The sequence below is a fragment of the Alloyangia pacifica genome, assembly GCF_900116195.1.
In the GTDB taxonomy this organism is placed as follows: domain Bacteria; phylum Pseudomonadota; class Alphaproteobacteria; order Rhodobacterales; family Rhodobacteraceae; genus Salipiger; species Salipiger pacificus.
This window is the reverse complement of the sequence record NZ_FOZW01000004.1, coordinates 110203-166757: the sequence shown is the minus strand read 5'-3', so window position 1 is coordinate 166757 and position 56555 is coordinate 110203. Positions and strand designations below refer to the sequence as shown.

The window sequence follows — 56555 nt, the reverse complement described above, 5'->3', positions numbered from 1 at the left end:
CGCGACCCAGCTCGACCCATGCCGTCAGCAGGCCGTCGATCAGCGGGCCGGCGGCGCGGTCGTCGTCGACCCGCTTTTGCAGCTCGGAATAGTCCTCATCGTGCGCCAGCACGGCAATCTCGGCGAGCTGCGCGATCCGGCTGTTCTGGCCCAGCGCGGCAAGCCGCGCGGCCAGGGCTTCGGCCCGGACGAAATCCCCAAGCCCGATGTTCGCGAGCGACGCCCGCTCCAGCAGTTCAGCATTCTCGGGGTCATGCTTGACCGCTTCGCCGTAGTAGCGTGCCGCCGCCTTGAAGTCGCCGGTGAAACTGGCCTGCCGCGCGGCCAGATAGTCGCCCGAGAGGCTTTCGGCCGAGGCCGCGCCTGCCGCCATGAGCGCAAGCGCGAGAACCGTGCTGCGAAGTGTCCCCAGTGCCTTGCCCGACATGCCGCCTCCTGTTGATTGGTTGCCGACGAGACTAGACCGCGCCGCCCCCCGGCGCAATCCGCGCCCCGTTCACGCGAAGGCGAGCGCGGAGCCTCGCCGGCTGGGCTGCGCGCGCGACGTATTGCACCTGACTTGACGGCACGAATTAATTTGCAATGCCAATCATTTTTACCTACACGCATCTCATGACCCATTCCTCCTCCCCCCGCGACCGTTTCGGCTTTGCCTTCGTCACCCTTGCCCGGCACTGGCACCGCGTCGTCGACAAGCGCCTGGCCGAGGCCGGGCTGACCGACGCAACCTGGCGCCCGCTGGTGCATCTTGCAGAGGGCGGCGACGGCATCAGCCAGCGCGACCTCGCGGCACGCATTTCGCTCGACACATCGACACTGGTTCGGCTGCTCGACCTGCTCGAGACCCGCGGCCTCGTCGAGCGCCGGATCGACCCATCGGACCGCCGGGCGCGGCTCATCCAGCTGACCGACGAAGGCCGCGCCGAACTTGCCCGCATCCGCGCCATGCTGCTGCAGGCCGAGAGCGAGCTGCTCGCCGATCTTGGCGACAGCGAAGTCACTGCGATGCTCGACGGCTTCACCCGCATCGAAGCGCGGGCCGAAGCGATGCTTGCCGAGGAGGTGGAGGCATGACCGGGGCTTTCCAGAAACTCGGCTTCAACCGGGATCGCCTGATCTTTGCGCTGCGTACGGCCTTTGCTGCCTGTCTCGCACTTGTGATCGCCTGGCTGCTGGGACTGGAACACCCGCAATGGGCGGGGATGACCGTCTGGGCCGCCTCGCAGCCCGTCAGGGGACAGCTTCTGGAAAAGGGCCTCTTCCGCTTTGCCGGAACGGTGATCGGCACGATCGCAGGGATCGGCCTGATCCTTGCCATGCTGGTGCACCCGGCGCTTCTGGTGATCGGGCTGGCGCTCTGGGTCGGGCTCTGCACCGGGTTGGCCAACCTTGCCCGCGGCTTCATCGCCTATGGCACGGTGCTGGCCGGCTATACCGCTGCCATGGTCGCCCTGCTCGACGTGGGCCACCCCGAGAACGTGCTGGCCCTCGGCGCCGACCGGATGGCGACGGTGCTGGTGGGCGTGCTCGCGGCACTGGTGGTCGGCTGGCTCTTTGCCCCCGCCGCCGACGGAAGCGCGCTGCGCGCCCGGATTCGCGGCATTCTTGCCGATCTTTGCGATCAGCTTGCCGCGCCCAGCTCCGATCCCGAGGCCGCCCGCCAGCTGATCTCGGCCCTGGCCAGCGCCGAGGAGGCGCTCGACCCCCACGCCGCAGGCTCGCTGCGCTCGCACCGCGAGACCCGCGCCAGCCGGGCCCTGCTGTCGACCGCCCTGTCGGTGCTGCTCTGGCGGCGCGGACGTGACGCTGCGCCCGTGCCCGACACCGCCGGACTGGCCCTGAAAGAGGCCGCACAGTCCCTGCGCGCCGGGGACAGTGCCGCCGCACTGACCGCGCTCCAACGCGCCGCCGCACTTCCCGACCTGCGCGAGCCGCTGTCGCCGCTGGTTGCCGCGCTGGCCCGCTGGCGTGCGCCCGAAAACCGCTCGGTCCCGACCGCCGAAGAAATGTTGCCCGTGGTGCTGCACCGCGACTGGATCGGTGCGCGCGAGGCGGCGATCCGCGCCACCGGAGCGCTGCTGCTCTTCGGCGCGCTCTGGCAGATCACCGGCTTTGCCGCCGGGGCTTTCCTGCTGCTCGGCATGTCGATCATGATCTCGATCTTCACCACCTTCGAGAACCCGATTGCCATGCTGCCATTCGTCTTCCTCGGCCAGTTCCTCGGCGCGAGCATGGCGCTGGCGATCCGCTGGCTGATCTGGCCTCATGCCGGGGCCGAATGGCAGCTGGTGGCAATGGTGTTGCCCTTCATCTTGCTCGGCGGCCTGCTGAGCGGGCATGACAGAGGCATGAAGGTCGCCTTCGACTACAACATGGTGATGCTGCTCCTGCTGCACCCGGCGCTGCCGCTGACCGGAACGTTCGGCACCTCGGTGATGATGGGGCTCGCGGTGGTCGCCGCACCATTGGCTGCGCTGGCCGCCTACCGCACGATCTACCCGCCGACCCTGCGCCGCAAACAGGTGACCCTGGCGAAGATGATGCTGCACGACGTGGCGGCGCTGGCGGGCGATGCGCAGGCCTTGCGGCACCGCGCGGTCTGGCGCGCCCGGCTCTATCACCGGATGCTGCGCCTGTTCCGGCTGACCGAACGCTCGGCGCGCGCGCAGCGCGATGCGCTCGACAGCGGGCTGGCGCTGCTCGACCTCGGGCACGCGACGATGCGGGCCCACGAGATCCTCGCGGCGCCGGAAACGCCCGCTGCCGAGCGTCGGGCACTGAAGGCGGCGCTGGCCCGGCTCGAGCGCATTGGCGAAACCCCGGGGCGTGCCGAGGGTGCGCTCAGCCGGCTCGCCCGACGCGCCGTCGGCCCCGATGCAGACATCTTCCGCCACGCAGCACGCAGCGCGGCCTCGCTGGCAGGCTGACCCGCCTCAGAGACGCCGCAGCCAGCGGTGCGCGAGCGCCATCTTCTCGCGCACCGGCTGGGTCAGCACGAAGGGATAGAGGTCGGGCAGGTCCAATGCCCGGTTCACGTGGTTCACCGCGATCGACAGGTGGACCGCCCGGGTGATCAGCGCCTCGGTGTCCGCTTCGAGATAGGGATCGTAACCCTCGCCCGGAATCTCCTGCAGCCGCAGCCCGCTCGCCACGCCGCTGTCGAGCAGCGACACGAGGTGCTGCAGGTGGGCCAGCGTCTCGGCCCAATCCTCGTGCGGGTGGGCGGTGGCATAGGTGGTGATATAGGTCTCGCCCGGCTCCATCGGGGTGTTGTAGTGGCGCTGCAATGCCTCGCCGTAATCGGCGCGCTCGTCGCCGAAGAGGGACCGGAAATCATCGAGGAAGCCCGGCACTTCCGCCAGCCGCAGGAAAAGGAAGTGCGCCATCTCGTGCCGCATGTGCCCGAGCATGGTACGGTAGAGCTCTCCGAACTGCTCCTGCCGCTCGGCCAGCACAGCGTCGCTCGCCTCGGTGACATTGATCGTGATCACCCCATCGGCATGCCCCATGATCACGTCGGCCTCGCCGTGAAGTGTCTCCTCCGAGAGCATGCGGAACACCGGCCGCGCCCCTGTGTCGATCGAGGTGAACCAGCCCCAGCGCCCCAGCTCGGCCAGCATGCGGCGCTTGGCCGACTCGCTCTCTTCCCACAGCGGCAGGTTCTGATCCGCACGCAGGTCGGGCACCGTTTCGGTCATCGCACAGGAGCGGCAGAGCCCGCCCTGTTCGGCCACCCAGTTACAGCCGATGTCGTCGCGGTTGGCACAATAGGCAGCACCGGCAACCATGGTTTGCGCATCGGGATCGAAGCTGACCTCCTGCCCGCAGGTGCAGGCAAGGTTGTGGAAATAGACCGGGCTGGAGCAGGCAGGACAGCGAAAGATTTGCATCGGGGATTCCTCGGGTGCGGGACTCGGGTCGGTAACGGCGCGGGGCGCGGTTGGTTCCCCGCGACATTGAAGCGCCACCCGACGGCGCATGGGAAGCTGATTGCGCGACGGGCTGATGACAGGCAGCCCGTCGCCGATCGGCGCTTCTGATGGCGAGACCGTTTGGGCACGGCCGGAAACGCCCTCGCCCGGCGGCCCGGTGAATCACCCTTGCGAAATCCCCCGCGGACACGTATATGCCCCTTCAACAGCGGCGCGTCGGTCCTGCACCGAAGCTCCACCGGGAAACATCGACGGGCCGCGAGCCCGTATTTTTGTTTCCGAAGGAGTCGGAAGAATGACCGACCTCATCGCCAAATCATCGCTGGACAAGCGCCTCGCCGAGATCGTCGGCCCGGTCATCGAGGACATGGGATTCGAGCTCGTGCGCATCCGCCTCATGGGCGGCAAGACGGCGACCCTGCAGATCATGGCCGAGCGCCCCGAAGGCGGCATCGAAGTCGATGAATGTGCCGATATATCGACCGCGGTTTCCGCCGTGCTCGACGTCGAGGATCCCATCATCGACGCCTACACGCTCGAGGTATCCTCGCCCGGCATCGACCGCCCGCTTACTCGCCTCAAGGACTTCGAGACCTTCGAGGGCTACGAGGTGAAGATCGAGACCGCCGAGATGATCGACGGCCGCAAGCGCTGGCGCGGCGTGGTCGCCGGGGTCGAGGGCGACGAAGTGCTGCTCAACATCGAGAACGGCGACGAAGAGCAGACCATCGGATTGCAGTTCGACTGGCTGTCGGACGCCAAGCTGGTGCTCACCGACGATCTGATCCGCGACATGCTCCGCGCCCGCAAGGCGCAGGAAGTGGACGAAACCAAATTCGACGACATCGAGGCCGACGACGCGGCCGCTCAGGAGGACTAAGACCATGGCAATCACCTCTGCCAACCAGCTCGAGCTTCTGCAGACCGCCGAAGCCGTCGCCCGCGAGAAAATGATCGACCCCTCGCTGGTGATCGAAGCGATGGAAGAGAGCCTCGCCCGCGCCGCCAAGAGCCGCTACGGCTCGGAGATGGACATCCGCGTGAAGATCGACCGCAAGACCGGTCGCGCCAGCTTCACCCGCGTGCGCACCGTGGTCGAGGATGATCTCCTCGAGAACTACCAGGCCGAGATGACCGTCCAGCAGGCCAAGCAATACATGGCCGACCCCAAGGTGGGCGACACCTATGTCGAGGAAGTCCCGCCGGTGGACCTCGGCCGTATTGCCGCGCAGAGCGCCAAGCAGGTGATCCTGCAAAAGGTGCGCGAAGCCGAGCGCGACCGCCAGTACGAAGAGTTCAAGGACCGTCAGGGCACGATCATCAACGGTCAGGTCAAGCGCGAGGAATACGGCAACGTCATCGTCGACGTCGGCCGTGGCGAAGCCATCCTGCGCCGCAACGAGAAGATCGGCCGCGAAAGCTATCGTCCCGGCGACCGCATCCGCTGCTACGTCAAGGACGTGCGCCGCGAGGCCCGCGGCCCGCAGATCTTCCTGTCGCGGACCGCGCCGGAATTCATGGCCGAGCTCTTCAAGATGGAAGTGCCGGAAATCTACGATGGCATCATCGAGATCAAGGCCGTGGCCCGTGACCCCGGCTCGCGCGCCAAGATCGGCGTCATCTCCTATGACGGCTCGATCGACCCCGTGGGCGCCTGCGTCGGTATGCGCGGTAGCCGCGTGCAGGCCGTCGTGAACGAACTGCAGGGCGAGAAGATCGACATCATCCCGTGGAACGAGGACATGCCGACCTTCCTCGTCAACGCGCTGCAGCCGGCCGAAGTGTCGAAGGTGGTCCTCGACGAGGATGCCGAGCGCATCGAGGTCGTCGTCCCCGACGAGCAGCTGTCGCTGGCCATCGGCCGCCGCGGCCAGAACGTGCGTCTCGCCTCGCAGCTGACCGGTCTCGACATCGACATCATGACCGAGGAAGAAGAGAGCAAGCGCCGCCAGGCCGAGTTCGAAGTTCGTACCAAGCTGTTCATGGACACGCTGGACGTTGACGAGTTCTTTGCCCAGCTGCTGGTTGCCGAAGGCTTCAGCAACCTCGAGGAAGTCGCCTACGTCGAGCTCGACGAGCTGCTGGTCATCGATGGCGTCGACGAAGGCACCGCCGAGGAACTGCAGACCCGCGCCCGCGAATTCCTCGAAGAGCAGGCCCGCAAGGCGCTCGAGAAGGCCCGCGAGCTGGGTGTCGAGGACAGCCTTGTTGAATTCGAGGGCCTCACTCCCCAGATGGTAGAGGCACTGGCCGAAGACGGCATCAAGTCGCTCGAAGACTTCGCGACCTGCGCCGACTGGGAACTGGCCGGTGGCTGGACCACGGTCGACGGACAGCGCCAGAAGGACGATGGTCTGCTCGAGAAATTCGGCGTCGACCTCGACGAGGCGCAGAACCTGATCATGACCGCCCGCGTTATGCTGGGCTGGGTCGACCCCGAGGAACTGGTTGCCAGCGCGGCAGAGGGCGACGAGCTCGATGCCGAGGATGGCGAGTCGGACGAGGCGGAGGCCTGAACCCCAGATGAGTCGCGGAGGTCAGGAAAAGGACAGGGCTGACGGCCCCGAGCGGCGCTGCATCGCCACCGGCGATGTGGAGCCCAAGGGCGGTCTGATCCGTTTCGTGGTCGGGCCTGAGGGCCAGGTCGTTCCCGACCTCGCGGGCAAGCTGCCCGGTCGGGGCATCTGGGTGTCGGCCGACCGTAAGGCCCTGGAAAAGGCGGCGGGCAAGGGTCTCTTTGCCCGCGCGGCCAAGGCCCCGGTGACGGTGCCCGAGGGGCTGCCCGATCTCTTGGAGGGCATGCTCGCCCGCCGGGTTGTCGAGCTGATCAGCCTCGCCCGCAAGGGCGGCGGCGCCGTCTCGGGCTACGAGAAGGTGAAGGACTGGCTCTCGAAAGAGGAAGCCCGCGTCCTGATCCAGGCCGAGGACGGATCGGCCCGCGGGAAGACGAAATTGAGTACTCCCTACGGGGGGAACTACATCGGCTGGCTCACCGCAGACGAACTGGGGCTGGCCTTCGGACGTGAAAAGGTGATACATGCCGCGCTTGGCGCTGGTGGACTCACCAAACGTGTTGTAGAGGAGGCCCAACGTTTGAAGGGCCTGCGCGTCGCATCGGCAGACGCGAAAGCGGCAGCAGGGGCTGCCGCGGGCGGCAAGGGCCGCCGGAAAGGATAAGAGAATCTTAATGAGCGATAACGACGGCAAGAAGACTTTGGGTTTGCGCGGCGGGTCCCACTCGGGGAACGTGAAGCAGAGCTTCAGCCACGGCCGCACAAAAAACGTCGTGGTGGAAACCAAGCGCAAACGCGTCGTGGTCCCGAAAACGGGCGCCGCTGGCGGTGCAAAGGGTTCGGGCGGCGGATCGCATGGCGGATCGGGCAAGCGCCCGGCGGGCATCTCCGACTCGGAGATGGAACGCCGGCTGCGCGCGCTGCAGGCCGCCAAGGCGCGCGAAGCCGAAGAGACTGCTCAGCGCGAGGCCGAGGAAAAGGCCCGCGCCGAGGAGCGTGAGCGCCTGCGCGCCGAAAAGGAACAGAAAGAGCGCGAGCAGCGCGAGGCCGAAGAGCGTGCCAAGGCGAAAGCCGAGGAAGAGGCACGCAAGGCCCGCGAAGCTGCCGAGGCGGCGGAAGCTGCCAAGAAGGCGGAAGCCGCGCCCAAGAAGGCTGCAGCAGCAGCCGGCAACGATGCGGCAGCAGGTCCGGCACGCGCCGGTGGCGCCCCCGCTTCGGCCAAGCCCGCGGCTCAGCCGCAGCGCAAGGCAGAGCGCGAGCGCGAAGAGCGCGGTCGTTCGGCCCGTGGCCGCGACGACGGTGCACGCCGCTCCGGCAAGCTGACGCTGAACCAGGCTCTGGGCGGCGAAGGCGGTCGGCAGAAGTCCATGGCCGCGATGAAGCGCAAGCAGGAGCGTGCGCGTCAGAAGGCGATGGGCGGCAGCCAGCAGCGTGAGAAGGTCGTGCGCGACGTTCAGCTTCCCGAGGCGATCACCGTCGCTGAGCTGGCGAACCGCATGGCGGAACGCGTGGCCGATGTCGTGAAGTCGCTGATGCAGAGCGGCATCATGGCGACGCAGAACCAGACCATCGACGCCGACACCGCGGAACTCATCATCGAGGAATTCGGCCACCGCGTGACCCGCGTGTCCGATGCCGACGTCGAGGATGTGATCAAGGTCGCCGAAGACGCTCCCGAGGATCTGCAGGGCCGCCCGCCGGTCATCACGATCATGGGCCACGTCGACCACGGCAAGACCTCGCTGCTCGACGCGATCCGCAATGCCAACGTGACCTCCGGCGAAGCCGGCGGCATCACGCAGCACATCGGCGCCTATCAGGTGACCACCGACAGCGGCGCGGTCCTGTCGTTCCTCGACACCCCCGGCCACGCGGCCTTCACCTCGATGCGCTCGCGTGGTGCACAGGTGACGGACATCGTGGTTCTGGTGGTTGCCGCGGACGATGCGGTCATGCCGCAGACCGTCGAGGCCATCAGCCACGCGAAGGCCGCCGGCGTGCCGATGATCGTCGCGATCAACAAGTGCGACAAGCCGGACGCGAACCCGACCAAGGTCCGCACCGACCTGCTGCAGCACGAGATCGTCGTCGAAGAGATGTCGGGTGACGTGCAGGACGTCGAGGTGTCGGCCAAGACCGGCAAGGGCCTCGACGAGCTGCTCGAAGCCATCGCTCTTCAGGCCGAGATTCTCGAGCTCAAGGCCAACCCGAACCGCGCCGCACTTGGTGCCGTGATCGAAGCGCAGCTCGACGTGGGCCGCGGCCCGGTCGCGACCGTGCTCGTTCAGAACGGCACGCTGAGGCAGGGCGATATCTTCGTCGTGGGCGAGCAGTACGGCAAGGTCCGTGCGCTGATCAACGACAAGGGTGAGCGCGTGCAGGAAGCCGGCCCGTCGGTGCCCGTCGAGGTGCTGGGTCTCAATGGCACGCCCGAGGCAGGCGACGTTCTCAACGTCACCGAGACCGAGGCGCAGGCCCGCGAGATCGCCGAGTACCGTGCACAGGTCTCGAAGGACAAGCGCGCCGCAGCCGGTGCCGCGACGACCCTCGAGCAGCTGATGCAGAAGGCCAAGGACGACGAGAGCGTCTCGGAACTGCCCGTTATCGTGAAAGCGGACGTGCAGGGCTCGACCGAAGCGATCGTTCAGGCTCTCGAGAAGGTCGGCAACGACGAGGTGCGCGTGCGCGTCATCCACTCCGGTGTGGGCGCGATCACCGAGACCGACATCGGCCTTGCCGAAGCCTCGGGCTGCCCGGTCATCGGCTTCAACGTTCGTGCCAACGCTCCGGCCCGCAATGCGGCCAACCAGAAGGGCGTGGAGATCCGGTACTACTCGGTGATCTACGACCTCGTGGACGATGTGAAAGCGGCGGCTTCCGGCCTGCTGTCGAACGAAATCCGCGAGAACTTCATCGGCTACGCGAACATCAAGGAAGTCTTCAAGGTTTCCAACGTCGGCAAGGTCGCCGGCTGTCTGGTCACCGAGGGCGTCGCTCGCCGCTCCGCAGGCGTCCGCCTGCTGCGCGACAACGTGGTGATCCACGAAGGCACGCTGAAGACCCTCAAGCGTTTCAAGGACGAGGTTGCCGAAGTGCAGTCCGGTCAGGAATGCGGCATGGCCTTCGAGAACTACGACGACATTCGGCCCAACGATGTCATCGAGATCTTCGAGCGCGAGGAAGTCGAGCGCTCGCTCTGATCTCCCCTGCCCTTTCCGGGCATCCGACATGCAAAGAGCCGGCGACATATGTCGCCGGCTCTTTCTTTTGAACAGAGACGCTTTCGGTCGCGAGGTTCGGGGAATTCCATTGGCCGCGCACAAATTTTCCGGCGCGCCATCCCACTCCAAGCTCAGGACAAAAAAATACGGGCCGCCTTTTCAGGCGACCCGTATGTCGTTGACTTCTGTGGGCGTCAATTCAGACCGGGCGCCCGGTGAAGATCTGCTGCCCGACGCGCACCATGATGCGTCCATCGGGAAGAGTCTTCTCAAGAAAGCCCTGGACCGAAATGCAGCTACCCATGATGATGGTTCGCAACATGTTGTGTCCTCAACTAAAACTCTATGCGCAAAGTATTACCGCAAGGTCAGCAACAAAACTACATAAATCTTGCACATTTCTGTTTCAATTATAGGCAATCTTGCATGTTTTTTCGCTGATTTTGTGATCAGACTATCCGAAAGGATAAAAAACCCTTGATCACAGCAAATCCCTGAGAATCGGAATCAGAGGAACGTCTGCAGGGGGCATCGGGTAGTTTGTCAGGTCACGCGCACGGGCCCATTTCAGTACCTGGCCTTCGCGCGCCTGCGGCACGCCCTGCCATTTACGGCAGGCAAAGAGCGGCATCAGCAGATGGAAATCGTCATAGGCGTGCGAGGCGAAGGTCAGCGGCGCAAGGCAGCTGTCCCAGGTCTCGATCCCCAGCTCCTCGTGCAGTTCGCGGATGAGCGCCGCCTCGGGGGTTTCGCCCGCCTCGACCTTGCCGCCCGGGAATTCCCAGAGACCGGCCATGGATTTGCCCTCGGGGCGCTGAGCCAGCAGCACGCGGCCCTCCACGTCGATCAGGGCAACGGCGGAGACGAGGACGATCTTCTTCATGGGGCGCTTCCGTCAGATGTGAAAACGCGAGGGGAAAACCCCTCGCGCTCTACGGGATATGTGCCTCTCGACCGAGAGGCAACCGCTCAGGAGCGGTAATCGGCGTTGATAGAGATGTAGCCGTGGGTCAGGTCGCAGGTCCAGACGGTGGATGTGCCCTGCCCGAGACCGAGATCGACCGAGATGGTGATCTCGGGCTCTTTCATCAGCCGCGCCCCATCTTCCTCGCGGTAGTCCGGCGAGCGCCAGCCCTTCTCGGCGACGAGGACATCGCCGAAGCGAATGGTCAACAGGTCGCGATCCGCCGCGGCACCGGACTTGCCGATCGCCATGACGATGCGGCCCCAGTTCGGGTCCTCGCCGGCGATGGCGGTCTTGACCAGCGGCGAGTTGGCGATCGCCATGGCGTGGGTACGGGCATCCGCGTCCGAGGCCGCGCCGGTCACCGTGACGGTGACGAACTTGGTCGCCCCCTCACCGTCCCTCACCACCTGATGCGCGAGATCGAGGAACACGCCCTCGAGCGCCTCGGCAAAGGCGCTGTCGGCCTCGGTCACCGCGACGCCCGAGGCGCCGGTGGCGCCCATGAGCAGCGTGTCCGAGGTCGAGGTGTCGCTGTCGACGGTGATGCAGTTGAAGCTGCGGTCGTTGATCTGGCTGACCAGCGTCTGCAGCAGCGGCTGCGGCACCTTCGCGTCGGTGAAGATGTAGACCAGCATCGTCGCCATGTCGGGCGCGATCATGCCCGAGCCCTTGGCGATCCCGGCGATCTTCACCGGCCCGCCCGGCAGGTCGACCGTGACGGTCGAGCCCTTGGGGAAGGTGTCGGTGGTCATGATCGCCTTGGCCGCGCCGGCAATGCCGGTCGCATCGAGAGAAGCCACCAGCTCATCCACCTTGGCGGTGATGCGCTCGTGCGGCAGCGGCTCGCCGATCACCCCCGTCGAGGACGAAAAGACGCGCGCCTCGGGCAGGCCGGTCGCCGCCGCCACCGCCGAAGTCACCGCGCGGGTGGACTCGATGCCGTTGCGGCCGGTGAAGGCGTTGGAGTTGCCCGAGTTCACGATGATCGCGACGCCCTCGTCCGAGGCGCCGCCGATCTTGGCCTGGCAGTCGAGCACCGGGGCCGACCGCGTGGCAGAGCGGGTGAAGACCCCCGCCATGGTGCTGCCCGCGTCGAGCAGGGCGAGCATGACGTCGGTGCGTCCCGCGTAGCGCACCCCCGCCGCGACGGAGGCGAAACGCACCCCGTCGATCACCGGCAGGTCGGGAAAGGCCGCAGGGGCCAGCGGGGAAACGGCGAGGGTCTTGGCCACTCAGTCCTCCAGCAGCTGGAAGTTGGAGAGAACGGAGGGATCGACATCCCCCGATGCTTTGCGGGTGATCTCGGCGCCGGATTCAGCCTCGTCCATGTAGGCGGCCACGGCCTCCTGCTGCACCTGCTGCGCCAGCTGATCGCGCACTTCGTCGAGCTTCGGCGCTTCCTTGGCGCGGGTCTCGTTGAGCTTGATCACATGCCAGCCGAACTGGGTCTGCACCGGCGTCTCGGAGATCGCGCCTGCCTCCATGGTCTCGACCGCCGCCTGGAACGGCTCGACCATCATGCCGGCACTGAACCAGCCCAGCTCGCCGCCGTTGGGGCCGGACGGGCCGGTCGACTTCTCTTTCGCAACTTCCGCGAAGTCAGCGCCGCCGTTCAGCTCTTCGATGATTGCCTTGGCCTCGTCCTCGCTCTCCACGAGGATGTGCGAGGCATTGTACTCCTGGCCTTGCTCGGCATCGGCGAACTGCGCGTCATAGGCGGCCTGCAGCGCCTCGTCGGTCACAGCGGCATCGGCCACGGCCGACACGGTCTCGGCGGCCAGCAGCGTGCGGCGTTCGGTCTTCAGCGACAGGTCCACGCGCTTGGTCTCGACGGCCTTCTCGTCCTGCGCCAGCACTTCTTGCTGCACCAGCTGGTCGAGGATGCCGTCCCAGAGGACGTCGTCGCCAAGCTGCTGGTACTGTTCGGGCAGGCTGGCGCGCACGACAAGCATCTCGCCGAGGGTGATGTCCGTGCCGTTCACCGTGGCCACGACGGTATCGGCGCTCAGCTCCTCGGTCTGCTCCGCAGCCTGATCCTGGGCGTGAAGGGGCAGCGCAAGGGTCAGGGCGAGCGCGGCCGCCCCCAGTGTGGTGAGGGTTTTGGGCATCTAGGCGTCCTTCCAGTTGGCCGCCCGCCACCGGGCGGCGTTGACACTTACCGGCCTGCCGCTTACATCGCCAAAAGGCTCTGCAAGGCCGGTCGTTCCCCTGTGTCATATGGGTTGAGTGCGAGGCGGGCAAGCGGATGCCTCACGCAGAACACGACTTTGTCAGACAGCACAGGCAGGCCAAATGCTCGGAATGGGAAAACTCGCGCGGAAGGTGTTCGGCACCCCGAACGACCGCAAGATCAAGGCCACCCGACCGCTGATCGCTCAGATTAACGCGCTGGAACCCGAGTACGAGGCTCTGGACGACGCCGCCCTGATCGCCAAGACCGAGGAGTTCCGCAAGCGCTTTGCCGACGGCGAAAGCCTCGATGCGCTCCTCCCGGAAGCGTTCGCCAACTGCCGCGAGGCCGCCAAGCGCGCCCTCGGCCTGCGCGCCTTTGACGTGCAGCTGATGGGCGGTGTCTTCCTGCACCAGGGTAACATCTCCGAGATGAAGACCGGCGAAGGCAAGACGCTGGTCGCCACCTTCCCGTCCTACCTCAACGCCCTTTCGGGCAAGAGCGTGCACGTGGTCACGGTGAACGACTACCTCGCCCGCCGCGACGCCGAGTGGATGTCGAAAGTTTTTGCCGCGCTCGGCATGACCACCGGCGTGGTCTACCCGCAGCAGCCCGAGGCCGAGAAAAAGCAGGCCTACGCCTGCGACATCACCTACGCCACCAACAACGAGCTGGGCTTCGACTACCTGCGCGACAACATGAAGTCCGAGCTGGACCAGATGATGCAGCGCGGCCACGGCTTCGCGGTGGTCGACGAGGTGGACTCGATCCTCATCGACGAGGCGCGCACGCCGCTGATCATCTCCGGCCCGTCGCAGGACCGCTCGGACCTCTATGTCGCGATCGACCGGCTGATCCCCGAGCTGCCGGAAGATGCCTACACGCTCGACGAAAAGAGCCGTAACGTCACCTTCACCGACGAGGGCAACGAGGCGCTCGAAGAGATGCTGAACCGCCGCGGCATCCTCCCCGAAGGCCAGACGCTCTACGACCCGGAAAGCACGACCATCGTGCACCACGTGAACCAGGGCCTACGCGCGCACAAGCTCTACACCAAGGACAAGGACTATATCGTCCGCGACGGCAACGTCGTGCTGATCGACGAGTTCACTGGCCGCATGATGGCCGGCCGCCGCCTGTCGGATGGCCTGCACCAGGCGATCGAGGCCAAGGAGGGCTGCCAGATCCAGCCCGAGAACGTCACCCTCGCCAGCGTGACCTTCCAGAACTACTTCCGCCTCTATGACAAGCTGGGCGGGATGACCGGCACGGCGCTGACCGAAGCCGAGGAATTTGCCGAGATCTACAAGCTGGGCGTGGTCGAAGTGCCGACCAACCGCCCGATCGCGCGGATCGACGACGACGACAAGGTCTACCGCACGACCGGGGAAAAGTACGCGGCGATCACCGAGGAAATCCGGAAAGCCCACGAAAAGGGGCAGCCGGTGCTTGTCGGCACCACCTCGATCGAGAAATCTGAACTGCTGTCGCAGCTGCTCACCCAGGCCGGCCTCAAGCACAATGTGCTCAACGCCCGCCAGCACGAGCAGGAAGCGCAGATCGTCGCCGACGCCGGCAAGCTTGGCGCGATCACCATCGCAACCAACATGGCCGGCCGCGGCACCGACATCAAACTCGGCGGCAACTTCGAATTCCTCGTGATGGAGGCCATCGCCGCCGACCCCGAGGCCGATCCCGAAGACATCCGCGCCCGCATCGAGACCGAGCACGCCAAGGCCGAGGCCGAGGTGAAGGAGGCCGGCGGTCTCTTCGTTCTGGCCACCGAACGCCACGAGAGCCGCCGCATCGACAACCAGCTGCGCGGTCGTTCCGGCCGTCAGGGTGACCCGGGGCGCAGTTCGTTCTACCTGTCGCTCGAAGATGACCTGATGCGCATCTTCGGCTCGGAACGGCTCGACAAGGTGTTGACCAAGCTCGGCATGAAAGAAGGCGAGGCGATCATCCACCCCTGGGTGAACAAGTCGCTGGAGCGCGCGCAGGCGAAGGTCGAGGGCCGCAACTTCGACATCCGCAAGCAGCTGCTGAAGTTCGATGACGTGATGAACGACCAGCGCAAGGTGATCTTTGCCCAGCGTCTGGAAATCATGGAAGCCAAGGACCTGTCCGAGATCGTCGAGGACATGCGTCACGAGGTGATCGACGAGCTGGTCGAGACCCATGCTCCTGCCAAGGCCTACGCCGACCAGTGGGACATGCATGGCCTCTACGCCGCCTGCATCGAGAAGCTGGGCATCGACCTGCCGGTGATCGCCTGGGGCGAGGAGGAGGGTGTCGACGCCGAGACCATCCGCGAGCGCATCGAGGAGGCCACCGACAAGCAGATGGCCGAGAAGGCCGAAGCCTTCGGCCCCGACAGCATGCGCCAGATCGAGAAGCAGGTGCTGCTGCAGACCATCGACACCAAGTGGCGCGAGCACCTGCTGACGCTCGAACACCTGCGCTCGGTGGTCGGCTTCCGCGGCTATGCGCAACGCGACCCGCTCAACGAGTACAAGACCGAGGCCTTCCAGCTCTTCGAGTCGATGCTGGAGTCGCTGCGCGAGCGCGTCACCGAGCAGCTCGGGCGGGTCCGCCCGATGACCGAGGAAGAGCAGCAGCAGATGCTGCAGCAGATGGCGGCGCAGCAGGCCCAGCAGCAGAAGCTCGCCGAGCAGGCCAAGGCCGTCGGCCCGAGCGAGAACGTCGCCGTGCCGGAATCGCACGAGCCGCTGGTCGATGGCTTCGACGAAAACGACCCCGCGACCTGGGGCAACCCCAGCCGCAACGACCCCTGCCCCTGCGGCTCGGGCAAGAAGTTCAAGCACTGCCACGGCAGCCTCGCCTGAGCCGGCGGCTGACTTTTCGAACTGACTTTCCGGGGCGGGTCCGGGGCACAAATGCCCCGGGCCCGCCCTTTTGACTCCACCCGGTCGCCGCAACCATGCCTCTTTTCCGGGGCAGATTGTTTCCCGTACGAGTTCTAGTGTCGGGGACTACCATGGGACGGATGAAGACCTACAGGCTGGCCGTTGTGACCCTCTGTGCCGCCGTCAGCATCGGCTTTGCCATGCAGCAGCACGACGCCCGCGGCAAGCGCGCCAGTGTCATGCAGCTGGCGCAGATCGAGGACACCTCCTCGGCCGCGTTGCCCAGTCTCCCCTCCGATCGCGCGGCAGAGGCGCGCCTGCCCGCGCCGCAGCATCAGCTCGCCGCCGCGGTGGCGGAGCCACAGATCGCTCCCGCCGTGCTGCCCGAGGAAAGCGAGGCCCGCCCCACCGATTGTGCCGTCACCATGGAAGCCCGAACCGGTGCCGGGGCAATGGTCACGCTGTCGCTTGAAGCCCCCTGCTTCGCCTCCGAGCGCGTGACACTCCACCACAACGGCCTGATGTTCACCGAGGTCACCCAGCCCGACGGTACGCTCCGCGTCGAGGTGCCCGCGCTGGCCGAGCAGGCGCTGTTCATCGCCTCCTTCGCCAACGGCGCGGGTGCGACCGCCATGGCCGAGGTTCCCGCGCTGCCCTTCTACGACCGCGTGGCACTACAATGGCGCGGCAAGAGCGGGCTCGCCCTGCACGCGAACGAATTCGGCGCGGCGGGCGACGAGGCGGGCCATGTCTGGGCCGCCTCCGCTGGCGATCTGGCCCGCACGGCCCGCGGAGAGGGCGGATTCCTGACCCGTCTCGGCGATGCCGAGAGCCCGGAGGCCCGCATGGCCGAGGTCTACACCTTCCCCGCCGCAGCGGCGAAGAAGGCTGGCGCCGTCTCGCTGACCATCGAGGCCGAGATCACGGAGGCGAACTGCGGCCAGGAGATCGAGGCACAGACGCTGGAGCACCGGCTGGGCAGCAATCTGCGCGCCCGCGATCTCACGCTCACCATGCCCGATTGCGCCGCCTCCGGTGACTTTCTGGTGTTGAAAAACCTGCTCGAAGACCTGAAGATCGCCGCCAACTAGAACGAGCGGTCAAGAGGCCCCGATGCGACAGGTCCGTGCGGCGATCATCGCCGCACTTTTCATTCCGGGCACCCTTTCGGGCCTGCTCTTTCCCACATCCGCACAGGCTCAGGACGTCACCCTGCGCTCCCGCGACGGCGGAATCGAGCTGAGCGGCACCATGCTTGGCTTCGACGGCGAGTTCTACCGCATCGACAGTCGCTACGGCGAGCTGACCGTGGATGCCTCCGGCGTGCTCTGCGAAGGCGTCGGCTGCCCCTCGCTCACCGATTTCGTTGCGGAACTGCGCATCTCGGGCGCCGCGACCATGGGCGAGCTGCTGATGCCTGCGCTGGTCGAGAGCTTCGCGCAGCGCAACGGCTACGGTGCCGAGCGCAGTACGCTGGCCGAGGGCGGGACGCGCTTTTCCCTCAGCGATGGCGACCGACTGATCGGGCGGTTCGACATCGCGCCTTCGAGCACCGACGAGGGTTTTGCCGACCTGTTGGCAGACGAGGCCGACATCGTGGTGGCCCTGCGCGAAATCCGACCGGCCGAACAGGAGCTCGCGCGGCAGGCGGGACTCGGTGATCTGACCCGCCCCAACCGCAGCCGTGTGCTCGCGCTCGACGCTCTGCTTCCGGTGGTCGCACCGGACAACCCGGTGACCGAGGTTTCGATGCCGCAACTGGCCGGGATCCTGTCGGGCGAGGTCGACAACTGGCAGGCGCTTGGCGGCCCCGATGCCCCCATCGTGCTGCATCTCCCACGCGAAGGCTCCGGGCTGGTGCAGGCGCTCGAGGACCAGCTGCTGCAGCCCCCTGCCCTGAGCCTGCGCAGCGCCGAGACGCTGCGCCACCAGAGCGCCGCCGCGCTCTCCGCCGCGGTGGCCGGAGATCAGCTCGGCCTTGGCTTCGTCAGCGCTGCCGAGATCGGCAATAGCCGCCCCGTGGTCCTGACCGGCACCTGCGGCTTCCACCTGCGCGGCACTCGGCAGGCGATCAAGACCGAGGACTACCCGCTGACCATGCCGGTCTTCGTCTATCTCCCGGCCCGCCGCCTGCCCAAGCTGGCCCGCGAGTTCCTCGAATTCACCCGCTCGGCCCCCGCTCAGATCGTCATCCGTCGCGCGAATTTCGTCGACCAGACCCCCGAGGAGCTGCCGCTGGACGCGCAGGGCGACCGGCTCTCCAACGCCATCGCCGTGGCCGAGGGCGAGGACGGTCTGGCCGAGCTGAAGCGGCTGGTCGCCACGCTGGAACCGATGCGGCGCCTGACCACCTCCTTCCGCTTCGAGGCGGGCTCATCGGGGCTCGACGCGCAGTCGCGCTCGAACGTGCAGCAGCTCGCCCGAGCGCTGGAGCTGGGCGAATACGACGGGCGCACACTGGTCTTCATCGGCTTCTCCGACGGACAGGGCCCGAGCACCGACAACCTCAAGATCGCCGCCGAGCGCGCGGCGTCGGTCCGCGACGCGGTGGTCGCCGCCGCCGAGGCCAGTGACCTTGCCGGCATCACGCTGGAGACCGATGCCTTCGGCGAGGCCATGCCCATGGCCTGCGACGACACGGTCTGGGGCCGACAAGTCAATCGCCGCGTCGAGGTCTGGCTGCGCTAGGCCCTAGAGCAGCCCCTCGGCCCGGAAGCTCAGCTCGCGCGAGCGGCCGATCACCAGATGGTCGTGCAGGGTGATGCCCAGCACCTCGGCCGCCGCCTGGATCTGCGCGGTCATCTCGATGTCGGCACCGCTGGGGGTGGGATCGCCCGACGGGTGGTTGTGCACGAGAATGAGCGCGCTGGCGTTCAGCTCCAGCGCCCGCTTCACCACCTCGCGCGGATAGACCGGCACGTGATCCACCGTGCCCCGCGCCTGGGGCTCGTCGGCGATCAGGACGTTCTTGCGGTCAAGAAACAGGATGCGGAACTGCTCGGTCTCGCGGTGCGCCATGGCGGTCTGGCAATAGTCCAGCAGAGCCTCCCACGAGCTGACCACCTGCCGCTGCAACACCCGGCTGCGGGCGAGCCGGTGCGCCGCCGCCTCGACGATCTTCAGCTCGGTCATCACCGCATCCCCGACCCCATCGACATCGCGCAGGCGGGCTGGGGACGCGGAGACCACGGCGTTGAAATCCCCGAAATGCTCGAGCAGGCGGCGGGCGAGCGGCTTCATGTCCTGCCTCGGGATGGCGCGGAACAGAAGCAGCTCCAGCAGCTCGTAGTCTGGAAGGGCATCGGCACCACCGCTGAGGAACCTGTCCCGCAGCCGCCTCCTGTGGTCGCGGATGTAGGAGGGCAGCGTCCGCCCGCCCTGCGCGGGCCGCACTGGTGTCTCGTCGCCGGCAAAGAGCGAGGGCTGGCTGTCCGAGAAATGGCGGGGCGGGCTCATGCCTTCAGCGTGGCGGCACCGTGGTTAGAAAAGCGTTAAGAGCAGAAAGGCCGCGCCCGGAGCGCGGCCTTTCGGTCGAGGGTATAGCATCTCTGCCTGAGACGCCGCCCGCGCCAATCGCGCGGGGACATGGCCTCAGCCTTTCATCGAATCCCAGAACCCCTTCACCGAAGAGAAGAACGTCTTCGATTCCGGGTTGTTGTCCTCGGACTGATCTTCGAACTCGCGTAGCAGTTCTTTCTGGCGCGAGGTGAGGTTCACCGGGGTCTCCACCGCAAGCTCGATGAACATGTCACCGGCTCCGCCGCCGCGCAGCGCGGGCATGCCCTTGCCACGCAGGCGCATTTGGCGACCCGACTGGCTGCCCGCGGGGATTTTCACCCGGCTGCGGCCGCCGTCGATCGTCGGCACCTCGATGTCGCCACCGAGCGCAGCCGTGGTCATCGACACCGGGACGCGGCAATGCAGCTCGGTGCCTTCGCGCTCGAAGATGCCGTGCTTGCGCACCTCGATGAAGATGTAGAGGTCGCCCGGTGGACCGCCGCGCATCCCCGCCTCGCCTTCACCGGCCAGACGGATACGCGTGCCGGTCTCGACCCCTGCCGGGATGTTCACCGACAGCGAGCGTTCCTTCTGCACCCGGCCCTGGCCGCCACAGCCGCTGCAGGGGTTCTTGATGATCTGTCCGAGACCCGAGCAGGTCGGACAGGTGCGCTCGACGGTGAAGAAGCCCTGTGTCGCACGGACCTTGCCCATGCCCGAGCAGGTCGGACAGGTGACCGGCTCCGCGCCGCCCTCCGCGCCCGAGCCGTGGCACTCGCCGCATTGCACCGAGGTCGGCACGTTGATGGTCTTCTGCAGGCCGCCGTAGGCCTCTTCGAGCGTCACGCGCAGGTTGTAGCGCAGGTCCGCCCCGCGCGCCGCACGCTGACGCCCGCCGCCGCCGCGGCCGCCGCCCATGAAATCGCCGAAGAGATCGTCGAACACGTCGGAGAAGGCAGAGGCGAAATCGCCCTGCTGGCCGAAGCCGCCGCCGGGACGTCCACCGCCGCCCATGCCACCCTCGAAGGCGGCGTGCCCGAAGCGGTCGTAGGCCGCTTTCTTGTCAGCGTCCTTCAGGACCTCGTAGGCCTCGTTGATTTCCTTGAACTGAGCTTCCGCGTCAGGGTTGTCCGCATTCCGGTCGGGGTGAAGTTCCTTCGCTTTCTTGCGATAGCCCTTCTTGATCTCGTCCGCGGAGGCCCCTTTGGCGACGCCGAGCAGCTCGTAATAGTCACGCTTGGACATACATGCCCTCCTTGGCCGGAACAGAAAAGGGCCGGTCCGGCATCCGGACCGGCCCCCGTCTGGTTCCGCTATGGCTTAGCTGCGCTTGCGGTCATCGAGGTCTTCGAAATCCGCATCCACGATGTTGTCGTCATCCGACGGGCCCGACTTGTCGCCGGCGTCGTCGGCATCGGCCTCGGGGGCGCTATCGCCCGCTTCGGCCTGCGCCTTGTAGATCGCCTCGCCCAGTCGCATGGCCACTTCGGTCACGTTCTGGATGCCGGACTTCAGCTTCTCGCCGGTCACGTCGTCCTTCTCGAGGTCATCCTTGAGCGCGGCAACCGCGAGCTCGATGGCTTCGATGGTCGACGGGTCGACCTTGTCGCCATGCTCCTCGATCGACTTCTCGGTCGAGTGGATGAGGCTTTCCGCCTGGTTGCGGGCCTCGACCAGCTCCTTGCGCTTGCCGTCCGCCTCGGCGTTCTCCTCGGCGTCCTTGACCATGCGCTCGATGTCCTCGTCGGTGAGACCGCCGGACGCCTGGATGGTGATCTTCTGCTCCTTGCCGGTGCCCTTGTCCTTGGCCGACACGGAGACGATGCCGTTGGCGTCGATGTCGAAGGTCACCTCGATCTGCGGCATACCGCGCGGTGCCGGCGGGATGTTCTCGAGGTTGAACTGGCCGAGCAGCTTGTTGTCGGCCGCCATCTCGCGCTCACCCTGGAAGACACGGATCGTCACGGCGCCCTGGTTGTCCTCGGCGGTCGAGAAGATCTGCGACTTCTTGGTCGGGATCGTGGTGTTGCGATCGATCAGGCGGGTGAACACGCCGCCCAGCGTCTCGATGCCCAGCGACAGCGGGGTCACGTCGAGCAGGACCACGTCCTTCACGTCACCCTGCAGAACACCAGCCTGAATGGCGGCGCCCATGGCGACCACTTCGTCCGGGTTCACACCCTTGTGCGGCTCCTTGCCGAAGAACTTGGTCACCTCTTCGATGACCTTCGGCATACGGGTCTGACCGCCGACCAGAACGACCTCATCGATCTCGTCCTTGGTGATGCCGGCGTCCTTCAGGGCTGCCTGGCAGGGCTTGATCGAGTTCTTGATCAGATCGCCGACGAGGCTTTCCAGCTTGGCACGGGTCAGCTTCATGACCATGTGCAGCGGCTGACCGTTCGAGCCCATCGAGATGAACGGCTGGTTGATCTCGGTCTGGCTCGAGCTCGACAGCTCGATCTTGGCCTTCTCGGCAGCTTCCTTGAGACGCTGCAGGGCCATCTTGTCCTTGGTCAGATCGACCTGGTGCTCTTTCTTGAACTCGTCCGCCAGGTAGTTGACGATCCGCATGTCGAAGTCTTCACCGCCGAGGAAGGTGTCACCGTTGGTGGACTTCACTTCGAAGAGGCCATCGTCGATCTCGAGGATGGTCACGTCGAAGGTGCCGCCGCCGAGGTCATAGACGGCGATGGTCTTGGATTCTTTCTTATCGAGGCCATAGGCCAGCGCAGCCGCGGTCGGCTCGTTGATGATGCGCAGCACCTCGAGACCGGCGATCTTGCCAGCGTCCTTGGTGGCCTGACGCTGGGCGTCGTTGAAGTACGCCGGAACCGTGATGACGGCCTGGGTCACTTCTTCGCCGAGGTAGCTCTCGGCGGTTTCCTTCATCTTACCGAGGATGAAGGCGGAGATTTGCGACGGCGAGTACTTCTCACCGCGTGCCTGCACCCAGGCATCGCCATTGCCGCCGTCCACGATGCTGTACGGGACGATGTTCTGGTCCTTGGTCACTTCCGCATCGGTGGTGCGGCGACCGATCAGACGCTTGACGGCGAAGATGGTGGCTTCCGGGTTGGTCACGGCCTGCCGCTTGGCGGGCTGGCCGACGAGGCGTTCGTCGTCGGTGAAGGCGACGATCGACGGGGTGGTACGTGCGCCTTCGGCGTTTTCGATCACACGTGCCTGGCTGCCGTCCATGATGGCGACGCAGGAGTTCGTGGTGCCGAGGTCGATACCGATCACTTTGCCCATGATTCGATCCCTTTCCAATTCAAGGCGATGACGCGAGGCATACGGACCCGTTACGGCATCCAGCCCCGCTTGTTGAAGAAGCCGTCCGGCGGGGGCCTCGCGGCGTTCGGAGGGTATATAAGGAGGGGGTTTGAGCCCTGCAAGCGGCCATGGCGGGGCTTTGCCTGCATTTGGGGTGAATTTCTTTGCACGTCGCCACGGAATGCCCGAGAAGAAGGCCATGACGGCCCCTCTCGACATCCGCGGCTTCCGGCTCTTTCCGGGCTTCCTCGATCGCCCGGCGCAGGAGGCGCTGGTGGTGGTGCTGCGCGAGTTGCTGCATGTCGCGCCGCTCTACCAGCCGGTCACCCCGCGCGGGCAGAAGATGTCGGTGCGGATGAGCGCCGCGGGCCGCTTCGGCTGGGTCACCGACCGCCGCGGCTACCGCTACGAGCCGCGTCATCCGCAGGGCATGGACTGGCCGCCGATTCCCGAGGAAGTGCTGGCGATCTGGCGCACGGTCGCGGGCGTGGCGCGCGACCCAGAATGCTGCCTGATCAACTGGTACGGCGAGGGCGCGCGCATGGGGCTGCACCAGGACAAGGACGAGGCGGATTTCTCCTGTCCCGTAGTCTCGGTCTCGCTCGGCGACGAGGGGCTCTTTCGCATGGGAAACGAAGAGCGCGGCGGCAAGACCGAGTCAGCCTGGCTGAAATCCGGCGATGTGGTGGTGATGGGCGGCGCGGCCCGGCTGAAGCATCACGGCGTCGACCGCATCCGATTCGGCTCGTCGACACTGCTGCCGCAGGGCGGGCGCATAAACCTCACCCTGCGCGTGGTCACCTGAGCTTCAACGCATGAGCTCGCAGCAGCCGGACAGCGTTCCGCTGATCCGACCGGTCAGCACCAACGTCGCCGAAAGCCCGTAGAGCCGGTCCGACATGCCGTCGCTGCACTGCGCCTCGGGGCTTGCCACCAGCACCGCTTGCAGATGGTCGGCGCCCGCCACCGCGCTGTACGGCCAGAGCCGGCCGCCAGCGGTCTCGAAGGGCCCGGCCTGCAACGTTTCCTCGGGGCTGTCCGGTGTGTTCCAGGTGGCGAGCTCGCCCTGCCGCACCTCGTAGGACCAGAAGGGCTCGGTGCCGAAACAGCGCAGCCCCTCGACCTGCGGCAGACTGCCCTTTGCTTCGGGAACGAGGAAAGCCATGGAAACCCAGCCGACGCCCTCGCCGGTCACAATCCGCCCCCATGTCCCTGCCGCGTTCAGCGCGCTTACCTCGACACCGGACGCATCGGGCGCAAGCGTCCCGAGCAGATCGGCTCCGGCCTCTGGCGCGGCGCGGATGTTCAGCACGTCATCCGCAGCGACGCCGGACACCGCGTGGAAGGCGGGCAGATGCTGCGCCGTGGCGGCGCTGGCAGACAGCAGAGCGGTGATCGCGAATGTAAGGCGCATGAAAGGCCTCTCCCCGGCAGCTTGCCCCGCCATCATGTGGCAGAGCGCAGTGCGCCGTCCAGCCCGCAGCGCCTAGCGCCGCGCCGACCAGGAGGCGGAGGCGTGCTTGCGGGTGTAGAATTCGCCCATCAACCCGATCATCAGCAGCACGATGGCGACCCACAGCGCGTATTCCCAGCTGGAGTTGCGCGGGAAATAGTTGGCGAAGGCATAGCCGCGCGCCTGATCGATGGTGTGAAAGAGCGGGTTCCAGTCGAAGATCGCCAGCATCCCCGGCGTCAGCGAATTGGCGACGAACATCTTGCCTGATGCGATCATGTTGGCGCGCTGATAGACCGTGGTGAGGATCGACACCGGCGTTGGGAACCAGGGCTTGGCCGCGAGGAAGACCATGCCGATCGCCGCCCCCGAGAACCACGACAGCAGCAGCATCGCCATGGCGCCGATAGGATCGTGGATCTCGGACATGACGAAGGGATTGAAGGCCACGTCGTAGACGAAGAGAATGGCGAAGAGCGACAGAACCTGGATGTAGAGCGTCGAGAGCATCGCCGAGGCGATGGCGATCGCCGTGTTCATCGGGGCGTGCTGCATCATCGGGCTGGCCGGCCCCTCTGACCCGGCCACCGCCCCCAGCGTCTTGGTGTGGGTCATGTAAAGAAAGACCCCGGTCATGATGTAGATCATGAAGTCGCCACGGATCGCCGTGCCGCGCATGCCCAGAATATGGAACATGAAATAGAAGGCCAGAACGAAGATGATCGTCTGCAGCATGTTCATGAAGATCGCCATGAAGGCATTGCCGTGGCTCTTCCGCACGGCGCGAACTGAATTGTGGTAGATCAGCTCACAGATGTAGAGGGCGGATCCCAACCGAGAGCGCGGCTTGGTGGTCTGAAACATGGCAACACTGCTCCGGTACTGGCTGAAACCAACGGGTCTTCTTGCCCATCTTGACGCAGCGCAGCATAAGTGTCGCAGGCTTTCAAATCAATAAATCCGCACCGCGGAAGGGAGTACTGCCTTGAATTACGAAAATCTTGTTACCGTGATCCGTCGTCTTGCCCTCGAAGCCGGGGACAAGATCATGGAAATTTACAATTCAGACGATTTTGAAGTGAAGTCCAAGTCCGACTCCAGCCCGGTGACCGAAGCCGACGAAGCCGCCGATGCCCTGATCTCTGCCGGTCTGCGCGAAGCCTTCCCCGACATGCCGCTGGTGACCGAAGAGCAGGCAGACAGCCACGACGTGGAGGCGATGACCTTCCTCATCGTCGACCCGCTCGACGGCACCAAGGAATTCGTCAACCGCCGCGGTGATTTCACCGTCAACATCGCGCTGGTCGAAGACGGCGTGCCGACCTTCGGCGTGGTCTACGCCCCGGCCAAGGACCGCATGTTCTACACTGACAGCGTCGGCAACTCGGTCGAGGAGATGGGCCCCTTTGACAAGGAAACCCCCGGCGAGACCAAGCCGATCAAGGTGTCCAGCCCCGACAACTCCGCCCTGCTCGTCGTCGCCTCGAAGTCGCACCGCGACCAGGCGACCGACGATTACATCAACAAGTACAGCACCGCCGACATGAAGAGCGCTGGCTCCTCGCTGAAGTTCTGCCTCGTGGCCACCGGCGAGGCGGACATCTACCCGCGTCTCGGCCGCACGATGGAATGGGACACCGCCGCCGGCCAGGCGGTGCTGCAGGGTGCGGGCGGCCGCGTGGTGCGCTTCGACGACCACACCCCGCTGGCCTACGGCAAGCCCGGCTTCGCCAACCCGTTCTTCATCGCCTACTCGCCCGACGTCGTTCTCAAGGACGCCTGAGACGGCCATGGCCGTCCTGCCGGTCAGCGTGGTGATCGTCAGCCGCGGACGTCCCGCGGCGCTCGATCTCTGCCTGACCGGCGTGGCGCAGCTCGACCACCCCGATTTCGAGGTCGTGGTGGTCACCTGCCCCGAAGGGGTTGCGGCCATCGAGGCGCGCACCGACCGCGAGCACATCAAGCTCGTCGCCTTCGACGAGGCCAACATCTCGGTCGCCCGCAACCTCGGCATCGCGCAGGCGGCAGGCGAGATCATCGCCTTCATCGACGACGACGCGGTGCCCGAACCGCTCTGGCTGCAGCACCTCTGCGCGCCCTTTGCGGACCCGGCGATCGCCGCCTCGGGCGGCTTCGTGCGCGGGCGCAACGGCATCTCCTTTCAGTGGCGGGCCAGGTCCGTGACCTCCGATCTGCGAGAGCGTCCGCTCGATCTGGACGTACCCGGCCCGCATCTGCCCACCCTGCCCGAGGGAGAAACGGTCAAGCTGCAGGGTACCAACATGGCGCACCGGCGCGGCCCGCTGGCGGCCATGGGCGGCTTTGATCCGGCCTACCGCTTCTACCTCGACGAGACCGACCTCGACCTGCGCCACGCCGCGGCGGGGCACCGGGTCGCCGTCACGCCGCTGGCCGAGGTGCACCACGGCTATGCGCCCAGCGACCGCCGCGGCGCGGACCGCACGCCCCGCAACCTGACCGAGATCGGCGCGTCGATCCGCTGCTTCCTCGACCGCCACTGCCCGACGTCCCGACACGGCGCCGCATGGGCGCGCCTGCGCGAAGACCAGCGCGACCGCCTGCTGCGCATCATGCAGCGCGGCCCATTGGGCGCGGATGATGTTCTGCGGCTGCTGCGCGGACTGGAAAAGGGCTGGCAGCAAGGTGCTGCACGCGCCACAAAGGACCCGCTGCCGACCATCGGTCCGGCCCTTGCGCCCTTCCGTCCCTACCCCGGTCGCCCTGCCGCGGAGCGTGTTATTTTGGCGGGCCGATTCTGGCAGCGCGGCGCCCTGCGCCGCCGCGCCGAACAATCTGCGTCCGAGGGAAAGATTGTCACCATCTTCCGGTTTTCGCCCACCGCGCTGTTTCACAAGCAGAGCTTTCACGAAGGTGGCTTCTGGGAACAGGCCGGAGGGCTTTTCGGCCGCAGCGAGCGCAGCGGCAAGTTGCTGCAATTCTGCCGTTTTTCGACTCGGGTCCGCCGAGAAAACTCGCGCCTTGAGGGGGCACGTGGGCGATTGCCCGCTTTGCCCTTCCCTCGCCCCTAGATTTACTTTTACGCTACCGCAGCAATATGATTGTTATGAATTGATTCACCCTAAGCCTTCAGGCCTAGCACCAGTCCCCAGGAGCACCTTTCATGGCCCGCAAAGTTACAAAAGCGATTTTCCCCGTCGCCGGTCTCGGCACCCGCTTTCTCCCCGCAACCAAGTCGGTCCCGAAGGAGATCATGACCCTGGTCGACCGCCCGCTGGTGCAATACGCCATCGACGAGGCGCGCGCCGCAGGCATCAAGGAGTTCATCTTTGTCACCTCCCGCGGCAAAGGCGCGCTTGAGGACTATTTCGACCACGCCCCGCAGCTCGAGCGCGAGCTTGAAGCCAAGGGCAAGGACAAGCTGCTGAAGGTTCTTCAGGACACCAACATGGACTCGGGCGAGATCGCCTACATCCGCCAGCACAAGGCGCTCGGCCTCGGTCACGCAATCTGGTGCGCGCGCCGTCTGATCGGCAACGAGCCCTTCGCGGTGATGCTGCCCGACGACGTGATCGCAGCCGACAAGCCCTGCCTGCAGCAGATGGTCGAAGCCTACGAGGAAGTCGGCGGCAACATGGTCGCGGCGATGGAAGTCCCCGCCGACAAGGCGTCGTCCTACGGCATCCTCGACGTCCAGGAAGACATGGGCTCGCTGGTGTCGGTCAAGGGCATGGTCGAGAAACCCGCCGCGGGAACCGCACCGTCGAACCTCGCGGTGATCGGCCGCTACATCCTGTCGCCGCAGATCCTCGAGAACCTCGAGCAGAAACAGGTCGGCGCGGGTGGTGAAATCCAGCTCACCGACGCCATCGCAAGACAGATCGGCACCGACGAAGGCGTCTACGGCTTCCGTTTCAACGGCCAGCGCTTCGACTGCGGCTCCAAGGCGGGTTTCCTTCAGGCCACCGTGGCGTTTGGCCTCAGCCGCGACGAGCTGCGCGACGATCTCGAAGGCTACCTGCACGAGGTCATGTCCTCGCGCAAAGCCGCGCAGTAAGGACGATCAGAGTCCCCGTATGACCAATGTTCTGGTAACCGGCGGCGCGGGCTATATCGGCTCGCACGCCTGCAAGGCACTGAAGGCGGCGGGCTACACGCCCGTCACGTATGACAACCTCGTCACCGGCTGGGAACAGGCGGTGAAATTCGGTCCCTTCGAGAAGGGCAGCCTGTCGGACCGCGCGCGGCTTGACGAGGTCTTCGCCAAGTACCAGCCGGTGGCAGTGATGCATTTCGCCGCGCTCAGCCAGGTGGGCGAGGCGATGTCGCAACCCGGCCTCTACTGGCGCAACAATGTCGAAGGCTCCCTGACCTTGATCGAGGCGGCCTGCGCGGCGGGCTGCAAGACCTTCGTCTTCTCCTCGACCTGCGCCACCTATGGCGAGCATGACAACGTGGTGCTCGACGAGGACACCCCGCAGATCCCGCTCAACGCGTATGGCGCATCGAAACGCGCGGTGGAGAACATCCTGCGCGATTTTGCCGCGTCGGACGGGCTGAACCACGTGATCTTCCGCTACTTCAACGTGGCGGGCGCGGACCCCGAGGGCGAGGTGGGCGAACATCACCGCCCCGAGACGCACCTGATCCCGGTCATGCTCGAGGCGATCGACGGCAAGCGTCCGGCGCTGACCATCCATGGCACCGATTACGATACGCCCGACGGAACCTGCATCCGCGACTACGTGCACGTCATGGACCTCGTGGACGCGCATGTGCTGGGCCTCAAGTGGCTCGAGGCGGGCAAGCCATCCTCGGTCTTCAACCTCGGCACCGGAAAGGGCTTCTCTGTCCGCGAGGTGATCGACGCGTCGCGCACGGTGACCAACCGCGAGGTGCCGCATTCCGAGGGGCCGCGCCGCGCCGGCGATGCGACCAAGCTGGTCTCCGGCTCGACCCGCGCGCTGGCGGAGCTGGGCTGGGAGCCGTCGCGTTCGACCATGCCGCAGATGATCGCCGATGCCTGGAACTGGCATCTCAATGGGCATTACGATCACTGAGCCCGTTCAGCCCCCGGCCCGGCTGCTCGACCTGACCCGCCTGGTCAGCCGCGCCGGCCGGGTGATGACCGGGGTGGACCGGGTGGAACACGCCTATCTGGACCGGCTCCTGCGCGAGCCGGTTCCGCTTTTCGGCTTGGTGCGGACCTCCCTCGGCTACCTGCTGCTCGACGGCGCGGGCTGCGCCGAACTTCTGGCACGCCTCACGACGCAGGACTGGCCCGAGCCCGACCTGCTTGCCCGCCTCGCGCGCCGCGAGGACCCGCTTCGCGCCGGGGCGGAGACCGTGCTGCGTCGGGTCACCCTCTCCCGCGCGATCCCTGCGCTTCTGGGGCCCATGCTGCGCCGCCACCTGCCCTCAGGCACAGTTTATCTCAACACCGGGCACACCAACTTCACCCAGACGGTGATCGACGCACTGCGCAGCATCGACGCCGCGCGGCTGGCGGTCCTTCTGCACGACACGATCCCGCTCGACTGGCCGCAATACCAGCGCACGGGCAGTGCCGAGCGTTTCGCCGCCTTTCTCCGGCGGGTGGGCGCGCAGGCCGACCTGGTGATCTGCAATTCCGAGGTAACCCGCACCGACATGGCGCGGCATCTGGGAGCCGACTCTGTGCCGGAGGCTGTCGTCGCCCATCTTGGATGCACGCCCCCCGCACCCGGGACCGCGGCCGAGGGGCCCTGGACCGGCCAGCCCTATTTCGTCGTGCTCGGCACCATCGAGCCGCGCAAGAACCATGCGCTGCTGCTCGACATCTGGCGCGACCTCGCCCCGCCCGCGCATCTTCTGATCTGCGGACAGCGCGGCTGGAACAACGCCGAGGTTTTCGCGGCGCTCGACGCGGGCATCCCAAACGTGCACGAACTGCCGGAGCTCGACGACGCGCAGATCGCCGCCCTGCTGACGCAGAGCTCCGGCCTGCTCTTTCCCAGCTTCGCCGAGGGCTACGGGCTGCCGCCCGTCGAGGCAGCCGCCCTGGACGTGCCCGTGCTCGCCGCGCCACTCCCGGTGCTGCGAGAGGTGCTCGGCGATATACCCATTTACGCAGACGAATCGGACCGGTATCTTTGGGCCTCAAGAATAAGGCAAATGGCCAAGCCAATGGCCAAGGGGTATCGGGCGCAACCGGACGAGGCGGAGGCCACGCAGGCAGGGTTTGTCCCGCCGACGTGGGACGCCCATTTCAAAGCCGTGTTAACCCTGATCTGATAGCCGGCCCACAAGCCGGCAGAGGGGCCTTGCCCCATACGAGGGAAGTTTTGTGGGTGCATGGCAGTCATACAGGCTTCGGCTGCAGCGCAAGCGGTGGCTGATCCGGGCGTTTCGCAAGCGGCGCGAACTGCGCTGCGTCGCCGACCGTACCGACCGTATCCGCCCCTCCGACCTGATCGTCTTCTGTACCGCCCGCAACGAAGGCGTGCGCCTGCCGTGGTTCCTGAAGTTCTACCGCAACATGGGCGTGAACCATTTCGTCATGGTCGACAACGACAGTACCGACGGCTCGCTCGACTACCTTGCAAGGCAAGATGACGTTTCGGTCTGGCACACCCGGGGCAGCTACAAGCGCTCGCGCTTCGGAATGGACTGGATCAACTGGCTGCTGCGCAAGTACGGCGACGGACACTGGGTGCTGGTGGTCGATCCGGACGAGCTGTTTCTCTATCCCTTCTGTGACACCCGCCCGCTGCGCGCGCTGACCGACTGGCTCGATGCCTCCTCGATCAAGAGCTTCTCGGCCATGCTGCTCGACATGTACCCCAAGGGACGGCTCGACGCGCAGCCCTACAAGGCCGGTCAGGACCCGCTGGAGATCGCCTCGTGGTTCGACGCGGGCAACTACTCGGTGAAGCGCAACGCCCGGTTCGGCAACCTTTGGATCCAGGGCGGCCCACGCGCCCGCGTCTTCTTCCCCGACCAGCCCGAGCGGGCCCCCGCGCTCAACAAGGTGCCGCTGGTCAAATGGGACCGGCGCTACACCTACGTCAGCTCGACCCACATGCTGCTGCCGCGCGGGCTGAACCTCGTCTACGACGAATGGGGGGGAGAAAAAGCCTCCGGCCTGCTGCTGCACACCAAGTTCCTCGACACCTTCAACGCCAAGGCCGAGGAAGAACTGGCCCGCAAACAGCACTACGCCGGCTCGACCGAGTATATCGCCTATGCCGACGGCATCCGTGACAACCCCGACCTCTGGTGCAAGTGGTCCGAGAAATACATCAACTGGCGCCAACTCGAGATTCTCGGCCTCATGTCCAAGGGCAACTGGGCATGAGCGTCGGGATCATCATGCTGGTGCACACCGCCTTCGACCGCGCCGAGCAGGTGGCGCGCCACTGGGCGAACGCCGGCTGCCCGGTGGTGATCCACGTCGACGAGAAGGTCTCGAAAAAGACATTCAGTGCGTTCTCTCAGGCCCTGTCGGACCTGCCGCAGGTGCTGTTCTCGCGCCGCCACCGCTGCGACTGGGGCACCTGGGGGCTGGTCGCCGCCAGCCAGGACGCCGCAGAGCTGATGCTCGAGAGCTTCATCGACGTGCGGCACGTCTACCTGACCTCCGGCTCCTGCCTGCCCCTGCGCCCGGTCGAAGAGCTGATCGACTATCTCGACGCGCGGCCGCACACCGACTTCATCGAGAGCGCCACGACCGCCGACGTGCCCTGGACGGTGGGCGGGCTCGACCACGAGCGCTTCACGCTCTACTTCCCCTTCTCCTGGCGGCAGAACCGCTACCTCTTCGACCGGCTGGTCGAGGTGCAGCGCTGGCTGCATGTCACCCGCCGCATCCCGAAAGGCGTGGTGCCGCACATGGGCAGCCAATGGTGGTGCCTGACCCGCCACACCCTGTCGTCGATCCTCACCTCGCCGCAGCGCCGCCGCCACGAGCGCTATTTCAAACGCGTCTGGATCCCCGACGAGAGCTACTTCCAGTCTCTCGCCCGGCTGCATTCGCGCAACATCGAAAGCCGGTCCCTGACGCTGTCGAAGTTCGATTTCCAGGGCAAGCCGCACATCTTCTACGACGACCACCTGCAGTTGCTGCGCCGTTCGGACTGTTTCGTCGCGCGCAAGATCTGGCGCCATGCGGGCTGCCTCTACCAGGCCTTTCTGAACCACCCCGAGAGCGCCGCCAACCGACAAGAGCCGAACCCCGGCAAGATCGACCGCATCTTCGCCAAGGCAGTGGACCGCAGGACGCGCGGACGCGCCGGGCTCTACATGCAGTCGCGGTTTCCCAACTTCGGCTGGGAGAACGGCATGACCGCGGCGCGATACTCGGTGTTCCAGGGCTTCGCGGAGCTGTTCCAGGACTTCGAGCCCTGGCTGTCACGCGCCACCGGCGCACAGGTGCACGGCCACATCTTTGCGCCGGAAAGGGCGGAGTTCGCAGGGGGCCAGCGGGTGCTGAACGGCGCGCTGTCCGACAATGCGGCACTGCGCGACTGGAACCACAAGGCCTTTCTCACCAACCTGATCTGGAACACCCGCGGCGCGCGGCAATGCTTCCAGTTCGGCCCGCACGATTCCCCTCATGTCATGTGGGACATGGCGCGCGATCCCAATGCGCAGATCAGCGTCATCTCGGGCGCCTGGGCCGTACCGCTGTTCCGCTCCGGCGGCGATTTCGCTGCGTTGCGGGCCGAGGCCGCCGCACTGCAGAAGGCCGAGCACCAGCTGCTCGACCAGCTGCGCTCGCCCGAGGCCAAGGCCCGCATCCGCATCTGGACCATGGCCGAGTTCATCGAAGCCCCGATGGAGCCGCTGCAGATGATCATCGACGAGATCGGGCAGAAGGAGCCGAGGCGTTTTGCCGAAGCGCCGATCATACAGGATCTCACCGGATTCGGCCGCTTCCTGCAGAACCTCAAGAACCAGGGGATGCACCCTTACCTGATGGGCGACTTCCCGGTCGAGCCCGCCCCGCGTCCCAGCGCCTCGCCCGCGCACAAACCCTACCTCGTGAAGAACTGAGTTTTCATGTCCGACCGTTTCGACAGTTTCGTCGTCTTCGCCGAGATGCGCACCGGCTCGAATTTCCTCGAGACCAACCTCAACGCGTTGGAGGGGGTCACTTGCCATGGCGAGGCCTTCAACCCGCATTTCATCGGCTACCCCAATTCGAGCGAAATTCTTGGCATCACCCAGGCGGAGCGCGACGCGGACCCGCAGCGCCTGCTGCAGGTGATCCGCGAGGCCACGCCCGGCCTCGGCGGCTTCCGCTTCTTCCACGACCACGATCCACGCGTGCTGCAGACGCTGCTGGACGACGCGCGCATCGCCAAGATCGTCCTGACCCGCAATCCGGTCGAGAGCTACGTCAGCTGGAAGATCGCGCAGAGCACCGGACAGTGGAAGCTGACCAACGTCAGCAAGCGCAAGGACGCGCAGGCCGAGTTCGACGGAGCCGAGTTCGAGGCGCATCTGGAGCGCCTGCAGGATTTCCAGCTGCGGCTGATGAAAGCGTTGCAACTGAGTGGTCAGACGGCCTTCTACGTGGCCTACGAGGACCTGCAGGACGTCGGGGTGATGAACGGCCTCGCCAAGTGGCTCGGCGTCCCGGCCAGGCTCGACTCGCTGGACACGAAGCTCAAGCGGCAGAACCCGGAGCCGGTGGCGCAGAAGGTCGCCAACCCCGAGGAGATGAAGCGCGCGCTCACCCGGCTCGACCGGTTCAACCTGACCCGCACGCCCAATTTCGAGCCGCGCCGGGGACCGGTGGTGCCTTCCTATGTTGCCGCCGCCGAGACGCCGCTGCTCTACATGCCGGTCCAGTCCGGCCCGACCGAGGCCGTGCGCCGCTGGCTCTGCGCGCTCGACGGCGTCGCGGACAGCGCGCTCACCTCCGATTTCAGCCAGAAAACATTGCGCCAGTGGAAGCGCGCCCGCCCCGGCCACCGCAGCTTCACCGTGGTGCGCCATCCGCTGGCCCGCGCGCACGAGGCGTTCTGCACACGCATTCTGGCCACCGGGCCCGGCAGCTACAACCGCATCCGCAACACCCTGCGCCGCGCCCATGGCGTGCCCCTGCCCGAGGGCTCGCCCGGCCCCGACTACAGTCTCGCGCAGCACCGCGACGCTTTTGCCGCCTTCCTCATCTTCCTGAAGGCCAACCTCGCGGGGCAGACGGCGGTGCGGGTCGACGGGCACTGGGCCTCGCAGGTGCAATGCCTGCAGGGCATGGCCGAGTTTACCCTGCCTGACATGATCGTGCGCGAGGACGAGATGCCGGTCTACCTGCCCGCGCTGGCAATGCAGGTTGGCCATGCCGCGCCGCCCGAACCGGTCGCGGTGGCCGCAGCTGCACCGCATGCGCTGGCGGACATCTACGACGGCACGCTCGAAGCCCTCGCGCGCGAGGCCTACCAGCGCGACTACCTGATGTACGGGTTCGGCGACTGGGGCTGAGACCGGCGCCAAGGCGGGGCCTGATACGGGGGCCGAACCGGGCCTGCCCGCCACGCGTCCCCGGAAAGCAAAAGGAGCGGACCGTCCGGCCCGCTCCTCGAAGCATCTTCTGTAGCCCGACTCAGGCCGCCTGCGACGAGCGATCCTCGGTCAGAACCGCATAGAGCGTCGACGGATCGGGATTCGCCCGCAACTTGGTGCAGAGCGCCGCGTCGCGCAGCGAGCGCGACACCAGCGCCAGCGCCTTCAGGTGCTCCACGCCTGCGTCCTCGGGGGCGAAGAGGGCAAAGACGATATCCACCGGCTGCCGGTCCACCGCCTCGAACTCGACGGGTTTCTCCAGCAGGATGAACACGCCGTGCACCTGGTCGATGCCGGGGATACGCGCATGCGGCAGCGCGACGCCATGGCCCACACCGGTGGGGCCAAGGCTCTCGCGCTCCATGAGGGCCTCCACGGCCGAGGCCGCGTGAATGCCATAGGCGGATTCGGCCAGCTCGGCGATGTCATGCATCAGCCGCTTCTTGCTGCTTGCCGCCGCGACGACCTTCACGGCCTGCGGTTTCAGAAGTTCAAGAAAGGTCATTGACCGCCCTTTACAGTCTGCTCGAAGGCGCCGATCCACCGGCTGCGCAGATCCTTACGGATCGATCCAGCCGATATTGCCGTCCTCACGCCGATAAACGACGTTCACGCCATCCTTCTTCTCATTGCGGAAGACCAGCACGGGGGCTCCGGCCAGTTCCATCTGCATCACGGCTTCGCCGACGGTCAGAGAGGGGATCTTTGTCTCCATCTCCGCCACGATGATCGGCTGCAGCGAGTCAGGCTCAGCGTAGTCCTGCGAGTCCTCTTCGCGGGCGAGGATATACGAGGCCGCGTTGTGGAGTTCAACGGGCTCCACGCGATCCTTGTGATGGTCCTTCAGCCGCCGCTTGTAGCGCCGCAGCTGCTTATCGATCTTCTCGCCGCAGCCATCGAAGGCCGCGTAGATCTCGGTGGCCTTGTCCTTGGCCGAGGTGGTCAGCCCCGTGGAGAGGTGAACCGTGACCTCGCAGACGTATTCATGCGCACTCTTGGAAAAGGTGATATTCGCATCGGTCGGGCGCCCGGAGTACTTCGCGACAACTTCGCCAAGCTCTTGTTTGACATGGGTTTGGAGCGCGTCGCCGATGTCGATCTGCTTACCCGTGATCTGATAGCGCATCTTTGTTCCTTCTCTCTTTGGATCCGTATCGCATCCAGCCCTAGGGCTGCCTCAGATGTGGTGCGGATCAGGGGTGACGCAAGCCCGCTGCAGAATGGATCCGGGGGTCCCTCTCCTCGGGGGACGCGTGTTCCGGAGCTGCAGAATAACGGTGCGTCATAACCTCATTTGAGGTCAGCCAGCCCCGTTTTGTCAATGATCTGTCGCAAAGGGGTGAGCCCATCATAGGCGGATTCTCTCGGAGAATCGCTTCAGCTGATGCGGAAATTCTCGCCAAGGTAAACGCGGCGCACGTTTTCGTTCTGGACGACCTCGGCCGGGGTTCCCGACATGAGCACCTGACCGTCGTGCAGGATATAGGCGCGGTCGACGATCTCGAGCGTCTCGCGAACGTTATGGTCAGTGATCAGCACGCCGATGCCGCGCTTCTTCAGGTCGGCGACGAGGTGGCGAATGTCGCCGACACTGATCGGGTCGACGCCGGCGAAGGGCTCGTCGAGCAGCAGGTACTTGGGGTTGGCGGCAAGGCAGCGGGCGATCTCCACCCGGCGCCGCTCGCCGCCCGAAAGGGCCAACGCGGGCGCGCGGCGCAGGTGCTCGATGGAAAAGCTGCCGAGCAGCTCCTCGAGCCGCTCGCGGCGGCGGTGCCCGTTGCTCTCGGCGATGTCCAGCACAGCCGCGATATTGTCCTCGACCGAGAGCCCCCGGAAGATCGACTTTTCCTGCGGCAGGTAGCCGATGCCGAGCCGCGCGCGGCGGTACATCGGCAGGAAGGTCACATCGCGCCCGTCGATGGTGACCTGACCGCCCTCGGGGTTCACCAGCCCGGCAATCGAGTAGAAGGTCGTCGTCTTGCCACAGCCATTCGGCCCGAGCAGTGCGACGACCTCGCCCCGGTCAAGCTTCAGCGTCACGTCGCGGATGACGGTGCGCTTGCGGTAGCTCTTGCGCAGGTGTTCGACCCGCAGGCCCTGGCCGCCTTCGGTCACGGTGAGGTTGGGGCGGGCCATCAGTTCTGATCCTGCCCGCTGCCGCCCTGATTGATCACCGTCTGGACCCGACCGGCCATCTGCGCCGTGCCATCGGTCAGGTTCACCACCATGCGCTCGGAGGTCAGCGCGTTGGCGCCCTGGGTCAGCAGGACGTTGCCGGTCATCACGACGGTGCCGGCGTCGATATCGTAGTCGGCCTGCTCCGCCTCGGCGGCTTCCTCGCCGCTGACGAGAGTCACGCCGCCTCTCGCCTCCATGCGCTGGATGCGACCCTGGCCGCCGTTCTGCCCTTCTGCGTAGACCACGAGGACGCGCGGAGCGGCGAGGCGCATGTCGCCCTGCCCGATCACCACATTGCCGGTATAGAGCGCGGTGCCGTCTCCCTGGTTCACCTCCAGCTGGTCGGCGGTGACCTCGACCGGGGCACTTGTGTCCTGAGTCATGCCGCCGAACGCGACCTGCGTGCCCTGGGCAGCGGCAAGGCTGGCCCAGGTAATCAGGGCAATCGTCGATGCGGCAATGCGAACCATGATGAACTCACTCATTTTTGGGATCGTATATCAGCTTCACGCCGTCGGTGAAAAGCAGTTGCACGTCATCCGCTTCGCCGCCTGTGGTAATTTTCAGCCGCCCGGCCGTGAAAGACCCTGCCGGTCCCTCGCCGCTGACCGGTGCAAGCGTCTCTGCCTCGATGCGATCCAGCGCAGTGCGCATGGTCTCGGTAATCATTACGTAGCCGGTCGAACTGGTGATCCGCACACCCTTCTGCAGCAGCGCGCCCTGCTGATCCTCGTCGATCGTCGCAAGGTCGGCGTCGAGCGTCAGCAGGCTGCCGTCGGCCATGTCCATCGTGGCGGAAAAGGCGTCAGCTTCCAGCGCGCCATCCATTGCCCCGGTCGGTCGGGCACGCGTGGCCGTCATGTTGATCGCATCGCCCCGCGCGGTGGTTCCCGTATAGTGGGGCTCCATCGCTGCAGCGGAATCGGGCACCTTGCCTTCGGCGAACGGCAGCTCCCGCGAGGTCTGCGTCGCCCGCGACAAAAGAAAGAGCGTCGACAACAGGGCCAAGGCCACCAACGGAAGCAGGATCTTCAGCCAGGCAATCAGCCGCGAATATGTGTCACCACGCTGCACCATGGGTCACGCATGCGCAAAGATGTCGGTATCCGGCCAGCCGGCGAGGTCGAGCTTCGCGCGGGTCGGCAGGAAATCGAAACAGGCTTGGGCGATCTCGCCCCGGCCTTCGCGCTCCAGCATCGCGTCGAGGACATCCTTCAACCGGTGCAGATGAAGCACGTCCGACGCCGCGTAGTCGAGCTGCGCCGGCTTCAATTCGGCGGCGCCCCAGTCGCTGGATTGCTGCTGTTTCGAGATATCCACGTTCAGCAATTCGTGCGTCAGGTTCTTCAGCCCATGCCGATCAGTGTAGGTGCGCACCAGACGGCTGGCGATCTTTGTGCAATACACCGGGGCCGCCAGCGCGCCGAAGCTCTTGAACATGGCGGCGATGTCGAAACGTCCGAAGTGAAAGAGCTTCAGCACCTGCGGATCTTCCAGAAGACGACAGAGATTGGGGGCCTCGGTCTGGCCTCGCGCGATCTGCACGAGGTGCGCATCCCCGTCGCCCCCCGAGAGTTGCACGACGCAGAGCCGGTCGCGGTGCGGATTAAGCCCCATGGTCTCGCAGTCGATCGCGACAACCGCGCCAAGCTCGAGCCCGTCCGGCAGATCTCCCTGATAAAGATGGTTCGCCATGATGGCCCCTTCGCTTGCAACTCACCCGCAGCCCGCACATAGGCCCCCGCCAGACACCATGCAACTCCGACAGCGGCGGGCGGACGGCCACAATTCACACCATGCACCCCGAAATTAAGACATTCGCAAGCCCTGATGAGGCAACTTTAGGGCGCTCATGGGTGGTGATTCGGGCCTTGATCTCCCGGAAACCATAGCTCTGTAACATTCCGTGATCTTCCTGGATCACCTCTGACGTGTCGCCCGAAAACACGCGGTCCTTCGTTCTCCGCAGGTCTCCCCGCCGCGTAAATCGCGCATGCCTGCGTGGATGCACATGAGCAACTGTTTCCACTCAATGAAAATCCCCGACCTCCCCTCTGCCGCGCGAGGCGAGCGATTGGCCATATCCCCCGCACAAATCCAGATGTGGACACTTACTTTGAGGCGACAGGAAACAAGCAGGGCCAATACGGCTCCTCCGCTGTTTCCGAAATCGCCTCTAACACGCCGCGACCGACCGGCGTCCCAGAGTGATTTCCGGCGCTTTCGCTCCCCTTCGGAGGGGGAACCACATCCCTTTGCGCGGCACCAATCCGACTGGTCGTCGCACCTACCCGTTCGTCCCAAAGTTGCACTCTAAAGGTTGAGTTGACGAAGACTTTTCTCAAATGCATAAGCTTTCTTGTCGGCCGGAAAGCCTTATTTCCGCCACATCTCGGCACTTGGGGTTGGTGCTTCCACTTTTGGGAGTGTTTGTGAGTCTGCTGAAGTTCGTTCGGAACTGACACTCGGTCATCGCCGGTATTTCCGTACCGCATTGCCTGCTGGCGATGCTCAGGATGCCTGCTTGCCGTGTCTTAGCCGGATATTCGTGCCGCCTTGCATTGCTTCCGTCGATGAACCTCGAGGAGGTCGCCTTGACGATGCATGCCCGCCAGCCGCTTACCGCGGCGGTCGAAATCGAGACCCTGATCGATGAAACGCTGTTCGGCGCTCCGCGCCCGATGGCCTATCGCGCACACTTCAAGCGCGTGCTCGACGTGGCGCTCGTCCTGCTCCTCGCCGTCCCCGCGCTCGCCGTGGTGCTGGCCTGCGCATTGCTGGTCGCAAAGGACGGGCATTCGCCGCTCTACCTTCAGAAGCGGGTGGGACGGAATGGCCGGGTATTTCACATGTGGAAGCTCCGCTCGATGGTCCCGAATGCCGAGCGGCTGCTCGAAGCACACCTTCGGGCAAACGAAGGCGCCCGGACGGAATGGGAGTTCAACCAGAAGCTGCGCCAAGATCCGCGCATCACGCCGATCGGCCATGTCCTCCGCAAGAGCTCCATCGACGAACTGCCGCAGCTCTGGAACGTGCTGAAGGGCGACATGTCCCTGGTCGGCCCGCGCCCGATGATGGTCGACCAACGCGCCATCTACCCCGGCAACGCCTACTACGCGATGCGCCCCGGCATCACCGGTTTCTGGCAAACCTCGGTGCGCAACGAGTCGAGCTTCGCCGAACGCGCCCAGTTCGACAGCGCCTACCTTCGGGAGATGTCCTTCGTCACCGATCTCAAAGTGCTGCTGCGCACCGTGAAAGTGGTCTGGCACGGCACCGGCTGCTGAGCCGGGACACATTGCAGAACCAATGGGCCCGCGCCGCTGCGCGGGCCTTTTTCCTGTCTGCCCCGTGTCAGCACGCGGGGCGGAAAACGCGAAGGGCGCACCGGTCTCCCGGTGCGCCCTGTCACTTGCAACGTCGTAAGAGGTGATCAGCCGTTCGGCAGGATGACGATCTCGACGCGGCGGTTCTGCTGCTTGCCTTCCGCCGTCAGGTTCGACGCGATCGGCTGCGCTTCGCCGCGGCCGATGGACTGCACGCGGTAGGAGGGCACGCCCTGCTGCATCAGCAGCGAAGCCACCGAGGCGGCGCGGCGCTGCGAGAGCGACTGGTTGTATTCCGCCGAGCCGTCGCTGTCGGTGTGGCCGATCACCTGCACGGTGGTGTTCGGATACTCCAGCAGGCTGCGGCCCACGGTGGCAATATCGCCCTGCAGGTCGGGGCGCAGCGAGGCGCTGTCGGTGGCAAACAGGATGTCCTGCGGCATGGTCACGATCAGGCGGTCACCGGTGTTGGTGATGCCGACGTTGTTGCCCAGCTGCTGCCGCAAAGCGGCTTCCTGCTTGTCGAGGTTGTTGCCGATCAGGCCGCCGGCGATGGCGCCCGCAGCGGCACCGGCCAGCGCGTTCTTGGTGGCGTCGGAGTTGTTGCCGCCGATGGCGCGGCCCGCGACGGCGCCGCCGAGCGCGCCGATCAGCGCGCCGTTCTTCGCCTGGCGGTTGGGGTCGTTGACGTCAGTACAGGCGGTCAGCGCCATGGCTGCTGCAAGCGTCAGGAAAACTGTGGTCTTTGCCCGGAACATGTAATGCCTCGTGTCATTTGCCCAAGATGGGTGTGCCCCAGTTATAGTGCGGAAAAGACCGCAGCCAATGGGCACCCCCACACATTGTTGGCAAGACTTCGCGCATCCCTGTCACATGGACAGGGCAGCCGGCCTGTCAGAGCGCGACCTCCTCGGCCTCGAGCCGCGCCGCCTCCCAGGCCAGGATCGCGCGCTTGACCGGCAGGCCCCAGTGGTAGCCGCCGAGCCCGCCGGATTTGCGCAGCGCGCGATGGCAGGGGATCAGCAAAGAAACAGGATTGCGCCCTACCGCCGTCCCCACGGCGCGCACCGCGCGTGGGCTGCCGATCGCCTCGGCAATCTCGGAATAGCTGGTGACATGGCCCGAGGGGATGCGCATCAGCGCCTCCCAGACCTTGATCTGGAAGGGTGCGCCGATCAGGTAGATCGGCACCTCGCCCTCCTGCTGCACGCCGAAGGCGGCCAGCACCCAGGGCCGCAGGAACATCGGATCCTCGATGAACTCCGCCCGCGGCCAGCGCGACAGCAGGTCGCGGAAGGTCTCCTCCTCGCCCGCCTCCGCGGCAAAGCCCATGCCGCAGATGCCCTTTTCGGTGCCCATGACCAGTGCCGGACCGAAGGGGCTCTCGAACCAGCCCCAGAAGATCGTCAGCCCCTGCCCGCCCCGCGCGAACTCGCCGGGACTCATCGCCTCCCAGCGCAGGAAGAGATCGTGCAGCCGCCCGCCCCCCGAGAGCCCCGCCGCATGCGCCGTCTCCAGCGTCGAGAAGCGGTCGGTGAGCAGCGCCTTGGCGTGGCCAAGCGCGAGATATTGCTGGAAGCGCTTCGGCGAGACCCCGGCCCAGCGGGAAAACAGCCGCTGGAAATGCGCCGGGCTCATGTCCATCTGCGCCGCGAGATCCTCGAGGGTCAACTGCGGCCCGCCCGCATCGATCAGCTCGATCGCGCGGCGCATGACGTTGAAGTGGTACCCCTGCTGTGCAAGCTCGCCCATCGCGGCCTCCTGTATCTCTGCTCCTGAAATAGCGGGAAACCCGCGCTACGCGCGACCCGAATGTTGCGCAAGCGGCGCGGACGGTACTTGCGTATTTGCCAAAGAGAAGAAGGCGGACTTGCGGCAGAAGGCCCGCCGTTGCATAGCTTTCTCCATGGCCAAGCAGCTCGATTATCACACGATCCGCGAGATCTTCACCCGCTTTCATGCCTCCGAGCCGGAGCCGAAGGGCGAACTCGATCACGTCAATGCCTACACGCTGGTGGTGGCCGTGGCGCTTTCGGCGCAGGCGACCGACATCGGGGTGAACCGCGCCACGCACGAGCTTTTCAAGATCGCCGACACGCCCGAGAAGATGCTGGCGCTTGGCGAGGAGACCCTGATCGAGCACATCAAGACCATCGGGCTCTATCGCAACAAGGCCAAGAACGTCATCAAGCTGTCGAAGATCCTCGTCGAGGACTACGGCGGCGAGGTGCCCTGCTCGCGCGCCGCGCTCGAAAGCCTGCCTGGCGTCGGGCGCAAGACCGCCAACGTGGTGCTGAACATGTGGTGGCACTACCCGGCGCAGGCGGTCGATACCCATATCTTCCGCTTCGGCAACCGCTCGGGGGTCTGCCCGGGCAAGGACGTTGTCGCCGTCGAGCGCGCCATCGAAGACAATATCCCCGTGGATTTCCAGCAGCATGCGCATCACTGGATGATCCTGCACGGGCGCTACACCTGCGTCGCGCGCAAGCCCAAGTGCGGGGCTTGCCTGATCCGCGACCTCTGCCAGTTCGAGGAAAAGACATTATGAAAAAGTACCAGGTTGTCGGCATCGGCAACGCCATCGTCGACGTGCTGACCCGGGCGGATGACTCGTTCCTCGAGCACATGGGCATCACCAAGGGCATCATGCAGCTGATCGAGCGCGACCGCGCCGAGGTGCTCTACGGCGCCATGGAGGGCCGCGTTCAGGCACCTGGCGGCTCGGTGGCCAACACGCTGGCGGGTCTCGGAAACCTCGGGCTGCGCACCGCCTTCATCGGCCGGGTGCATGACGACGCGCTTGGACGCTTCTACGCCGAGGCGATGGAGAAGGACGGCACCGCCTTCGTCAACCCGCCGGTGCCAGGCGGCGAGCTGCCGACCTCGCGCTCGATGATCTTCGTCTCACCCGACGGCGAGCGGTCGATGAACACCTACCTCGGCATCTCCGCCGAGCTGGGGCCGGATGATGTCGACGAAGCCGTGGCCGCGAACGCCGAGATCGTCTTCCTCGAGGGCTATCTCTTCGACAAGGACAAGGGCAAGGACGCCTTCATCCGCCTCGCCCGCGCCTGCCGCGCGGCGGGCGGCAAGGCGGGGATCGCCATCTCTGATCCGTTCTGCGTCGAGCGCCACCGCGAGGACTTCCTGCAGCTCATCGAGCACGAGATGGACTATGTGATCGGCAACGAGGCCGAGATCCGTTCGCTCTACCAGGACAATTCTCTGGAAGCCGACCTCGCGCGCGTCGCGTCGATCTGCCCGCTGGTGATTTGCACCCGCTCGGGCGACGGGGTGACCATCGTCAAGGACGGCGTGCGCACCGACGTGCCGGTGACCAAGATCGTCCCGATCGACGCCACCGGTGCCGGGGATCAGTTCGCCGCCGGTTTCCTCTACGGCCTTGCCACCGGCACCGACATGGCCACCGCCGGCCGCATGGGAACCGTGGCGGCGACCGAGGTGATCAGCCACATGGGCCCGCGCCCCGAGGCCAGCCTGCCCAAGCTTTTCCGCGAGGCGGGCCTCATCTGAGCCCCGTCAAGGCGGTTCCGGCACGCTGCGCGGGGCCGATGCCTTGGTGAACAGCAACGGGCCTCGCCGGCATTGACCGGCGGGGCCCGTTCCATTTTCCGAACCTTGGCCAGAGCTGGCAGGCTTCCGGGGCATGCCCGCAAAAGAGACGGCGATGCAGACCCCACGCTGCCTCGCGATGGAGACGTCAAGCGGCCGCCAGCGGATCGCGCGCCAAGACGGTGACCTTAGTGCCCGAGCGATCCAGCGAGTCCACCTCCCGGTAGCCGAGACGCGTGGCAAGGCGGTGCGACGCCGCGTTGCCCTCGGCGATCAGGCAGGCAGTGCGGCCGCCGCCCCCACGGTCGAACGCGGCCAGTGCCAAGGCGGCGGCCTCCCGCGCGTAGCCGCGCCCGTGGACCTCCGCGCGCAGCGTCCAGGTGATCTCCACCGAGGTTCCCGCGTTCGGTCCGAGCGGGCGCTCGAAACGGGCAAGACCGGTCTTTCCGACGTAGGTACCGCTCGCACGGTCCAGGATGCTGTACTGCCCGAAGCCCTCCAGCGCCCAATGGCCGCAATCGCGCAGGAAGCGCGCCCAGGCCTCGGCCCGTCCCAGCACCCCGCCGATGTGCCGGGTGACCTCGGCATCGGCGAACATGGCGGCAAAGGGCTCGAAGTCCCCGGCGACGGGCGGCCGCAGAAGCAGGCGGTCACTCTCCAGCATCACGCTTCCTACGACACAGGCGGCAGGCCCGGCCACGGCCTTTCCGGCACGCCGGGCGCTCAGTGCGCCTCGGCCCAGTTCCTGCCCTGCCCGGCGTCGACCACCAGCGGCACGTCGAGCTTCACCACCGGCTCGGCGGCGCCTTCCATGATCTCGCGCGCCGTGGCGATGAGCTTGTCGACGCCCTCCTCGGCGACCTCGAAGATCAGTTCGTCGTGCACCTGCAGCAGCATCTTGGCGGGCAAACCCTCAATGGCGGCGGGCATGCGGATCATCGCCCGGCGGATGATGTCCGCCGCCGTGCCCTGGATCGGCGCGTTGATCGCGGCGCGGCGGGCGAAACCGGCGTGCGGGCCCTTGGCGTTGATCTCCGGCGTGTGGATCACCCGGCCGAAGAGTGTCTCGACGCGATCATGTTCCTTGGCGAAGGCGATGGTGTCATCCATGTAGGTCTTGATGCCCGGGAAACGCTCGAAGTAGCGGTCGATGAAGGCCTGCGCCTCGCCGCGCGGGATGCGCAGGTTGCGCGCAAGGCCGAAGCCGGAGATGCCGTAGATCACGCCGAAGTTGATCGCCTTGGCGCGGCGGCGAATGTCCGGGGTCATCTCTTCCATCGGCACGCCGAACATCTCGGAAGCGGTCATCGCGTGGATGTCCTGCCCGTCGCGGAAGGCCTGCTTCAGTGCGTCGATCCCCGCCATATGGGCAAGGATGCGCAGCTCGATCTGGCTGTAGTCGAGCGAGACGATGACCTTGCCCTCGGGCGCGACGAAGGCCTCGCGGATGCGCCGCCCCTCTTCCGAGCGCACCGGGATGTTCTGCAGGTTCGGCTCGGTCGAGGCGAGGCGCCCGGTGTTGGCCCCGGCGATGGAATAGGAGGTATGGACGCGCCCGGTTTCGGGGTTGATGTGCTCCTGCAGCGCGTCGGTGTAGGTCGACTTCAGCTTCTGCAGCTGGCGGTAGTCCAGCACGCGCGCGGCGAAGTCATGCTCGGTCGCGAGATCTTCAAGAACCTCGGCAGGGGTGGACCATGCCCCGGTCTTGGTTTTCTTGCCGCCCTCGAGCCCCATCTCGGCAAAGAGGATCTCGCCGACCTGCGCCGGGGAGTTGACGTTGAACGGATGCCCCGCCAGCTCGTGCAGCTCGGCCTCGAGCCCCGCCATCTTCTGCGCAAAGGCGGTGGACATGCGCGACAGCGTGTTCCGGTCGACCTGCACGCCGGCCATCTCCATCTCGGCCAGCACCGGCACCAGCGGGCGCTCGGTGCCCTCGTAGACCCGGGTTACGCGGGTCTGGTGCAGCCGCGGCTTCAGCAACTTCCACAGGCGCAGGGTGATGTCGGCATCCTCGGCGGCGTATTTCACCGCGTCCTCGATCGGCACCCGGTCGAAGGTGATCATCTTCTTGCCCGAGCCGAGCAGGTCCTTGATCGGGATCGGCACGTGGCCGAGGTAGCGCTCGGACAGCGCGTCCATACCGTGATTGTGCAGCCCGGCGTTGAGCGCATAGGAGATCAGCATGGTATCGTCGATCGGCGCGACGCCGATGCCGTAACGCGAGAGCACCTTGGCATCGTATTTCATGTTCTGGCCGATCTTCATCACCGCCGGGTCTTCAAGCAGCGGTTTCAGCAGATCCAGCGCCTCGTTCATCGCCATCTGCCCTTCGGCAAGATCATCCGAGCCGAAGAGATCCGCCTCGCCCCCTGCCGCGCGATGCGCCAGCGGGATGTAGCAGGCCTGCCCCGGCTCGATGGCCAGCGAGACGCCGACCAGCTCGCAGGTCATCTCGTTGAGGCCTGTGGTTTCGGTGTCCACCGCCACCCAGCCGCGCTGGCGCGCCTGAGCGATCCACGGCGCGAGATCGGTAGCGCTCTTCACCCAAGTGTAGGCGGAGGGGTCGATGGGCGGCATCTCGGGGGCCTCGGGCGCAGCGGAGCCCGGGGTCGCGGCCGCCGGGGCCTTCGCCTCGGTGATCACCGGCGCCTCGGCTCCGAGCGCATTGGCAATGCGCTTGGTGAGGGTGGAGAATTCCATCTCGGCGAGGAAGGCGAGCAGCTTTTCGGGATCGGGCTCCTTCACCTCGAGATCGTCGAGGGTGAAGTCGAGCGGCGTGTTGCAGTCCAGCTGCACCAGCTTCTTCGACAGCTCGATCTGGTCGCGCTTCTCGATCAGCGTCTCGCGGCGTTTCGGCTGCTTGATCTCGCCCGCGCGGTCGAGCAGCTCCTCGAGCGAGCCGTACTCATTGATCAGCAGCGCCGCGGTCTTGATGCCGATGCCGGGCGCGCCCGGCACGTTGTCGACCGAGTCGCCGGCCAGCGCCTGCACGTCGACCACCCGCTCGGGGCCGACGCCGAACTTCTCGATCACCCCGTCGCGGTCGATGCGGCGGTTCTTCATCGCATCGAGCATCTCGACGCCATCACCAACGAGCTGCATCAGGTCCTTGTCGGAGGAGATGATCGTCACGCGGCCTCCCGCATCCCGCGCTTGGCACGAGAGCGTCGCGATGATGTCGTCGGCCTCGTACCCCTCAAGCTCCTTGCAAGCGATATTGAAGGCGATGGTGGCGGTACGGGTCAGTGGGATCTGCGGTCGCAGGTCCTCGGGCATCGCCTCGCGGTTGGCCTTGTAAAGGTCGTAGAGGTCATTGCGGAAGGTATGGCTGCCCTTGTCGAAGATCACCGCGACGTGGGTCGGCGCGTCAGGGCCGGAGCTGTCCTCGACGTATTTCTGCAGCATGTTGCAAAAGCCGCTGACCGCGCCGATCGGCAGCCCGTCGGACTTGCGGGTGAGCGGCGGCAGCGCGTGGTAGGCCCGGAAGATGAAGGCCGAACCGTCGATCAGATGCAGGTGGCAGCCCTTGCCGAACTGGGTCATGGTGGCGTCTCCTTGGCCTTCGCGCTTTTGCAAGGGTTTGCCACGGGCGCGCGCAGGGTGCCAGAGGCGATCGCGGCGCGGGCGGATCCGGGCGCCCGCCGGGCGGGTCGCGTCGCGGAAAATGGGGGCGCTGCCCCCGCCCGCCTGCGGCGGCCTCCCCCGGGATATTTTGACCATGTGGAAATCCGGGAGCACCGCCGGGCTTCCACATGGTCAAAATATCCCCGCCGGAGGCATCCGGCGGTGCCGCCCGTGGCGCGCTCAGGGCCGTTCGCGCAACCGTGCCTCGAGCCGCCGCAGCAGTAGCGAAAGGCTGATGGTCATCGTCAGGTAGATCAGCGCAACCACGTTGTAGGTCTCGAAATAGCGGAAATTGCCTGCCGCGGTGACCTTGCCCAGCTGCGTGACGTCGAGCACCCCCAGCACCGACACCAGGGAACTGTCCTTCACCATGGCGACAAAATCATTGCCGAGCGGCGGCAGGATGGTGCGGATCGCCTGTGGCAGCACGATCAGTCGGAACACCTGAAACCGGCTCAGACCGAGCGCCTCGGCGGCCTCGATCTGCCCCTCTTCGACCGACAGCAAGCCGGCGCGGAAGACCTCGGCGATGAAGGCCGAATACCCGATGGTCAGCGCCAGGATCGCCCGCCACAGCAGCGAGAAATCCCGCACCCGGATCGGCTCGATCCCCAACTGCGCCGCCAGCCAGTTCCAGCCTGCCACGAGCGCCGGTGCCAGCACGAAGGCGACGTAGAGCAGCAGCACGAGGATCGGGATGCCACGCAGGATCTCTGTATAGAAGCGCGCGATCTGGCGCAGGATCAGGCTGCGCGACAGCGACATGAGCGCCACGCCCATGCCGATGAGCGACGCCAGCGCGAAGCCCACCAGCGTGACGAAGACGGTGATCTGCACGCCCTTCGAGAGCGTGCGCAGAACCTGCGACTGCACCTCGTCGGTGAGCACCGCGCCATAGGCCAGCAGCGCCAGTGCCCCGGTGGCCACCAGCCACCAGGGGAAGTCCTTCTTGGTCTGCGGTCTCATGCGGTGCGGATAGGGTTCATTCGCCCATCTTGTAGTCGAGGAACCAAGTCTTGTTCAGCGCCTCAAGCGTGCCATCGGCGGCCATCGCCGCGATCGCCGCGTTGATCGACGCCACCAGGTCCGAGCCCTTGGGGAAGATAAAGCCGAAATCTTCCGAGCCGAGCTTCTCGCCGACGATCTTCAGTGCGCCCTCGGAGGCGGCCACGTAGCCCTCGCCCGCGGTCCCATCGGTGAGCACGAGGTCCACATCGCCCGTGCGCAGCGCCTGCACGCTGGCGCCGAAGGTCTCGAAAAGGGTGATGCGCGGGGTCTGCTCGTTGCCGTCCAGCACGTCGTAGACCCCGACGTAGAAGGGCGTGGTGCCCGGCTGGGCGCCCATCAGCAGGTCCTCGTCGGCAGCAAAGGAGGCGGCATCATCGAAGCGATCTTCGTCGCCGCGCACCAGCATGACCATTTCCGAGCGCATGTAGGGCTCTGAGAAATCGACCATCTCGGCACGGTCCTCGCGGATGGTGATGCCGGTCATGCCGAGATCGAACTGCCCCTCGCTCACCGCCGGGATCATCGCGTCCCAGGAGATGTTCTCGTAGGTGACCGTCATGTTGAGCCGCTCGGCGATCTCGTCCATGGCGTCATATTCCCAGCCGATCGCGTCACCGCTCTCGGGGTCGATGAACTGCAGCGGCGGGTAGGCGTTCTCGGTGACCACCACGACCTCGCGCCCCTGCAGGTCGGGCAGGTCCTGTGCCAGGAGCGGCGTGGCGGCGAGCAGCGCGCCGGCGGCAGACGCGAGAGCAAGGGGCTTGAACATCGGGGGAACCTCTCCGGAAATCTTTTGTTGTGGCGCCAGTATGGCGCGCGGCGATCACTTGGCAAGATCGCGCCGGGCCGGCCTCCGCAGGGTCAAGCGGCGGGCTCAGCCCACCGTGCCGCAGACCGGGCAGTCCGCGCGCCGCCTGAGGGTGATCTTGCGGGTCTCCCCCCAGAGCGCGTCGTAGATCAGCATCTCGCCCAGCAGAGGCTGCCCCGCCCCGGCGATCAGCTTCACCGCCTCCACCGCCATCATCGCCCCAACCACACCCGGCAGCGGTCCCAGCACCCCGGCCTGCGCGCAGCTCGGCGCCAGCCCCGGCGCGGCGGCCACAGGGAAGAGGCACTGGTAGCAGGGTGCCCCGCGCGCCGGATCGAAGACCGAGACCTGCCCTTCCCACTGGCTGAGCGCGCCTGAAACCAGCGGCTTGCCCTGTCGCACCGCCTCGCGGTTCACCAGGTAGCGGGTGTCGGTGTCGTCGGTGCCGTCGAGGATCACGTCGTACTCCGCGACCAACTCGCCGGCGATCTCCGGGTCCATGCGGCGATTATAGGGTTTCACCGTGATGTAGGGATTCTGCGCTTCCATTGCCGCCTGTGCCGAGAAGACCTTCGGCATGCCGATGCGCGCATCGGTATGGATCACCTGCCGCTGCAGGTTGGCGTTCTCGACCACGTCGTCGTCGATCACCCCGATGGTGCCCGTGCCCGCCGCCGCGAGGTATTGCAGCGCCGGCGCGCCGAGCCCGCCTGCACCGACAACCAGCACCTTGGCTTCGCGCAGCTTCTTCTGTCCCGGCCCGCCCAGCTCGCGCAGTACGATGTGGCGGGCGTAGCGCTCAAGCTCGCTCTCGGTCATCCGGTCGGGCTTGGCAGGCACCTCGGCGGCGCGCGCCGCCTCGCCTGCCTGCGCCCGCGCCCTCACCCGGCGCAGAACAAGCGCATAGGCCAGCGCCAGCGCCACGAAGCCGCCGAGGATCAGCCAGAGCGCCGGGCTGCCGCCGGTGATCTGGCGCAACCCGTGGCCCTCCGGAAGAGCCACCTGGATCATCAGAACGATGACGTAGAGCAGTCCCAGCAGGTAGAGGCGCGCCACCTTGGAGGCGCCGAGCAGATGCCCGAGCCCCCAGATTGCCGCGCCAATGCCCAGCACCAGCAGCATCAGCGCGTGCCCGTCGAGCCGAAGCCCCCCTCGCCGCGCAGCGTTTCCGGCAGACTTTCGACCAGCTCGAAGGCGCTCTGCACCACGGGCGCGACGATCATCTGCGCGATGCGCTCGCCATGCGCCACGGTGAAGCTCTCCTGCCCGGCGTTCATCACGATGACCCCGAGCGGGCCGCGGTAGTCGCTGTCGATGGTGCCCGGCGTGTTGGGCAGGGTGATGCCATGCTTCAGCGCCAGCCCCGAGCGTGGACGGATCTGCACCTCGTAGCCCTCGGGGATCGCCATGCGCAGCCCGGTCGGAATGAGCGCGCGCGCCCCCGGCGCCAGCACGACCTCGCCGCGGTCGGGAAAGTTCGCCCGCAGGTCTGCCCCCGCCGCCCCGGCGCTCGCGTAATGCGGCAGCCCCAGCTCCCGGTCCGCCCCCTCGTCCCACATCATCGCCACAGAAACCACTGCTTGTCCTTTCCTTGTCGCGGCGCGTCGGCCTTGCGCGGCCCCGCCCCTTTCATCTTTCCAAAAATACTCAACTCCGGCGCGGGCCGCGCGCGGGTCAGGTGCCGAGCGCCGCCGCGATCCGCGCCGCCAGCCGCGCCGCCACATCCCGCTTGCCCATGCGCGGCCAAACCTCGTTGCCCTCCCCGGAGATCAGGACGACCGCATTCTCACTGCCCCCCATGATGCCGGTCGCGGGCGAGACGTCATTGGCGACGATCCAGTCGCAGCCCTTGCGCGTCCGCTTGGCAGTGGCATTGGCCACAACGTCATCGGTCTCGGCGGCGAAGCCCACCACGAGGCCGGGCCGTCCCTCGGTCATCTGCGAGACCTCGGCGAGGATGTCGGGGTTCTCGGCGAACTCCAGCGTGGGCAGCTTCCCCGCCTGCTTCTTGATCTTCGAGCCGTTCTCCGCAGCCATCCGCCAGTCGGCCACGGCGGCGGCAAAGACCGCCGCCTCGGCGGGAAGCGCGGCCAGCGCGGCGGCGCGCATCTCGCGCGCGGTCTCGACCTCGATCACCTCGACACCCGCGGGCCGCGGCGCATCGGCGGGGCCGGTGACAAAGACCACCTCCGCCCCGAGATCGCGCAGCGCCTCGGCAATCGCCGTGCCCTGAGCGCCCGAAGAGCGGTTGGCAATGTAGCGCACAGGATCGATGGGTTCATGCGTCGGCCCCGAGGTGACCAGCACTCGGCGCCCCTTCAGCGGCCCGTCTGCCAGCGCGACCTCGATGGCCGCGAGGATTTCCATCGGCTCTGCCAGCCGACCGGGCCCGAACTCGCCGCAGGCCATGTCGCCGTCGTTGGGGCCGGCCACGCGCACGCCATCACCCTGCAGAAGCTTGAGATTTCGCTGCGTAGCGGGGTGCTGCCACATGCGCACGTTCATCGCCGGGGCGATCAGCACAGGCGCGTCGGTGGCCAGCAGCAATGTCGAGGCAAGGTCCCCCGCGAACCCCTGTGCCATCTTTGCCATGAGGTCCGCCGTCGCCGGAGAGACCACCACCAGATCGGCCACGCGGCTGAGCTGGATGTGCCCCATCTCGGCTTCCTTGGTCAGGTCGAAGAGATCGCGGTGCACCTCTTCGCCGGCCAGCGCCGAGACCGAGAGCGGCGTGACGAACTCCTCCGCCGCGCGGGTCATCACCGGGGTCACCGCGGCGCCGCGCTCGCGCAAACGCCGGATCAGCTCCAGCGACTTGTAGGCTGCGATGCCGCCGCCGATGATCAGAAGTATCCGCTTGCCGGAAAGCATGATGCCGCGCCCCTCGCCACCGGGGCCGCCTGCCCCGCCTTTCGGCCCCAAGTGTTAGAGGCCGCGCCGGGAAAACTCAATCCGCCCCGCCACGTCGAAGCAAGGCGGATCAGTTGCTCTGCGGCATCTGGAAGTCTTCGCAGGGATCGCCGCGCTCCACCGGCGTGCTCTCCTCGACCAGATCGAAGCCACCGTCCGGGGCTCCCTGTCCGGTCTCACCCTGCCCGAGCGCCGCCACAGAGACCTCGCCCGCGGCCCTCGACAGCAGTGCGGGTGCGCCCCAGTCCTTGCGCGCGTGGCCGTTGCCGGTGATCACCACCACCGGCCCGCCCAGATCGGCATAAGCCTCGAGCGCCGTCTCGGCCAGTCGCGCGTCGCGCAGGCGCTGGATGCCCACCATGGTGGGCAGCATCTCGAGCGGCAGCGCGTCGCAATGCGCCGCCATCTGCAGTTGCTGGCGTGCCGCGTCCTCTTCAGGGTCGAGCGGCTCGTCCAGCCCGTAGAAGCCGGCGCTCGGACCGAAGACCTTGGTCAGGTCGCCCTCGCCGAGCGCACGGGCCTCTTCGCGCGGCAGTTCCGCGCCGAAAATCTTCGCCTCGGGAGCCGCGGCGAAGATCGGATAGTACATGGAAAAATCCGGCCAGCCGCTGTCGTTCCAACCGAGTGCCGCTTCCAGCGACGCCTCGTCGCCGGCCAGCTCAGGCGTCACTTGCGCCGCCTGCTCCGGGGACAGCATCTCGAAGACCAGCGCCACCGGCTTGATCTGCGCCACCAGCTCGGCCTGCCGCGCATGGTGCGCCGGGTTGTCATGGGTTTCCCCCAGAAACACCACATCCGCCCCCAAAAGGGCGGATGTGCCATCCTGCGGAGAGACAGGGTCTTGCTGCGCGAGAGAGGGCGCAGCGAGAGAGATCAGGGTCAGAACAAGGGCTCGCGTCATGCGAGGAAGTGTTGCACCTCGGTCGACTGGGACTCAAGCGACTTGCGCATCTTGGCAAAGGCCGCCGCCTCGAGCTGACGCACCCGCTCCTTCGACAAACCCAGTTCCTGGCCAAGGCTTTCCAGCGTCCGGGTCTCGTCGCGCAGCTTGCGCTCGCGGACAATGAACCTTTCGCGATCATTCAGCGAGGTCATCGCGGTGACCAGCCATTCACGCAGCTGGGCGTTGTCGAGCTTGCCCTCGACGAGGCTAGAACTCTGCTCACCCTCATCCTCGAGCGTGTCGATCCACTCGCGGCCGTCCTCGTCGGTGCTCTGCGTGGCGTTGAGCGAATAGTCTGAGCCCGAGAGCCGACCTTCCATCATCTCGACGTCGTGCAGCGGCACGCCGATCTCGGTGGCGATCATCTCGCGCAGCGTGTTGCGGTTCATCATCTCGCCGCGGGACGAAGCCTCGCGCTCGAGCCGGGCCTGAACGCGGCGCATGTTGAAAAACAGCGATTTCTGGGAGGAGGTGGAACCGGTGCGCACCATCGACCAGTTGCGCATCACGTAGTCCTGGATTGACGCCTTGATCCACCACACGGCGTAGGTCGAAAAGCGCACACCGCGGTCCGGATCGAACTTGTCGGCAGCCTTCATCAGGCCAAGCCCCGCTTCCTGAACGAGATCGTTCATCGGGGCCCCGTAGCGCTTGAACTTCGCGGCCATGGAAATCGCCAGCCTCATGTAGGCGTTGATCAGCCGGTGAAGGGCCTGCTCATCGCGCTGATCGCGCCAGGCGTAGGCCAGCTGAAGCTCGGTTTCCGCATCAAGCAGCTCTGCCTTCATGGCGCGGCGCGAGAGGGTCTGATCGTTGAAGGTCGAATCCAAAGCCATGCAAGGCCCCCGTTGGCTGGGCCGGGCGCGCCGGCCTCGTTACTCTTTGGTATAGTAACGACGCGTCACGGCATTTGGTTTCCGAGAAATTTTCACAGGCGAAGATCTGCGCCCCACCAGAGCTGGTAGAGCGAGCCAGGACAGGCCTTCGCTACAAGCATCGAGAGCGGTGGACACGCAACAAGATCGGGTAAGTCGATAACCCAATCTCTTGTTTTCGCGTGCGTATCCATGACTGCCCACAGCGCTGTTTCGCGCCGTCGCCTGCGCCGTCTTTCAAATTTAGGACAGCCTGAAAAATTTTCCACGCATCGGCAGATTCCCCCACAGCGGTTAACCGTTCATCAAGACCGCCGCCGCCATCTTGGCAGAAAAGGGCTGAAGGGGGAGCGCGGAGCATGGCGGCCTGCGCCTATACCGTCGCCTTCGACGGGGTCGAGGCGCGTCTCGTCGAAGTGCAGTGCGCCGTCACCCCGGGCGTGCCCGGCTTCGCCGTGGTCGGCCTCCCGGACAAGGCCGTGTCCGAGGCGCGCGAACGCATCCGCGCCGCGCTTCAGGCGCTGGCGATCGCCCTGCCGTCGAAGCGCATCACGGTAAACCTCTCGCCCGCGGATCTGCCGAAGGAGGGGTCGCATTTCGACCTGCCCATCGCACTCGGCCTGCTCGCTGCGCTCGAGGTAATCCCCGCGGACGAGGTGGCCGGCATCGTGGCGCTCGGCGAGCTGACCCTCGATGGCGCGCTCGTCGCCGTGCCTGGCGCCCTGCCCGCGGCAGTGACCGCCGCCGCCGAGGCGCGCAGTCTGCTCTGCCCCGCCGCCTGCGGCCCAGAAGCCGCCTGGGTCGAGGCCTGCCGCGTGCTGGCCGCCACGGATCTAACCCAGGCGATCCGCCATTTCACCGGCGCCGGACCAATCGAGCCGGCGCGCCCCGGTCTCGCCGAAGCCGCGCCTGGAGGACCGGACCTGCGCGATGTCGCCGGCCAAGAGCGCGCCAAGCGCGCGCTGGAGCTGGCAGCGGCGGGCCGCCACCACCTGCTGTTCACCGGGCCGCCCGGCACCGGCAAATCGATGCTCGCGCGCCGCCTGCCAGGCCTCATGCCACCTCTCGACCCCGCTGAGGCGCTGGAGACCGCGATGATCCGCTCGCTCGCGGGCGATCTCGCCGAAGGCAGGCTGACCATGAGCCGCCCTTTTCAACAGCCGCACCATACCGCCTCGACGGCAGCGCTGACCGGCGGCGGCCGCGCCGCGCGTCCGGGTCAGATCAGCCTCGCGCACAATGGCGTGCTCTTCATGGACGAGCTGCCCGAGTTTCCGCGCAACGTACTCGACAGCCTGCGCCAGCCGCTGGAGAGCGGCGAGATCACCGTCAGCCGCGCCAATGCCCATGTCACCTATCCCTGCCGCTTCCTGCTTGTCGCCGCCGCGAACCCCTGCAAATGCGGCATGGCCGGGGACCCGGCCCGCGCCTGCTCGCGCGCGCCTGTCTGCGCCGAGGACTATCTGGGGCGCATCTCCGGCCCACTCATGGACCGCTTCGACCTCCGGCTCGAGGTGCCCCCGGTCACGCTCGAGGACATGTCGCTGCCGCCCGTCGGCGAGGACAGCGCGACCGTCGCCGCGCGCGTTGCCACCGCGCGCGCCCGCCAAGCGACACGCTACGCCGGTCACCCGAGCCTGCGCACCAATGCCGATGTCGATGGCCGGCTGCTCGACGAGATCGCCACCCCCGACGCCGAGGGTCGCGCCCTGCTGCTGCGCGCCGCCGAACGATTCGGCCTGTCGATGCGCGGCTATCACCGGGTGCTGCGCGTCGCCCGGACCCTCGCCGACCTCTCCGGGGAAGACAGCTTGCGCCGCCCGCATGTGGCCGAAGCGCTGAGCTACCGGCTGGTCTCGCACAAGACGTCCTGAACGAAGCGCGCCGCACGGCGCAGGGTGGCCCGGGCTTCGGGGAGCCAGCCGTCGAACACCGGCCAGGCATGCGGGGCAAGGGGATGTGTCTCGACTTCGACCCGGGCACCCGCCGAACGCAGACGCGCCGCCATGCGTGCGCCGTCATCGGCGAGGATCTCGCTACCCGCCCAGCACAGGCGCACCGGCGGGCAGCCGGGAAAATCCGCGTAGAGTGGCGAGAGCCGGGGGTCCCGCCTTGGCAGGTCGCCCGCAACAATTTCCACCAGCTCCGAGATCCGCCCAACCGGCAGAAAGGGATCAGCGGCGGCGTTGCGCGCCAGGCTCTCGCCGGTCATTGCAAGATCGGTCCAGGGCGAGAAGACCACAGCCCCCGCCGGAGCCTCGCCGCGGATGCAGAGCACGGAAAGCAGTGCAAGGGCGAGCCCGCCCCCGGCGGAGTCCCCGGCAAGCACCACCTGCGGCGGCGCATAGCCGAGTCCGCGCAGCCGCCCCCAGGCGGCCGAGGCTGCCTCGAAGGGCGCCGGGAAGGGAAGGTTTTGGGCTAGAGGATAGTCCGGCGCACAGACCTCGACCCCGGAGAGCTTCGACAGGCGCCCCATGACGCCCTGGTGCGTGCGCGGATTTCCCGAAATATAGCCACCGCCGTGCAGGTAGAGGATTACCTGGCGAGGTGCGCAGGCCCCGGCGCTGATCCAATGCAGCCCGCCCGGCCGCTGCAGGTGCAGCAGATGGGCCGGCTGTCGCATCAGCAGCGGCGCATGGCGATCAAGGTCGCGGGCTGCCGCCTCCGGACACGGGGTACGGCCGAGCCGGGGCTTCGCGAGCAGCCGAAGCCCTGTGTTGAGCGCCGACAGCTGCCAACTCACCCCTGCACCAGCCTCAGGGGAGCTTGGCCTCGATCGCTTCCCAGATTTTCGCCGCGACGTTGATCCCGTCGAAACGTTCCAGTTCCTGAATACCGGTGGGCGAGGTCACGTTGATCTCGGTCAGCCAGTCGCCGATGACG

52 protein-coding genes (2 of these 52 only partly in view) are annotated in these 56555 nt (G+C 66.4%); 22 read left to right on the top strand and 30 right to left on the bottom strand.

From position 1 onward, the window contains the following. On the bottom strand, nt 1-427 hold the 5' end (the start) of the coding sequence (locus tag BM397_RS10280; RefSeq protein WP_092423594.1) for a tetratricopeptide repeat protein. Its footprint begins 1295 nt before the window's first position; only the first 427 of its 1722 coding nucleotides appear in the window; its start codon is at nt 425-427; the stop codon falls past the left edge of the window. 155 nt (nt 428-582) lie between these two features. On the opposite strand from BM397_RS10280, the gene BM397_RS10275 reads away from it, so the two are divergent. Continuing rightward, the gene (locus BM397_RS10275; protein WP_245696041.1) at nt 583-1074 is read left to right on the top strand and encodes a MarR family winged helix-turn-helix transcriptional regulator; all 492 of its coding nucleotides are present in this window, start codon (nt 583-585) and stop codon (nt 1072-1074) included. Then, complete coding sequence (locus BM397_RS10270; protein WP_092423592.1) at nt 1071-2927, top strand: FUSC family protein; 1857 nt, start codon at nt 1071-1073, stop codon at nt 2925-2927. Before BM397_RS10275 ends, BM397_RS10270 begins: the two co-directional genes overlap by 4 nt. Before the next feature lie 6 nt (nt 2928-2933). Here BM397_RS10270 and BM397_RS10265 read toward each other — a convergent pair whose 3' ends face one another. Beyond that, on the bottom strand, nt 2934-3890 hold the full coding sequence (locus tag BM397_RS10265; protein ID WP_092423590.1) for a zinc-binding metallopeptidase family protein: 957 nt from the start codon (nt 3888-3890) through the stop codon (nt 2934-2936). 337 nt (nt 3891-4227) lie between these two features. Here BM397_RS10265 and rimP point away from each other — a divergent pair, with 337 nt between their 5' ends. From rimP to infB, 4 genes are read left to right on the top strand one after another with little or no spacing between them, the layout of a single operon-like run. Then, nucleotides 4228-4812, top strand: a complete 585-nt coding sequence (gene rimP / locus BM397_RS10260) for a ribosome maturation factor RimP (protein WP_092423588.1) — start codon at nt 4228-4230, stop codon at nt 4810-4812. A 4-nt stretch (nt 4813-4816) separates the two neighbouring features. Then, on the top strand, nt 4817-6448 hold the full coding sequence (gene nusA / locus BM397_RS10255) for a transcription termination factor NusA (protein ID WP_092423586.1): 1632 nt from the start codon (nt 4817-4819) through the stop codon (nt 6446-6448). A gap of 7 nt (nt 6449-6455) precedes the next feature. After that, a complete protein-coding gene (locus BM397_RS10250; RefSeq protein ID WP_092423583.1) occupies nt 6456-7109 on the top strand; it encodes an RNA-binding protein in 654 nt (217 codons plus the stop codon). 10 nt (nt 7110-7119) lie between these two features. Beyond that, nucleotides 7120-9645, top strand: coding sequence for a translation initiation factor IF-2 (gene infB, locus BM397_RS10245; RefSeq protein ID WP_092423581.1), 2526 nt, complete (start codon nt 7120-7122; stop codon nt 9643-9645). A 220-nt stretch (nt 9646-9865) separates the two neighbouring features. On the opposite strand, the gene BM397_RS29685 is transcribed toward infB, so the two are convergent. The 4 genes from BM397_RS29685 to BM397_RS10225 form a co-directional block, all read right to left on the bottom strand. Further along, on the bottom strand, nt 9866-9988 hold the full coding sequence (locus BM397_RS29685; RefSeq protein ID WP_092423579.1) for a hypothetical protein: 123 nt from the start codon (nt 9986-9988) through the stop codon (nt 9866-9868). Nucleotides 9989-10147: 159 nt separating this feature from the next. Beyond that, nucleotides 10148-10549 (bottom strand): 8-oxo-dGTP diphosphatase MutT, encoded by a 402-nt coding sequence (gene mutT / locus BM397_RS10235; protein ID WP_092423577.1) that lies wholly within the window; start codon nt 10547-10549, stop codon nt 10148-10150. Between the two features lie 86 nt (nt 10550-10635). Then, on the bottom strand, nt 10636-11865 hold the full coding sequence (argJ, locus tag BM397_RS10230) for a bifunctional glutamate N-acetyltransferase/amino-acid acetyltransferase ArgJ (RefSeq protein ID WP_092423575.1): 1230 nt from the start codon (nt 11863-11865) through the stop codon (nt 10636-10638). After that, entirely contained in the window at nt 11866-12741 is an 876-nt protein-coding gene (locus BM397_RS10225; protein ID WP_092423573.1) for a peptidylprolyl isomerase, read from the bottom strand. Nucleotides 12742-12925: 184 nt separating this feature from the next. Between BM397_RS10225 and secA the strand changes: the two genes are divergently transcribed. From secA to BM397_RS10210, 3 genes are all read left to right on the top strand, one after another. Then, nucleotides 12926-15649: a preprotein translocase subunit SecA gene (gene secA, locus BM397_RS10220; RefSeq protein WP_092423571.1), complete on the top strand. Its 2724-nt coding sequence runs from the start codon at nt 12926-12928 to the stop codon at nt 15647-15649. Between the two features lie 152 nt (nt 15650-15801). Beyond that, nucleotides 15802-16761 carry a translocase gene (locus BM397_RS10215; RefSeq protein ID WP_092423569.1) on the top strand — a complete coding sequence of 320 codons (960 nt, stop codon included), beginning with the start codon at nt 15802-15804 and terminating at the stop codon, nt 16759-16761. 22 nt (nt 16762-16783) lie between these two features. Continuing rightward, nucleotides 16784-18358: a phosphate ABC transporter substrate-binding/OmpA family protein gene (locus tag BM397_RS10210; RefSeq protein WP_092423567.1), complete on the top strand. Its 1575-nt coding sequence runs from the start codon at nt 16784-16786 to the stop codon at nt 18356-18358. A gap of 3 nt (nt 18359-18361) precedes the next feature. Here BM397_RS10210 and radC read toward each other — a convergent pair whose 3' ends face one another. The 3 genes from radC to dnaK form a co-directional block, all read right to left on the bottom strand. Beyond that, complete coding sequence (radC, locus tag BM397_RS10205; protein WP_092423565.1) at nt 18362-19126, bottom strand: RadC family protein; 765 nt, start codon at nt 19124-19126, stop codon at nt 18362-18364. Between the two features lie 135 nt (nt 19127-19261). Continuing rightward, nucleotides 19262-20413 carry a molecular chaperone DnaJ gene (gene dnaJ / locus BM397_RS10200; protein WP_092423563.1) on the bottom strand — a complete coding sequence of 384 codons (1152 nt, stop codon included), beginning with the start codon at nt 20411-20413 and terminating at the stop codon, nt 19262-19264. Nucleotides 20414-20488: 75 nt separating this feature from the next. Continuing rightward, nucleotides 20489-22423, bottom strand: coding sequence for a molecular chaperone DnaK (dnaK, locus tag BM397_RS10195; protein ID WP_092423560.1), 1935 nt, complete (start codon nt 22421-22423; stop codon nt 20489-20491). 202 nt (nt 22424-22625) lie between these two features. Here dnaK and BM397_RS10190 point away from each other — a divergent pair, with 202 nt between their 5' ends. Further along, on the top strand, nt 22626-23249 hold the full coding sequence (locus tag BM397_RS10190) for an alpha-ketoglutarate-dependent dioxygenase AlkB family protein (RefSeq protein ID WP_092423558.1): 624 nt from the start codon (nt 22626-22628) through the stop codon (nt 23247-23249). 3 nt (nt 23250-23252) lie between these two features. On the opposite strand, the gene BM397_RS10185 is transcribed toward BM397_RS10190, so the two are convergent. Further along, complete coding sequence (locus BM397_RS10185) at nt 23253-23858, bottom strand: COG3650 family protein (protein ID WP_176806585.1); 606 nt, start codon at nt 23856-23858, stop codon at nt 23253-23255. A gap of 72 nt (nt 23859-23930) precedes the next feature. After that, nucleotides 23931-24761, bottom strand: coding sequence for an ABC transporter permease (locus BM397_RS10180; protein WP_092423556.1), 831 nt, complete (start codon nt 24759-24761; stop codon nt 23931-23933). Between the two features lie 121 nt (nt 24762-24882). On the opposite strand from BM397_RS10180, the gene cysQ reads away from it, so the two are divergent. From cysQ to BM397_RS10140, 8 genes are all read left to right on the top strand, one after another. Further along, on the top strand, nt 24883-25680 hold the full coding sequence (gene cysQ / locus BM397_RS10175) for a 3'(2'),5'-bisphosphate nucleotidase CysQ (RefSeq protein WP_092423554.1): 798 nt from the start codon (nt 24883-24885) through the stop codon (nt 25678-25680). A 7-nt stretch (nt 25681-25687) separates the two neighbouring features. After that, nucleotides 25688-26947, top strand: coding sequence for a glycosyltransferase family 2 protein (locus tag BM397_RS10170; RefSeq protein WP_092423552.1), 1260 nt, complete (start codon nt 25688-25690; stop codon nt 26945-26947). Nucleotides 26948-27039: 92 nt separating this feature from the next. Then, nucleotides 27040-27933 (top strand): UTP--glucose-1-phosphate uridylyltransferase GalU, encoded by an 894-nt coding sequence (gene galU, locus BM397_RS10165; RefSeq protein WP_092423550.1) that lies wholly within the window; start codon nt 27040-27042, stop codon nt 27931-27933. A gap of 19 nt (nt 27934-27952) precedes the next feature. Beyond that, nucleotides 27953-28936: a UDP-glucose 4-epimerase GalE gene (gene galE, locus BM397_RS10160; protein WP_092423548.1), complete on the top strand. Its 984-nt coding sequence runs from the start codon at nt 27953-27955 to the stop codon at nt 28934-28936. After that, nucleotides 28917-30149, top strand: a complete 1233-nt coding sequence (locus BM397_RS10155) for a glycosyltransferase family 4 protein (RefSeq protein ID WP_092423546.1) — start codon at nt 28917-28919, stop codon at nt 30147-30149. The genes galE and BM397_RS10155 overlap by 20 nt, the downstream gene beginning before the upstream one ends. A 52-nt stretch (nt 30150-30201) precedes the next feature. Next, a complete protein-coding gene (locus tag BM397_RS10150) occupies nt 30202-31212 on the top strand; it encodes a glycosyltransferase family 2 protein (protein WP_092423544.1) in 1011 nt (336 codons plus the stop codon). Then, nucleotides 31209-32909 carry a DUF5927 domain-containing protein gene (locus BM397_RS10145; protein WP_092423542.1) on the top strand — a complete coding sequence of 567 codons (1701 nt, stop codon included), beginning with the start codon at nt 31209-31211 and terminating at the stop codon, nt 32907-32909. Before BM397_RS10150 ends, BM397_RS10145 begins: the two co-directional genes overlap by 4 nt. Before the next feature lie 6 nt (nt 32910-32915). Then, a complete protein-coding gene (locus BM397_RS10140) occupies nt 32916-34343 on the top strand; it encodes a nodulation protein NodH (protein WP_092423540.1) in 1428 nt (475 codons plus the stop codon). 121 nt (nt 34344-34464) lie between these two features. Here the strand turns inward: BM397_RS10140 and BM397_RS10135 are convergent, their stop codons facing one another. The 6 genes from BM397_RS10135 to BM397_RS10110 all read right to left on the bottom strand — a co-directional run bounded on the left by BM397_RS10135 (nt 34465) and on the right by BM397_RS10110 (nt 38297). After that, nucleotides 34465-34929: a PTS sugar transporter subunit IIA gene (locus BM397_RS10135; protein ID WP_092423538.1), complete on the bottom strand. Its 465-nt coding sequence runs from the start codon at nt 34927-34929 to the stop codon at nt 34465-34467. Between the two features lie 54 nt (nt 34930-34983). After that, complete coding sequence (gene hpf / locus BM397_RS10130) at nt 34984-35550, bottom strand: ribosome hibernation-promoting factor, HPF/YfiA family (RefSeq protein WP_092423536.1); 567 nt, start codon at nt 35548-35550, stop codon at nt 34984-34986. 251 nt (nt 35551-35801) lie between these two features. Next, complete coding sequence (lptB, locus tag BM397_RS10125) at nt 35802-36560, bottom strand: LPS export ABC transporter ATP-binding protein (protein WP_092423534.1); 759 nt, start codon at nt 36558-36560, stop codon at nt 35802-35804. Beyond that, on the bottom strand, nt 36560-37072 hold the full coding sequence (locus BM397_RS10120) for an LptA/OstA family protein (RefSeq protein WP_092424053.1): 513 nt from the start codon (nt 37070-37072) through the stop codon (nt 36560-36562). The genes lptB and BM397_RS10120 overlap by 1 nt, the downstream gene beginning before the upstream one ends. A gap of 7 nt (nt 37073-37079) precedes the next feature. Then, entirely contained in the window at nt 37080-37679 is a 600-nt protein-coding gene (locus BM397_RS10115; RefSeq protein ID WP_092423532.1) for an LPS export ABC transporter periplasmic protein LptC, read from the bottom strand. A gap of 3 nt (nt 37680-37682) precedes the next feature. Then, nucleotides 37683-38297, bottom strand: a complete 615-nt coding sequence (locus BM397_RS10110; RefSeq protein WP_092423530.1) for a ribonuclease D — start codon at nt 38295-38297, stop codon at nt 37683-37685. 899 nt (nt 38298-39196) lie between these two features. Between BM397_RS10110 and BM397_RS10105 the strand changes: the two genes are divergently transcribed. After that, entirely contained in the window at nt 39197-39889 is a 693-nt protein-coding gene (locus tag BM397_RS10105; RefSeq protein WP_281241931.1) for a sugar transferase, read from the top strand. A 146-nt stretch (nt 39890-40035) separates the two neighbouring features. Here BM397_RS10105 and BM397_RS10100 read toward each other — a convergent pair whose 3' ends face one another. Both BM397_RS10100 and BM397_RS10095 read right to left on the bottom strand, forming a co-directional pair. Beyond that, nucleotides 40036-40686 carry a YiaD family glycine zipper/OmpA-like lipoprotein gene (locus BM397_RS10100; protein WP_092423526.1) on the bottom strand — a complete coding sequence of 217 codons (651 nt, stop codon included), beginning with the start codon at nt 40684-40686 and terminating at the stop codon, nt 40036-40038. Nucleotides 40687-40822: 136 nt separating this feature from the next. Beyond that, nucleotides 40823-41680, bottom strand: coding sequence for a methylated-DNA--[protein]-cysteine S-methyltransferase (locus BM397_RS10095; RefSeq protein WP_092423524.1), 858 nt, complete (start codon nt 41678-41680; stop codon nt 40823-40825). Nucleotides 41681-41834: 154 nt separating this feature from the next. On the opposite strand from BM397_RS10095, the gene nth reads away from it, so the two are divergent. Both nth and BM397_RS10085 read left to right on the top strand, forming a co-directional pair. Beyond that, the gene (gene nth, locus BM397_RS10090) at nt 41835-42479 is read left to right on the top strand and encodes an endonuclease III (protein WP_092423523.1); all 645 of its coding nucleotides are present in this window, start codon (nt 41835-41837) and stop codon (nt 42477-42479) included. Beyond that, complete coding sequence (locus BM397_RS10085) at nt 42476-43465, top strand: adenosine kinase (protein ID WP_092423521.1); 990 nt, start codon at nt 42476-42478, stop codon at nt 43463-43465. Before nth ends, BM397_RS10085 begins: the two co-directional genes overlap by 4 nt. A 187-nt stretch (nt 43466-43652) precedes the next feature. Here the strand turns inward: BM397_RS10085 and BM397_RS10080 are convergent, their stop codons facing one another. The 9 genes from BM397_RS10080 to BM397_RS10040 form a co-directional block, all read right to left on the bottom strand. Continuing rightward, on the bottom strand, nt 43653-44168 hold the full coding sequence (locus BM397_RS10080) for a GNAT family N-acetyltransferase (RefSeq protein WP_092423518.1): 516 nt from the start codon (nt 44166-44168) through the stop codon (nt 43653-43655). A gap of 59 nt (nt 44169-44227) precedes the next feature. Further along, a complete protein-coding gene (gene polA, locus BM397_RS10075) occupies nt 44228-47047 on the bottom strand; it encodes a DNA polymerase I (protein WP_092423516.1) in 2820 nt (939 codons plus the stop codon). A gap of 261 nt (nt 47048-47308) precedes the next feature. Then, entirely contained in the window at nt 47309-48094 is a 786-nt protein-coding gene (locus BM397_RS10070; protein ID WP_092423513.1) for an amino acid ABC transporter permease, read from the bottom strand. A 16-nt stretch (nt 48095-48110) separates the two neighbouring features. After that, nucleotides 48111-48905 (bottom strand): transporter substrate-binding domain-containing protein, encoded by a 795-nt coding sequence (locus BM397_RS10065; RefSeq protein ID WP_092423511.1) that lies wholly within the window; start codon nt 48903-48905, stop codon nt 48111-48113. 105 nt (nt 48906-49010) lie between these two features. Next, a complete protein-coding gene (locus BM397_RS10060; RefSeq protein ID WP_092423509.1) occupies nt 49011-50066 on the bottom strand; it encodes a HesA/MoeB/ThiF family protein in 1056 nt (351 codons plus the stop codon). Continuing rightward, a complete protein-coding gene (gene dut, locus BM397_RS10055) occupies nt 50066-50503 on the bottom strand; it encodes a dUTP diphosphatase (RefSeq protein ID WP_425425931.1) in 438 nt (145 codons plus the stop codon). The genes BM397_RS10060 and dut overlap by 1 nt, the downstream gene beginning before the upstream one ends. A gap of 115 nt (nt 50504-50618) precedes the next feature. Continuing rightward, nucleotides 50619-51815 carry a bifunctional phosphopantothenoylcysteine decarboxylase/phosphopantothenate--cysteine ligase CoaBC gene (coaBC, locus tag BM397_RS10050; protein ID WP_092423505.1) on the bottom strand — a complete coding sequence of 399 codons (1197 nt, stop codon included), beginning with the start codon at nt 51813-51815 and terminating at the stop codon, nt 50619-50621. 109 nt (nt 51816-51924) lie between these two features. Then, nucleotides 51925-52755, bottom strand: a complete 831-nt coding sequence (locus BM397_RS10045; RefSeq protein WP_092423503.1) for a ChaN family lipoprotein — start codon at nt 52753-52755, stop codon at nt 51925-51927. Further along, entirely contained in the window at nt 52752-53633 is an 882-nt protein-coding gene (locus BM397_RS10040) for an RNA polymerase factor sigma-32 (protein ID WP_092423501.1), read from the bottom strand. The genes BM397_RS10045 and BM397_RS10040 overlap by 4 nt, the downstream gene beginning before the upstream one ends. A 398-nt stretch (nt 53634-54031) precedes the next feature. Here BM397_RS10040 and BM397_RS10035 point away from each other — a divergent pair, with 398 nt between their 5' ends. Beyond that, nucleotides 54032-55546 (top strand): YifB family Mg chelatase-like AAA ATPase, encoded by a 1515-nt coding sequence (locus BM397_RS10035; RefSeq protein WP_092423499.1) that lies wholly within the window; start codon nt 54032-54034, stop codon nt 55544-55546. Here the strand turns inward: BM397_RS10035 and BM397_RS10030 are convergent. Together BM397_RS10030 and gshB are read right to left on the bottom strand one after the other, a co-directional pair. Then, on the bottom strand, nt 55516-56415 hold the full coding sequence (locus BM397_RS10030; RefSeq protein WP_092423497.1) for an alpha/beta hydrolase fold domain-containing protein: 900 nt from the start codon (nt 56413-56415) through the stop codon (nt 55516-55518). The genes BM397_RS10035 and BM397_RS10030 overlap by 31 nt on opposite strands. Before the next feature lie 13 nt (nt 56416-56428). After that, nucleotides 56429-56555, bottom strand: the 3' portion of a protein-coding gene (gene gshB / locus BM397_RS10025) for a glutathione synthase (protein WP_092423495.1). The gene runs 809 nt beyond the window's last position; the window shows 127 of its 936 coding nt (coding positions 810-936); its start codon lies beyond the right edge, outside the window — the gene reads right to left on this strand; it ends in the stop codon at nt 56429-56431.

Bases quoted from the DNA above. Each gene is read 5' to 3' on its own strand.
- BM397_RS10275 (WP_245696041.1), top strand. From the start codon at position 583: ATGCCAATCATTTTTACCTACACGCATCTCATGACCCATTCCTCCTCC.
- BM397_RS10190 (WP_092423558.1), top strand. From the start codon at position 22,626: ATGCCCGAGAAGAAGGCCATGACGGCCCCTCTCGACATCCGCGGCTTC.
- BM397_RS10140 (WP_092423540.1), top strand. From the start codon at position 32,916: ATGTCCGACCGTTTCGACAGTTTCGTCGTCTTCGCCGAGATGCGCACC.
- BM397_RS10270 (WP_092423592.1), top strand. From the start codon at position 1,071: ATGACCGGGGCTTTCCAGAAACTCGGCTTCAACCGGGATCGCCTGATC.
- radC (WP_092423565.1), bottom strand. From the start codon at position 19,126: ATGAGCCCGCCCCGCCATTTCTCGGACAGCCAGCCCTCGCTCTTTGCC.
- BM397_RS10040 (WP_092423501.1), bottom strand. From the start codon at position 53,633: ATGGCTTTGGATTCGACCTTCAACGATCAGACCCTCTCGCGCCGCGCC.
- BM397_RS10045 (WP_092423503.1), bottom strand. From the start codon at position 52,755: ATGACGCGAGCCCTTGTTCTGACCCTGATCTCTCTCGCTGCGCCCTCT.
- secA (WP_092423571.1), top strand. From the start codon at position 12,926: ATGCTCGGAATGGGAAAACTCGCGCGGAAGGTGTTCGGCACCCCGAAC.
- BM397_RS10110 (WP_092423530.1), bottom strand. From the start codon at position 38,297: ATGGCGAACCATCTTTATCAGGGAGATCTGCCGGACGGGCTCGAGCTT.
- BM397_RS29685 (WP_092423579.1), bottom strand. From the start codon at position 9,988: ATGTTGCGAACCATCATCATGGGTAGCTGCATTTCGGTCCAGGGCTTT.
- BM397_RS10155 (WP_092423546.1), top strand. From the start codon at position 28,917: ATGGGCATTACGATCACTGAGCCCGTTCAGCCCCCGGCCCGGCTGCTC.
- nusA (WP_092423586.1), top strand. From the start codon at position 4,817: ATGGCAATCACCTCTGCCAACCAGCTCGAGCTTCTGCAGACCGCCGAA.
- BM397_RS10225 (WP_092423573.1), bottom strand. From the start codon at position 12,741: ATGCCCAAAACCCTCACCACACTGGGGGCGGCCGCGCTCGCCCTGACC.
- BM397_RS10035 (WP_092423499.1), top strand. From the start codon at position 54,032: ATGGCGGCCTGCGCCTATACCGTCGCCTTCGACGGGGTCGAGGCGCGT.
- polA (WP_092423516.1), bottom strand. From the start codon at position 47,047: ATGACCCAGTTCGGCAAGGGCTGCCACCTGCATCTGATCGACGGTTCG.
- BM397_RS10120 (WP_092424053.1), bottom strand. From the start codon at position 37,072: ATGGTTCGCATTGCCGCATCGACGATTGCCCTGATTACCTGGGCCAGC.
- BM397_RS10085 (WP_092423521.1), top strand. From the start codon at position 42,476: ATGAAAAAGTACCAGGTTGTCGGCATCGGCAACGCCATCGTCGACGTG.
- lptB (WP_092423534.1), bottom strand. From the start codon at position 36,560: ATGGCCCGCCCCAACCTCACCGTGACCGAAGGCGGCCAGGGCCTGCGG.
- BM397_RS10215 (WP_092423569.1), top strand. From the start codon at position 15,802: ATGGGACGGATGAAGACCTACAGGCTGGCCGTTGTGACCCTCTGTGCC.
- BM397_RS10210 (WP_092423567.1), top strand. From the start codon at position 16,784: ATGCGACAGGTCCGTGCGGCGATCATCGCCGCACTTTTCATTCCGGGC.
- dnaK (WP_092423560.1), bottom strand. From the start codon at position 22,423: ATGGGCAAAGTGATCGGTATCGACCTCGGCACCACGAACTCCTGCGTC.
- coaBC (WP_092423505.1), bottom strand. From the start codon at position 51,815: ATGCTTTCCGGCAAGCGGATACTTCTGATCATCGGCGGCGGCATCGCA.
- galU (WP_092423550.1), top strand. From the start codon at position 27,040: ATGGCCCGCAAAGTTACAAAAGCGATTTTCCCCGTCGCCGGTCTCGGC.
- BM397_RS10185 (WP_176806585.1), bottom strand. From the start codon at position 23,858: ATGCGCCTTACATTCGCGATCACCGCTCTGCTGTCTGCCAGCGCCGCC.
- BM397_RS10180 (WP_092423556.1), bottom strand. From the start codon at position 24,761: ATGTTTCAGACCACCAAGCCGCGCTCTCGGTTGGGATCCGCCCTCTAC.
- BM397_RS10115 (WP_092423532.1), bottom strand. From the start codon at position 37,679: ATGGTGCAGCGTGGTGACACATATTCGCGGCTGATTGCCTGGCTGAAG.
- BM397_RS10170 (WP_092423552.1), top strand. From the start codon at position 25,688: ATGGCCGTCCTGCCGGTCAGCGTGGTGATCGTCAGCCGCGGACGTCCC.
- BM397_RS10100 (WP_092423526.1), bottom strand. From the start codon at position 40,686: ATGTTCCGGGCAAAGACCACAGTTTTCCTGACGCTTGCAGCAGCCATG.
- mutT (WP_092423577.1), bottom strand. From the start codon at position 10,549: ATGAAGAAGATCGTCCTCGTCTCCGCCGTTGCCCTGATCGACGTGGAG.
- BM397_RS10060 (WP_092423509.1), bottom strand. From the start codon at position 50,066: ATGCTGCTGGTGCTGGGCATTGGCGCGGCAATCTGGGGGCTCGGGCAT.
- hpf (WP_092423536.1), bottom strand. From the start codon at position 35,550: ATGCGCTATCAGATCACGGGTAAGCAGATCGACATCGGCGACGCGCTC.
- BM397_RS10070 (WP_092423513.1), bottom strand. From the start codon at position 48,094: ATGAGACCGCAGACCAAGAAGGACTTCCCCTGGTGGCTGGTGGCCACC.
- BM397_RS10065 (WP_092423511.1), bottom strand. From the start codon at position 48,905: ATGTTCAAGCCCCTTGCTCTCGCGTCTGCCGCCGGCGCGCTGCTCGCC.
- BM397_RS10135 (WP_092423538.1), bottom strand. From the start codon at position 34,929: ATGACCTTTCTTGAACTTCTGAAACCGCAGGCCGTGAAGGTCGTCGCG.
- BM397_RS10250 (WP_092423583.1), top strand. From the start codon at position 6,456: ATGAGTCGCGGAGGTCAGGAAAAGGACAGGGCTGACGGCCCCGAGCGG.
- rimP (WP_092423588.1), top strand. From the start codon at position 4,228: ATGACCGACCTCATCGCCAAATCATCGCTGGACAAGCGCCTCGCCGAG.
- BM397_RS10145 (WP_092423542.1), top strand. From the start codon at position 31,209: ATGAGCGTCGGGATCATCATGCTGGTGCACACCGCCTTCGACCGCGCC.
- galE (WP_092423548.1), top strand. From the start codon at position 27,953: ATGACCAATGTTCTGGTAACCGGCGGCGCGGGCTATATCGGCTCGCAC.
- dut (WP_425425931.1), bottom strand. From the start codon at position 50,503: ATGTGGGACGAGGGGGCGGACCGGGAGCTGGGGCTGCCGCATTACGCG.
- BM397_RS10080 (WP_092423518.1), bottom strand. From the start codon at position 44,168: ATGCTGGAGAGTGACCGCCTGCTTCTGCGGCCGCCCGTCGCCGGGGAC.
- BM397_RS10095 (WP_092423524.1), bottom strand. From the start codon at position 41,680: ATGGGCGAGCTTGCACAGCAGGGGTACCACTTCAACGTCATGCGCCGC.
- dnaJ (WP_092423563.1), bottom strand. From the start codon at position 20,413: ATGTCCAAGCGTGACTATTACGAGCTGCTCGGCGTCGCCAAAGGGGCC.
- infB (WP_092423581.1), top strand. From the start codon at position 7,120: ATGAGCGATAACGACGGCAAGAAGACTTTGGGTTTGCGCGGCGGGTCC.
- BM397_RS10265 (WP_092423590.1), bottom strand. From the start codon at position 3,890: ATGCAAATCTTTCGCTGTCCTGCCTGCTCCAGCCCGGTCTATTTCCAC.
- nth (WP_092423523.1), top strand. From the start codon at position 41,835: ATGGCCAAGCAGCTCGATTATCACACGATCCGCGAGATCTTCACCCGC.